Raw genomic sequence first — 57671 nt, 5'->3', positions numbered from 1 at the left:
CAGCGCCCGCACTTCTGCCGGAGCGTACACCATTCCGGTCGGGTTAGACGGCGAGTTGAGGATAAACATCCGGGTGCGCGGCGTGATTGCCTGCTGAAGCTGCTCTGGCGAGATCTTAAAGCCGCCTTCGACCGTGGTGGAGACGATCACGGGTGTGCCGCCTGCTAGCTTCACCATTTCGGGGTAGCTGACCCAGTAAGGCGCAGGAATGATCACCTCGTCGCCCGGTTCGATCAGCGTCATCAGCAGGTTAAACAGCGAGTGCTTGCCGCCATTCGTCACGACGATATTTTCCGGCTGATAGGGCAAGGCATTATCTTTCTGAAGCTTGTGAGCGATCGCTTCTCTGAGTCTCGGTTCGCCTGCCACTGCCCCATAGCGGGTTTTACCTTGCTTTAACGCGGCTTCTGCGGCGGCTCGAATATGCGCTGGAGTATCAAAATCGGGTTCGCCTACGCTGAAGCTCAGCACGTCGATGCCTTCCCGCTTCATTGCCTTTGCTTTGGTATCGATCGCTAACGTCAGCGATGGTGTGACATCCCCAATCCGTGCTGCCAGTTTCATGCTTACCCCAAGACTCACAAAACTCTGAAGATTAATCGCCGCGATGCGCGTTGCCAGTTTCCCCTACCGGGTCATCGACTTGCGATCGGGTCTTTTCCACTGTAATTCAATCCACCCTACTGTATTGCAAAAGCAGGTATCAGAATGTCATGCCATCGTTATATTTATTAAGCCTAAGATATTTATTCTGGTTCTTTTTCTTTAGCGAATGCTGTCCTTGCAGTACCACACCGTTTTTGTTGCCCTTGCCGATCGCGATGGCCGGCTTGTCCCCTTCTATCAAAATCTGCTTGGACAGCCTCCTGACTTAGAGCTTCCGGGCGTTTATGCCGAGTTTCAGCTTGCCGGACTGCGGCTTGGTATTTTTCAGCCCAAAACCAATCACCAATCCGAATTTGAATCGCTATCCAGCGGCAGTATGAGCCTTTGTTTTGAAGTGCCGCAGCTTGAAGTGGCGATCGATCGACTCACCGCAATCGGATATCCACCCCCCGGAACGATCACCACTGCTTCCCACGGGCGCGAAATTTATGCCTATGACCCCGCCGGAAATCGGCTAATTTTGCACGAATCTTTGCAATAAACTAAGCTTTTGCCCAATCAGATGCCATTGAATGATCGCAAGTAGTAAGTTAGTGAGAGCCTTTCCAATGTTCTTTTCGCTTACTTTTTCTCATGCTTACGTCGGGATTGTCTCTCTGCTTTGCCGTTTTCCTGACCCTGATGCTTTGGTTAGGAGCCGCTGCAAATGTGACTGCTCAAACCTTGTTTCCGGTTCCTCTGTCTTCGCCTGCGATCGCCTCAACGCTGTTCCCAGATGAAATTGCAATGGCAGGAAAACCGCTCTTTCACTTTTCTGGCCAGCGTCCCGACCACTTAGGCGCTGCATCTGGTAAATTCGCCCCCTGCCCTGCCACGCCAAACTGCGTTAACAGCCAGACTACTCCCACCGATCAAGAGCATTTTATTCAGCCGATCGCCGTTCGCTCTAACCCCAGCCAAGCAATGGCAACGCTGAAGAACGTGATTCAAGCCCTCGATCGCACCGAAATCATCGCTGATTCACCCGGCTATCTTTACGCTGAGTTTACCAGTGCCCTGATGGGCTTTGTGGATGACGTCGAATTTGCGATCGACCCAGCAGCAAGGGTGATTAATGTGCGCTCTGCTTCTCGTCTGGGCGAGTCTGACCTGGGCGTTAATCGCAAGCGCATTGAAACGATCCGGGCGAAGTTTGCACAGCTAGAAGCGAATTCTCCTAGCTAAATCCAGCAAGTACCAGCACCGCGGCTGCGACCAGCGCCAGAATCGTCAATACTCGCCCCGCATTCGGACTGCCTTTCCAGGAGTAATTTTTATCTTTCATCAGGTTATTCCTGCCCGTTAACGTGCTGCCTTGGATTTGCCTTATTTTCCCACGTTTGCCCTACTTGTCTTCTGCTTCAAGAAGGACTACCTGCTCTAGGCAAAGCCCTTTCTAATGGAAACCTCACTGCACTCCGAAGACAAGGTGATCGCGCGGTGACGAAGATCACACCAAAGGATGATTACGATCCTGTTACCCGCGCTTGTAGAACTGCATACTGTAGAAGACTCAACTCTAGCCGAGTCATCAACAGGGAACACACGACTTGCCGACAGCTTCTTTTTGGACTGTCGGTTTTTTGTTGGCTAACTTTGCAACCTTGTATTCCCAAATTTCCCCCTCGTTATCTGCCAATCTCCAGCCATCCCCTCCCAATTCCCCCTTTGGCAGTTGGACGATCGCCCTTAGATGCCTTAAGATACAGTCTTTGCAAAGAGAAATTCTTATCCGACTGAGCGCACCCCCACGCAAGACTCATGGCTAGTGATGATCAAATGGATCTGTTTAACCTGGCGGGAATGGCTCCTGCCGCAGATTCGGCTCCGGCTGCTAACTTTAACCCTGATCTAATTCCCACCGATGTCAAAGTTCCGATTCCATCTGGGATCTATCGCTCAATGGAGCAGATCTCAGAGCACTGCAATCGGTGTCATCGCTGCGAACTGGGCAAAAATCGAACCCATGCAGTCGTGGGGCGAGGCAATGATAAGGCTCCGATCCTGATTGTGGGAGAAGGTCCGGGGCAAACCGAGGATGAAACCGGACTGGCGTTTGTAGGAAAAGCAGGACAGCTCCTGGACAAAATTCTGGCATCGGTGCAGATCACTGAAGACGACTACTTTGTCAGCAATATCGTCAAGTGCCGTCCTCCCGACAACCGAACTCCAACCGTGCAGGAAATGGATGCCTGCCGTCCGTATTTGATGGAGCAGATTCGCATGATCGACCCCAAGATTATTCTGCTGTTGGGGGCGGCATCAGTGCGGGGGATAACGGGCGACAAGCGCGGCATTACCAAGATTCGCGGGCAGTGGATTGAGTGGGACAATCGGCTCTGTATGCCCATGCTGCATCCGGCGTACCTGCTGCGAAACCCTTCCCGGGATAAGGGCAGCCCCAAGTGGCTTACCTGGCAAGATATTCAAACCGTGCGATCGAAGCTCGACGAAATTCGACAGGAAATGAGTTAATCCGATCGCCAGGAAACCTGATAGAGTAAGGCAGCCTGCGGGAACGATAGCCAAATCAGGGAGCAAATTAGGGAGCCATTTTCGCTCCCGGGACTTCCACTAACGCTTAATAAGCACACCAAAAGAAGCACACCAAAACTCTGAGCCAGCTTTTGCAGCGCAGTAGAATCTACGATCGCTCAGCGGTTTGCTTAGGCGTACTGTTTGATACTGGCATTGGTTGATGGTGGCATCGGGAATGCTTAGCGATGCGAAGCCGTTTTTCCTTCTGGGCAATCAGAACATTTCCTGAGCGTCCAACCTTGAAATGCATCTATTCTCTAGTTTTGAGCCGGACTCGCCCCATGACTTAACTGCGACTTGACAGGGACTACAATCGTAGCCTTTAATCTATTTTGCTCTTGATGAATCGCCCTGCTAACTGAGCCGTTAGGAGCGCGACAGCACAGTATTTTCCATAATCAGGATGTGATTTTATGACACCCACCGAAATGCCCGTGGCGGCTGATTCTGCTGCGACCCTTTCTTCTGCCACGGTTCCTGCTGTAACTTCTCCTCTAGCCCCTGCTGCACCTGCGACTGTAATTGAAGCTGCAAGCGTTGAAGCCAACCCAATTCAGTCTTCTGCCTACCGCGATCGCCTTAATCCCTGGTGCGTGGTACGCCTGTCGGAGCAAGCTCCGATGACGGTGGCTCGCTTCCGTCGTCGTCCCGATGCCGAGGCACATTTGCGGCTGCTGAGCCAGGCAAAACGCGATAATTTTGCGATCGTGTTTAACAATCCTTCCGAGATTGTCCCTGAGTAAAATTGTTACTGAGTAAAACTATCACTGAGTAAAAACGCTAGGTGCGCCTCACTGTTGCCCCGATCGCTGAAGTGGTTTTAAGCCACACTAACGCGATCGGGGTTTGCTTTGTCGCTGATTCAATACTCCCTTCTAGGGATAAACGCTTCCGGCTTCACAATCCCTCAACCATAGCCGAATTGCCTGAGCAATCACCCCCTGACTGCTATCTTGAGGCGGCGTAGGAGGTTCGGGGTTTACCGGATCAGGCGCATGACCAATCGCAGACTGCATTAGAACTAATCGCCAGCCCACCCGCGTCTGCGTGAGAAATAGCCAGTGGAAGACTTGCAGGTTGACGGGGCGATCGTGAATGTACAGTCGTTCTAGCGTCGTGAAAAATACCTGTGGCAGGTCGCTCTCGGTCGCGGGCAAATATTCTCCCGGTCCCTGAGTCAACGGCTCATACTCAGCGCGACCCGCAAGCAGCACATAGGTCGCACTATCCGCTGGATCGTCTGATAGGGCAGCCCGTTGACTGACACGATTGGCATAGCCGGGCAAATCCCGCAGCATTGGGGAAATGAGTTCTGATAAGCGGGTAGGGCAGGTAGCACGAGGACGAATATAACTGGAAGCTGCAATTCTTTCGCTCACGTCACTTTGATCGATCGCCATAAGTGGACGTGATGCAGCCAGCGCGATCGGGGACTGAAGCACTCCATTGCTCAAACCCACGATCGCCCCTACCACTTTAGTAATCCAGCCCGATCGCTTCAGCATTCGGTTGTCTGCGTTCATTTCCTTGATCAATTCAGCCCAATTCCTCGCAGATCCGCGCAAAAGCAGCAACGGGATCATCGGCAGCCGTAATCGGACGACCAATCACTAGATAATTTGCTCCTGCTTTCAGTGCCTCTGAGGGGGTGAGCGAGCGTTTTTGATCCCCGGCTTCTGCCCAAGTCGGACGAACGCCCGGGGTCACCAGTAGAAAGTCTTCGCCGCAAACCGATCGAAGTTGGCTTGCCTCCTGGGGCGAACACACTGCCCCCGCCAGACCGCTTTCCTTTGCCAGTAATGCCATCTGAAGCGCGTAGTCGTTTAGCTCCAGCGGAATCTTTAGCTCGAATGCCAGTGCCCGTGGCGTAATGCTGGTCAGCAGCGTAATCGCGATCAGATTCGGCGGCGAACACCCAGCAGCTTCGGCTCCCGCGATCGCGGCTTGTTGTGCCTTCTGGAGGGCAATTTCCCCGGCAGCAGCATGAACCGTGAGCAAATCAACGCCATATTGAGCAGCCGATCGACAGGCTCCTGCCATCGTGTTTGGAATATCGTGAAACTTCAAATCCAAGAAGATGCGCTTTTGTCGAGCCTTGAGCTGCTGGAGCACTGTACCGCCCGTGCTGACAAACAGTTCCAAACCCACTTTCCAGAAGGTGACCTTTGGCAGGCGATCGACCAAAGCCAGAGCCTCTTTCTCGGTGGGCACATCCAGGGGAACAATAATGCGATCGGCAGGAGACAGATGAAGCATTGCGGCAGACCCTAAGCGACCAGACGAACAAACTTGCGCTTGCCGACCTGCAAAATCTTACCGTTCAGTTCCTCCGGCTGGTTGAAGGTCAGATCCACATTGTCGATCGGCTGTCCGTCGAGCTTGACTGCTTTGCCCTGAATCTGGCGGCGGGCTTCAGAGCTGCTGCTGCAGAGTTTAGTTGCACTGAGCAGGTAAAACAGCTTGACCGGAAACTGCATCAAGGCGATCGAAAATTCCTCTGCATTCGCCGCTTCAGCAACGTTTCCGCCCGCAACCGCACTCGCCGCCTGTTGTGCGTTCTGGGCAGCTTCCGCTCCATGGTATTGGGTCACGACTTCCAGAGCAAGGTTAATCTGGCGATCGCGAGGCTGTTCGGGAAGCTGATCCAGCGGCAAGTTCGTCAGCAGCTCGTAGTAGTTCGTGAGCTGACTATCGGCAACCTTTTGCAGCTTGTTGTACATCTCCTGCGCCGACTCGTTCAAGCCCACATAGTTGCCCAGGGATTTCGACATTTTCTGCACCCCGTCTATACCAATCAAAATCGGCATCAGCAGACCGAACTGAGGACGCTGCCCAAAATGACGCTGCAAATCGCGCCCAACCGCCAGGTTAAATTTCTGATCGGTTCCGCCCAGCTCCACGTCTGCTTCGACTGCCACCGAGTCGTATCCCTGCATCAGCGGATAGAGAAACTCGTGCAGGTAGATCGGCGTCTGTTTTTCGTAGCGTTCGGCGAAGCCTTCTTTTGCCAGCATTTGTCCTACCGTCATCGTTGCCAGCAAATCCTGAATCTTGTCCAAATGCAGTTTGGACAGCCACTCGGAGTTATAGCGAATTTCCAGCTTTTCCAGGCTAAAGTCGAGAATGGGGCGCACTTGGTCGAGGTAGGTCTGGGCGTTTTGAGCTACCTGTTCCGCCGTAAGCTGCTTACGGACTTCCGATTTTCCCGTCGGATCGCCAATCCGGGCAGTAAAATCGCCGATAATCAAAACGGCTTTGTGTCCGGCATCCTGAAACGATCGCAATTTGCGGAAGACAATACTATGCCCCAAATGGATATCGCTGCCCGTCGGGTCGATGCCAAATTTGATTCGTAAGGGGCGATCGGCTTGCAGAATGCGCTGGGTAATATTTTCGTTCGGATCGGTGGAGTCTGGCTGATTGGGGAAAACTTCGCTTGTGCCGCGCCAGAGCCAGGAAAAAGAGGATTTGGAGGAGTCGATCGAGTGTTCAGCAGGCATAGGCGGCAAGATTTAACGAAAACAGAGTCTTCCAGGAAGAAAGACGTGGTCAAGATAAAACAAGATTGGTTACACTTCCAGCATTAGCCTCTGCCAGAAGGGTCACTCGCTACGCTATAAATGGGCAACCAGACTACTATAATTGCAAAATTCTAGGGAAATAACACGACTGTGTCTTCCAACACCGCTAAACCGAACCCGGTCAATCCGCGAAAAAGCGCGAAGAAGCCCCATCGAGCAGGCAAGTCTTCTCCTGTCCTGCAATACCTTCAGGGAGTTGCTCAAGTCAGTGCAGGGACACTGCTGGCGCTCACGATGCTCTCCAGTTCGGTCGTGGCGGGAGGACTGGTCGGGCTGGCGTTGAGCTTTCGCAACCTGCCAGATGTACGCGTCCTGCGGAACTATGTGCCTTCTGAAACCAGCTATATCTACGACATGAAGGGGGGGCTACTTGCCAGTCTGCACGGCGAAGCCAACCGGGAAGTCGTTGACCTGGATAAAATTTCCCCCCAACTGAAGCGGGCTGTGCTGGCGATCGAAGACAGCTATTACTTCTCGCATCATGGCATTAATCCCCCCAGCGTTGCCCGTGCCTTTCTCGCCAACCTGGAAGAAGGGCGAACCGTGGAAGGCGGCTCCACCGTCACCATGCAGCTTGTAAAAAACCTCTTCCTCGATCCGCGCCGCACGATCAACCGCAAGGTGGCAGAAGCAGTGCTGGCTTTACGGCTAGAGCAGGTGTTTACCAAAGACCAGATTCTCGAAATGTATCTGAATCAGGTTTACTGGGGGCACAACAACTATGGGGTTGAAACGGCAGCAATGAGCTATTTCAACAAACATGCCTCAGAGCTGACCCTGGGAGAGTCTGCAATGATGGCAGGGCTGATCCAGGCTCCCGAAGACTACAGCCCGTTTGTTGATTTGCAGCTTGCCAAGCAGCGGCAGGCAACAGTACTAAACCGAATGCGCGGCTTGGGCTGGATTACCGCTGCAGAAATGAAGGCAGCGCAGGCAGAACAAATTAAGCTCGGACAAATTACGGCATTTCGCGGCAGTCAGGCTCCCTATATCACCGATGCGGTGGGGCAGGAACTCAGCGATCGCTTTGGCAAAGATGCCGTCCTTAAAGGCGGAATGCGGATTCAAACCACAGTGGACATGAACCTTCAGCGCATCGCTGAGGAAACCGTGCGCCAGGGCATGGCTTCGATTCAGGGACAAGGCGTTTATGCCGATCAGATGTCACTGGTTGCTGTCGATCCGCGAACCCACTATGTGAAAGCAATGGTGGGCGGCATAGACTACAGCAAGAGCCAGTTCAACCGCGCCACCCAGGCACTCCGTCAGCCCGGATCAGCCTTTAAGCCGTTTGTTTACTACGCTGCCTTTGCAGCCGGACAATACGACCCCAATTCCACAATTTCTGATACGCCTGTCAGCTATCCTGATGGCGATGGCTACTACTCACCACAAAACTATGACGGCAGTTTCTACGGACCAATCTCGATTCGGCAGGCACTCGCCGTTTCGCGTAACATTCCCGCCATTCGTCTGGGTCAGTCAGTAGGGATTAACCGTGTAATTGAGATTTGCCGTACGCTGGGAATCAAGAGTCCGATGGATCCGGTAACATCGCTGCCGCTCGGTTCGGTCGATCTGACTCCGCTCGAAATGGCAGGGGCTTATGCCACGTTTGCAAGCGGCGGCTGGCAATCTCCCACAACGACGATCGTTCAAGTAACCGACAGTCAGGGCGCAGTCTTGCTTGACAACACACCCAAGCCTCAGCTTGTGCTAGACCCCTGGGCAACTGCTGCGCTGAATGACGTGATGCAAAGCGTGATCAGCAGCGGAACGGCAACCTCTGCTCGGATTGGTCGCCCGGCAGCAGGCAAGACAGGAACCACCTCCTCTGAGCGCGACATCTGGTTTGCGGGCTATGTGCCTCAGCTCTCTACGGCAATCTGGGTCGGAAACGATGACTATACCCCGATCGGGATTGGCGCAACTGGTGGAACGCTGGTGGCTCCGGTCTGGCGCAATTTCATGAACCGAGCTTTAGAAGGCGTACCTGTCGAGACCTTCAAGCCGATGTCAAACTTTACTCGTCCACAGTAGGCTTACACTCGGCCCCGATCGCGCTCCAGGTCATAAATCACTTTTTCAACGTACCAGTTTGGAGATTGACCAGGATAGCGAATCTGTGCCTGAGCCACGAGCCGGGAGGCCGCAGCGCGATCGTCATGCAGCAGGCGAACCAGCCTTTGCTGAAGCCGGGGACTGGCAGTGTGAAACTGGGTGCCCGAAGAATAATTCACAGCCCCACGATTTCTCCGGCTACGCGGCTCTAGATGCTCTTCTGCCCAGTTGGGGTGCATCTGTCGGTGAATGGCACTTAGGCCCACGCCTGTGGCAATGCTTCCAGCCAAAGCCAGCGCGAGGACAGCTTCTCGATTCACCCCGACGGGTTCTCCCGCACGATTCAAGCGAACCTCGGCAGACGTGAGAAGCACAGGTTGGGTAGCATGGGCGGCGTGATCAGCCGGATTTGCAAACAAACTTCCAAAGAGGGTGGCTGCCAGCAGCGAAACAGCAAACCCAGCGTGATTCAGGGAACGGGTTGAAACCATAGTGGGATGGAGCGACCGGAGCAAAAGACGATCGCAAGCAATGTTCTTTTATTATGAACAAATTTTGTGACGGAGGTGTGTCACTTGTGCTGCTTTAGTCAATCGCTGACCGTACCGTAAAACCCGTACCCGCTCGCAGTTTTAGCCTTTAGCCTGCTTTCACAATCGCTCCAAAATCTGCCAGAACGCGGGCATGGTTTCGCAGCAGCCCCAGCAGATTCAAACGGTTTTTGCGAATGTCGAGATTTTCGTCCATCACCAGCACGCTCTGCGAACCGTCAAAGAAATTGCTGACTACAGGCGCACTCTGACCGAGAGCCTCCACCAGCTTTTGATAATCGCGGCGATCACGGGCAGCAGTCGTTTGTGGCAAGAGTTGCATCAGCGCGTCGTAGAATGCCTGCTCAGAAGGCTGCTGAAATAACCCCGGCTGAATGACCAATTGCGGATCGAGCTGCTGCGTATCCAGGTTGCCCTGCGCTGCCAGCCGAGAAGCCCGATTGACCGTTTCGTAGATTTTATCGAGCATTCCGTTTCGGCGAATCGTCTGAAGGAACTGCGCTCGATCGCGTAAATCCAGCAAATCATGCAGGGCACGGTCGGTATATTCGGGGTCGTTTTCGCCCAGCACAGCATTAATCAGGTCATAGTCGATGGCGCGATCGTCCTCTAACAGAGTGCGGATGCGCTGTAAGAAGAAATTGCGGAGCTGAATTTGCAGGCTGTCTGCCTGGTCAATGCCTTTAGGCAGAGCGGTTTTGAGGAGATGGATGACCTGCCCAATCAGGCGATCGAGATCGATCGATAGGTTTGCCGCCCAGATAATATTTACGATCGCGGTGGCAGCCCGCCGCAACGCAAATGGATCAGCAGAACCTGTTGGAATTTGCCCGATGCTAAAAATGCTTACCAGCGTATCCATTCGGTCTGCCAGCCCCACGACTTGACCCAGCAGCGATATCGGCAGGCGATCGGCTGCACTGCGCGGCAGGTAATGCTCGTAAATTGCCTTCGCAACAGCAATCGGCTCTCCGCTGACCAAGGCATATTTTTCGCCCATCACCCCCTGCAATTCAGGGAACTCACCCACCATTTGCGTCACCAGATCAGCTTTGCACAGCAGGGCAGCCCGTTGAACACTCGCCCGATCGGATTCGCTCACTCCAAGCTGATCGGCAATGGCAGCGGCAATTTGCACAATTCGATCGACCTTCTGGCGCACCGAACCAAGCTGTTCCTGAAAAGTGACGGTTTCTAACCGGGGCAGATAGGCTTCTAGAGGCTGTTTGCGATCGACATCAAAGAAATATTTGCCGTCCGAGAGCCTTGCCCGAATCACGCGCCCATTTCCGGCAGCGATAATATCTGCTTTTTGCGGGTCGCCATTGGAAATCGTAATAAAGTAGGGCAGCAAATCAGACGATTCCTCAGACTTCAGCACCGGGAAATATCGCTGATGGCTTTCCATCTCGGTTACGATAACTTCTGCCGGAAGCTCTAGAAATGCTGCGTCAAATTTGCCGACCACTGCAGTGGGATACTCCACCAGATCGCGCACTTCTTCCAGCAGACCTGGATCGATCGAGGCATACCCTCCCACGGACTGAGCCACCGCCTGTGCCTGATCCTGAATTTTGATTTCACGCTGCGTCGAGTCTACCTCGACAAAAGCATCTCGCAAGCTAGACACATACGATTCTGCCTGACTAAGGCTAATGGGCTCAGGATGCAGCACCCGATGCCCCTGAGAAATTCGATCGCTTGTGTAAGTTTCGGAGCCATTTACGAGCGTAAGCGGCAAAACGGCATCGTTCAACAAGGCAACCAGCCAGCGAATTGGACGAGGAAAGCGCAAATCGCCATCGCCCCAGCGCATAAACCGCTTGCCTTCTAACCCAGAAATCCATTGCGGCACGAGTTCGGTCAGCACCTCGGCGGTTGGACGACCCGCGATCTTTTGCTGCACAAACACAAACTCGCCTTTGTCGGTCGATCGAATTTCTAGTGCAGACAGATCCACCCCCCGCGATCGCGCAAATCCCTCAGCCGCCTTGGTGGGCTTGCCGTCTTTAAAAGCTACCTGAGCCGCCGGACCCTTAATTTCTTCTTCGCGGTCGGGTTGCTGGGCGGGCAGTCCTTTCACCAGAACCGCCAAACGGCGCGGTGTCGCGTAAACTTCAACGGCATCGAACCCCAAAAACACTTCCGTCAGGCTTGCGGGAACGATCGATCGCCACTGAGTCAGCGCGTCGTTCACAAAACTAGCGGGTAATTCCTCGGTTCCAACTTCCAACAAAAACGATGTCATAGCTCCCACTCGCCCAAACAGACACGGTCAGCCTAAAAGCCAATTTTTCTAGTTTAACCTGCTCTGTCCACTTGAACCTTGCCGTAGCGCAGTAATTCGGCAGAGCAAAGTAAAATAGCCCCGATCGCCCCAGGGCAGAAGTGGGCAAAGCAATCTTTTGATATTGACCTGAGATTGAAGCGATCGATCCAAATTTGACTTGAATCAACCCTAACCTGAACTTTTAGAAGCGGGCACCGGGAATCGAACCCGGATCAATAGCTTGGAAGGCTATGGTTTTACCACTAAACTATGCCCGCAGGAGCCTTTTCAAGGCTTACGTTCAAATCTTGATCAGAGCCTAAATGCCGAATCAAAGTCGATTAAAGACTTGATTTGAAACTCTGCATTCGTAAAGTCACGTGCGATCACCGTTTCATCAATCGCAGGAAGACCCGCAATATCAGGAAAGCAAGACTTGAAAACAGTCTGTATCGCACGATTTCCAATCTTAAACAACCTGCTGCATTTTTGCAACTCTTTTCTGCGCGGTTTTGGATAAAGCTTTTTCGAATGACTGGTTTTCCACTACAAAGATTTTGTAAAGCTTGCGGATAAGCAGGGGCAACCCTGGAAAAACTTTTATAGTCTCAGTAGGGTCTTTTGCCAGTCACTCTGGGCTGAGCATTGGCTTGTGGTTGGTCATCGATCCAGGATTTTATGAAGCAGAGGAATATGCCTTGATGATTTTTGGCTGTTTCTCCTAGTTTTTGGATGCCGATTCGATCGCGCACCCCTTCACTGCTCCAGGTAGAGCCTTAACTTCTCCAGCAGAGTAATGATGCACTTGATGATATGGTGAGAAGCATTGTTTCTAAAATTCTTCAATCTGGCAGATTTGCAGTCTGGAACGATCGCATCTGTCTGTTTTTTCCTGCGGTTCAGCCAGTGTTCCTGATTGAGTTGGTGTGCAGTCCTGTCTTTACTGCTTCTCCTTAAGAGATTACAAGAACGAGATAACAGAATTTTTTACTGAATTATATTGCTCCAAAAAGGGCACATTAACGCCTGATAAAGGATGTTGACCAGGCAATGACTGGTTTGTGTATCCTTGCTTTTTGGTTTGTTGCTATCGGCATCTGTTCGGTTCGCTCATGCTAACAGTCCTCTCCGCTCTTTCCCTCGCGCAAATTATTGCCCCTCGTCCTGGGGTTCCTGTTATTCCCCCCACTGAAATTAGAAGATCCCCTGCCGCCCCCATTCAACCGCCTCCAACCATTCCCCAGCTGCCGCTGAATCCTCGTCCGATCGAAGGTCCGATCGAGATTGTGCAGGGGCAGGAAGTCCGTCCACTTCCAGGGCAGCTTGATGACACCCCTGTATTTAACAGCAATAGTCCAGAGCTGATTCAAACTGAGGGGATTTTGCTTTCGACCTTTTCTCCCACGGGGATGAGAAGTCCAGCCGCCCACCTGAACTATCCATTTCAGGGGCGATTTGATATCTTTGCCCATCACATTGCCAGGGGCACCACGCCTGACGACGTGCGAACCCTTTATGTGGGAATTCTGATCGCCAATCCCAGCAGGCAGCCCGTCAAAATTGAGATTGGGCAGGGAGCTAGCTACCTGAGTCAGGAGGCTCCTTTCCTCGACTTGCCCGCTTATGTGGCGAACCCGATGGGAACCGTCTTTGCAGGACCAGGTAGCCGCACCACCAACGACGTGCTGCGAGGGCAGAGACAGACGCACTGGCCCACTCAAATTACCATTCCGCCTGGAGGAACCTATCTTCTGGCAAACGTGCCGATTCCGCTGCGGCGATTAACCGTGGCAACCAACGGCACACTGCCCCCTGGCTACATTATTCCCGGCTTACCCGCCCCTCCCGCTGCATCCGAAGAAGCGCAGACCGATCCAGAAGGCAATCCGGTAGCGCGTCCGCTGGCAACCGGTATCAGCACAAACAACGCGGCCGCGGTCAGTCGTCCGCCTGTGCGAGATAATCGTCCGCTCCCTAGCAATGGTCGAACGATTCTGATGCAGTTAAACAGCAATGGACCTGTTTATGTCGCCAGCCTTGCGATGTACGCACCCCAAATTACAAGAGGGGTAGAACGAGTTCCGACTCAGGTGGAATGGGAAAATTTGCTGAGGAACGGAACGTTTGCGGGTCCGCGTGATCGAATTCCGACGCCGCCCAATAGCCGATCGTTTACACGATTCTTCTACGGCCGAGTGGCAGGTGTTTCGCAGGGGACGCAGTGGACTGCAACAGCGACTGATAACTCCTCGGTAGACTATCTCAGCATTCCGCAGCCGGGACGGGCTTTTTCCTATGTCCTCAGCACGGTCGATCGCAATACGTTTGGCACAGGGCAGATTCAAAGTGCCCCGATGCTGGTACGCTACCCGGACACGGCTTATCGGGCCCATGGCAACTATGGCGTGCAGTACAACGTGACGCTGCCGCTGCAAAACAATACCGACACGACACAGCAAGTTGCCGTGATGATGCAAACTCCGATGCAGGACGAGCGACAGCGCGATGGGTTACGGTTCCGCAATCCGCCCTATGATCAGATCTTTTTCCGGGGGACGGTGCGGATTCGCTTCATTAACGACTTTGGCATTCCCCAGACTCGCTATATGCACCTTGTGCAGCGACGCGGACAGGAAGGGCAGCCACTCATCCGAATGACAGTGCCACGCGGGGCAAGGCGACAAGTTGAGCTGCAATTTATTTATCCGCCTGACGCAACGCCTCCACAAGTCGTTACGGTAAGAACGATCGAGAATCGCAGTGTTGCTGATGCCGCCCCGTCTACGACTCCTTAGAGAGTGGTTGAGCTAGAGGGTGGTTGAGCCTTGTGCGAGGGGCTTATCGGGTGGACGAATTCCTCTGGATGAATTCCTCAACAGCAGTTCGCGAACCACCCGATCGCAAACAAACCACAAACGTACTAAAGATGGCTGTCGTTTATCTAAACTAGCTCCAGCTCGTTTTCGCGCAGGTGCACCTTAAATTTATTGTCAAACCTAACCAGAAGCGGATAGTTTGCGCTGATCGGCTTGCCATGCCATTCGTTAGCGAGTGCCATTATCTCTCCTTCCATGCCCTGAATGTCAAACGCTTGGTTACGGTGAGTGGGATTGTTGTAAACCACAACTGATTCTTTGACTCGTACACGATCGCCAACTTTCATAAACAACGTCTCAAAAAATAACCTCGCAACTGCATCCTGTACCCGAAGCGGCACAGTTTGATTTGCGTTCAAATCACTTTCCTATCTTTGCATAGGTTGATCCTGGTAATTAAGGGCACTATAAAGTCGGTTGCCCCGTCTGCTATACAGCAAACTTGACCGAATGAAGTGTAACCTGCGGATACGGAGATGCTAGGATAATGGACTGGGCAGACTCCCGCAATTGTGCTACACCATTTTGCTTCACCCTAGTTTTGCTCCATACTGGGCAAATCCAACTGAGCAATCTACTCTGGGCAAATCTACCCGGGTAAAGTATGGTTTGCTAGAATCTCTGCTGATTTTTCTTTTTGAGGGTAATGCAAGCAAGTAGTCCACCCACCCCATCAGTTCCGGCAGTTTTATCACTCCTCCCTGACCCCAATGTGCCGGAAGGAGTTTGTCCGCGTCGGACTCGTCAAGATATTGATTTGCTGCTGCTAGCTATCGAAGCTCTGGATCTAGGCGGTTCCGAAGCAATTTTAGCGGCTGCCCGACAGCTAGAGCTAAGCGACGTGATTCCGAACCGCGTGGCACTGTGGAAACTGCGAGCAACAAACCCGCTCCGACGAAACAGTCAGCGTCGTCCGCTCAGCCTTACCGAGGGCAAAGCATTAGTCGTGATTACCTGCCATCTTGCCCGTCGGCTCACGGTGCTAGTGCGGCAGCTTATGTTTGCCTACGAGCAAATGGTCGAAAAACAGTTTACTCCCGACCACCATTTGCGCTTATCGAATTACCTGGAGCGGTTTCGCGCCCATTTTCGATCGCGGATGAACCCAAAACGATCGGCGGTCACTGCCTACAGCTCTGATGAAAAGCTCAACGAACTGGCACTTACCCTACTGGGTCAGCTCCTGTTTTGTACAGGCACGGCAGGAAGCCAGCGGCTCTGGAGCAGCCTGTTTGATGGAGAAGTGTCATGACGATTCAACGGCAGTATAGTTTGCCGAATTGCACCCTAGTTCTGCAAGGGGTAGGCGATCCGGCTGCTAGTGGCGGTATGGCTCATTCTTTGCTATCGATGGTTACAGGCTTTCAGTGCTATCTGGCAGGACAGGAAAAGCCGTTGTCCGGCGGGCGAGATTTGCTCAACCAGCTCATAACCACCGTGAGCGATTATGCCCAAACCTACCTCAGCGGCATTCCCCATCGATCTAAGCTTGCTAGCAATGCGGCAGGAGTTGGGCAGCGCGGCGGATCATCAGTTCAAATTGCCCAGGTCAGTCCTACGCTGCATCGCCTTTTGGTTCAGCCGCAGGAAGTTCACGTTGATAGCCCCGTCAATCCCACGGCTGCCCAGTTTGACCTGACCACCACTCAGTTTTTTGATCTGGTTGAGGCGATCGACCAAATGCTGGCAGATGGTCAAACGCTGCCCGATCTGACGCTAAATCTATCGCCGCTCCCGAAACGACAGGCTGCGGTGCAAAAACCTGCGACTCAGCAAACCGTGCCTGCCTTGCTAGGGGTTGCGGGACTGGCTGCCGCCGCCGCCGCGCTGTTCTTTGTGCCAATTCCCGAAGTGCGCCGACCGGAGCCTGTGCCGAACGCCACCAGCCAAACGCAGCCCGGAGCCTCGCCTGCCGCCAGCCCTTCTCCTGGCAGTTCCCCTGCCCCAAACGAGTCGCCTTCGCCTGAGGCAACTAACAGCTCGACCGAATCTTCGCCGATCGCTTCTCCTGTTGAGTCGCCTGCTGCAAACGCCAGTCCCGGAGCTGCTACGGAATCTGCAAATGCGGCAACCAATCCGGCGGCAGCTGCCATTCTCACGAACCGACCTGAGATTACAGAGCCAATCGAGCTTGAGCGGCTGCAAGTTGCCCTGTACGAGCGCCTCGATCGCGCCTGGAGAACTGAGCCAACTTTCAAAGAAGCGTTAATTTACCGGGTCGGGGTTGCCCCGTCAGGAGAAGTGCTGGGCTTTAGGTTTGCCAATGACCCTGCACTCAACTTTGTCAACGAAACGCCCCTGGTCGATCTGCGCTATCCCCCCAACGAGGCAAACAGCCAGGAACCGCTGGCTCAGTTTCGCGTGGTGTTTCAGCCGGATGGTGTGCTGGAGGTAAGCCCGTGGAATGGACAGGCGGAAGTCTTACCCTCACCTTCGCCCTCGCCCTGAGCGGCTATTTAAGCAGGGAAAGAATCTAGAGCAGAATCAAGGACGAACGTACGCCTGTGGTCCTGCCCAAATGCTGTTGACCGTTTGCCCGAACACGATCGGCTGATCTTGAGCCATTTGGCGGGTTTGACCGCTGGCATCGACCGCATAGAGCAACCATTCGGGATCGCCCAAATTGCCCGCTCGAAAGAGCACCTGATTAGGATCAGTCTGGCTCCAGCCCAGCAGCACGGCATTGCTGTAGTCTACCTGGGTTGGGGCGATTGTGCGGGTCAGGTTAGACGATCGATGCCAGACAACGGCAAAATCAGACGCAATATCGCTGCCAAAAATCGACTCAAACTCACGGGCAAGCACGCGATCGCCCGACTCAGACCAGGCAACCGGAATCAGAATGGCGATGCGCCCTGCCTCTTCTGGCTCAGCTTCTGCCATAAATGGGTTATCGGCAAACGGGGAAGAAGCGGTAATTGTGTGCAGATCACCCGTTTTCAAATTCTCAAGGAACAGAACGCTTGCCACTCGGCTCTGAGTGAAGTGCGTTCCCAGTTCCACCTGAATCCGGCTGTAAGCGGCGTACTCTCCGTCGGGCGAAATCAGGGAAGGACTGCGGTAGTAGCGAAATCGCGGCGTTGCGTCTGCTTTTGCTTCGGTCAGCACTGCCATAATCCAGCTCCAGGGAACCGGATAAGGACTATCGAGCGGGTCAAGCTGCACAGGGGTCATGGAATTATCGGTGTGAGGAGGATGGTCAGACTGGGGAACAGAAGTATCGGTAAAAAGCGGAGCGTGATTTCCCGATTGGTCAGTTGTGAAACCAACCGTGGAAATCGAAGCAGAAGTCGAGGTAGAAGTCGAAATCGAGTCAAAAACTGAGCGAGATAAAGCCCAGCGCGAACCTGCACCCCACACGGCACACGATAGCAAAAGTACTGACAAACACAGCCGGGACGGGCATTGCGCCGATCCCGTAGGAAGCCGTGAAACCATAGAAGTAGCCTCTGGACGACGGTAATTGAAACAGTGCGCCCAAACAGCAAAAGCTTTCTACTTCCATGTATAGCAAGGGATTACCGTTCAGGATGGTTTGCTTAGAAAATCTTTCAACTTGCCTTAATGTTGCGAAATACAGCTTTGCTACGGGCTGCTCAATCCTCAGCGATGATTCATTTCACCTCGATTACAGGTATTATTCCCGGAAAGTTTATTTTTAGCGCGAGTCCTGATCGGGAAGAAAAAACTGCCGCAAAATGCTGGACTTTGTGACCAATTGAGTTAGCATCATCAGGAATGTAAGGACGTGCATGAGGTGTGTATGACGCAATCCCCCTCGACTTCTCCCTCTAACACCGCAGAGCCAGTGCAAAGCAGTTCGACCGGGGTCAATGAGCCAATTCCCCCGCAGGCAGCACCGCTTGACCCGCCAGCAAAAACAGTCGTCGCGAAACCTCGTAAACGCGGGTCAGCCCTGGTTTGGCTATTTCGGCTGATGCTGCTGGGCACAGGCGGGAGCTTTGCGGTGATTGCAGGCGTGGCGATCGCTCATTTTTATCCGGCTCAAACGCAGGAAATGCCCTTTGTCGAGCGGTTGCTGAATAGCTCGGAGACCCTGCTGAGACAGATTGAGCGATTGCCCCAGACCTGGCAGGGCAAGACTGCTTCGCCTGATGCCTCGATCGTCGCTGGCAATTCGCCTGCCGCGAGTCCTGCTCCTGCAACAACCACCGTAACCGATGCGGCTGCATTGCCCCTGGCCAATACCGATCGTCAAAAGCTGCAAGCCGAACTCATCAAGCTTGAGCAAGAGCTAGACCGGATTAGCGATCGCGCTACTACAATTGAAAATCGCCTGGGAACGCCGAATCGCAGCAGCGATATTACCGCCCGGCTTCAGGCAATTCAGCAGCAGCTTAATCCGGGTGTCTCTCGTTCGACTGCCAGCCCCAATCCGGCAACAGCTGTGCCTCCGGCAGCAACCAGTACGGTGTCTCAGGACGATCGGCTAATGGTGACGCTGCCCAGTGATGCTTTATTTGAGTCAGACCAGACGACGCTGAAGCCGGGAACCGATGCGATTTTAAACAGCATTGTCAGCGACCTCAAGCAGTATTCAGGCGCGACGATTCGCGTGACTGCCCATCTGGATGCTCAAAGCACCGAAGCTGCCGATCGAGAGCGATCGTTTCAGCAGGCAAAGGCGATCGAGCAGTATCTGGGGGGTCAGCTCAAGGAGGGCTATCACTGGCTGGTCGAAGGCTATGGGCACAGTCGCCCGATTTCAGCAAACGATACGCCAATCAATCGCCAGCGCAATCGCCGAATTGAAATTATTATCGAGCCAAAATAAATCAAATCCGAAGTCCATCCCATTAGAAGTTCGGCAACTCAATCGTTCAGCAGCATGATTCGGCATGATTGCGATCGCCTGCTTTTTTCCTGTGGTCTCCTATGAAAATTATCTTTTTTGGAACTCCTCAGTTTGCCGTGCCCAGCCTGGAACGGTTGGTTCGTCATGAGGCGATCGAGGTGTTGGGCGTGGTGACGCAGCCCGATAAGCGACGGGGACGCGGCAATGAGGTCACGCCTTCTCCGGTGAAAGCTCTGGCGATCGAGCAGGGGCTAACGGTGTGGCAGCCGCAGCGCATCAAAAAAGATGAAACGGTGCTGCAAACTTTGCGTCAGGCAGGGGCAGATGCTTTTATGGTCGTGGCATACGGTCAGATTTTGTCACAGGAAATTCTTGATATGCCGCGTCTGGGCTGCATCAATGCCCACGGGTCGATTTTGCCGAAGTATCGCGGAGCTGCGCCGATTCAGTGGAGCCTTTATCACGGCGAAGCAGAAACCGGAATTACCACGATGCTGATGGACGCGGGAATGGACACAGGCGCGATGCTGCTCAAGTCTGTGACGCCGATCGCCCTTAGCGACCATGCCCTCGACCTGGCAAAAACCCTGTCCTTTGATGCGGCGACGCTGCTAGTAAACACACTGTTTGGTTTGGAGCAAAACCTGATTCAGCCTGTGCCGCAGAATGATGCCGAGGCAACCTACGCGCCGCTGATCAAAAAAGAAGACTATCAGCTTCACTGGACGCGATCGGCTCTGGAGCTACACAATCAGATTCGCGGCTTTTATCCGAGCTGCGTGACTCAGTTTCGAGATGCGCCCCTCAAGATTAGCGTTACTCTTCCCCTGGACTGTTCACTTTCCGTTATGCCGCCAGAACTCGGCAAGATCCAGCAGGAATGGACCCAGGCTGATGCACTGCAAGACGCGGAACCGGGAACGATCGTGGGATTGCTGAAAGGTCAGGGCGCGGTGGTGCAAACCGGGGCAGGGGTGCTGTTGCTCAAAGAGGTGCAGCCTGCCGGAAAACGATCGCAGTCCGGCTGGGATTTTGTCAACGGGATGCGGCTCCAGGTAGGCGAAAAGCTGGACAGGCTGTGAGGCGATTATCTCTCCAGGAACGTGCGAAGCAATCGGTGGGGCCGTTTGGCAAAAGCCACTTCAGGCTTCGGCGATCGTTTCATAGTGGCTGCATCCTTCACAGGGACCAGACGGATTAATCGCACACCGAATTAGCTCCGATCGCGCACTGTAGCGACAGGTCGCATCGCCAATAATCCACAGTCCATTAAACTCACTCTGCTCAGCCGGACGCTGAATGGACTGGACATAAAGGGCAATTTTTTGCAGACAGTATTTGCCTGCCTTGAACTGATAGCGATGATGACGCTCCAGCACTGCATAGGTTTTACCTTCGAGATCGAGATATGCCCCTGGCTGTGGATTCCAATTCAGGTGCAGGCTACCAAGCGATCGTTTTGGGTGGCTGAGAATCACCTCAGTGGGCAGTGATGGCTCCATAGGAAGTAAGGAAGTTAAAAAGTGTAGTGTTGCCAATCCATTATTTAAGGATGGTATCGTACCAGCCCCTCGATCGACTTCAAGCTCCATCAAATTCTCTGAAAGCTGCTGCATCGTCAAGCTAATGGACTCGCTGCATCGCGATTCACCGAACTCGAAGCTACCCAGCTACAAAAATTAAGACAGCAGGAGAACCTATCAGGAAAATCATAGGGGATGAAAAGGGATCAAGGATTATCTGCACCGAAGCATCATTAATTTGTAAATAATTTATAAATAGTTTGTAGATAGCTTATAGATGATTTGTACAGTTTTAGATTGAGTATGTAGAACTGAAAGAACGTTCGCAGTGACGATCGCGTGAACATTATTGCTTGCAAAAAAGTGTAGAAAACTGAGAGCACCGAGGCGATCGCATTCTGCTGCGGCTGGCAGTTCATTAAGGGCTGAAATACCGATACCCCGCTCAATGTTTCAGCGAATGCTTTTAGACATGCGACAGGAATCCTTTTCGCAGCCGTGTTGTTTGCTCGCAGTTATGTTGTTTTACTCGCAGTCGTGTTGTTTACGGATGCAGTAGAGCTGCAGCGCGCTTCAAAGGTAAGGATAAAGGCAAGAAAGGATAAAGGCAAGAAAGGAAGGGCGATCGTAGCCGCGTGTCCTGCCTGTTCCCCTGAAGGGGAATGTTGCTTGATTAACATCGCGATTAAGATTGGAGAGTATCAGGCAGTCGGGCTGCTTGAGTGCTTTGGAGGATGCCATAATGCAACACAACAGTCATGCAGTCGTGATTGGGGGCAGTCTGTCAGGGCTGCTCATGAGTCGGGTTCTGGCAAATCATTTCGATCGCGTTACCGTTATCGAGCGCGATATTTATCCAGATGAGCCTGCCCCCCGCAAGGGAGTGCCCCACTCTCGCTTTCCCCACACACTGATGCTGCGAGGGCAACAAATCCTGGAACAGCTCTTTCCCGGACTGAAATCAGAACTGCTCGACAAGGGTGCGATCGAGCTAGACAGCATAAAAGACGTTGCCTTCCTCACACCGAACGGCTGGGCAGCCCAGCGTGACTCGGAGCTGGCACTGCTTGCCTTTAGCCGGGACTTGCTGGACTGGAGCATTCGCCGCCGATTAGCCGCTTTTTCCCAGGTGCAGTTTCTAACAGGAGCCAGCGTGACTGAACTGTTAACCGACCCGAAACGCCAAAAAATTCTGGGGGTATCGCTGCATCAACACAAAAAATTCAATCCTGAATCTAATCCTGAATCCAACTCTGAACTCAATTCTGAATCCAACTCTGAATCCAATCAGAATTTGTACGCGGATCTGGTTGTGGATGCCAGCGGTAAGGCTTCTCATACGCCGCAGTGGTTACGGAAACTAGGGTATGAAGCACCGCCCGAAACCGAGATTAATGCCTTTGTGGGTTATGTAGCTCGGATTTATCAGCCCCCGCCCGATTGGGATGTGAATTGGAAAATGGTGTTTATGCCCACTGCCCCCCCTCAGCAGATTCGAGGCGGAGCCATCTTTCCAATTGAAGGCGATCGCGACAATCCCAACCAGTGTCGCTGGATTGTGAGTTTAGTCGGCGGCGATCGCGATTATCCTCCGACTGATGATGCAGGATTTTTAGCGTTTGCCCGCAGTTTGCCCTCGCCTGTTTTGGCAGAGGCGATCGAGCGAGCAACCCCACTAACGCCACCTTATGCCTATTACGGCAACGAAAATCGCCAGCATTACTATGAGCAGTCCCCGCTGCCTGCCCGTTTAGTTGTCGTCGGACATGCGGCTTGCTTGCTGAATCCTACCTATGGGCAAGCCATGACCGTTGCTGCCCTTGAAGCCATGACACTGGATCAGTTTCTTCGGCACCAGGCGATCGACAAGCTCGACCAGCAAACTCACGCGCTGCAAAAACAGCTTGCCAAGGCGCATCAAGAGGCATGGACGGCTGCAATCAGCATTGACTACCGCTATCACAGCACTCAGGGCAAACCAATAAACGCTGCCACCCGGTTCACAAACTGGTACTGGGATCAGCTACTAGAACTGATCGTCGATCGCGCTAGCATTCATCACACCTTCCTGGAAGTGCTGCATTTGCTCAAACCCTCGAGCGTACTGTTGCAGCCGTCGATTTTCGGTCAAATTTTAGCGCATTCCTTTAGCAAGCGTTGGCAGCGATTTACATCGCCCTCGGAATCAGCCATTTCCACCCGTTGATTGATGCGGCTGATGGTGCAGCAAGTCCTTCCCAAAAGCGCAGAACTACAATTCAAGCGTTCTGTAACACTCAATCACAGCTCTGATTGCAACCCTGGCGATCGAGATAAGATGCGGATGAAGTTACCCACGGTAGCCATCTGGGGAGGAACCCATGACACCTGCGATCGGAGAACGTCCCAGCTTTAACATCCCAGGTCCGCGTCCATTGCCCCTCCTGGGTTCTACGTTCAACAGCCTCCGGTTTGCCAGAGATTCGATCGGTTATAGCCGCCAGCTTTTTCGCGACTATGGCACGCTTGTTGCCCTGTCCCGGAATGGAGGAACCCGCATCTACTCCCCCCGTACTCACTGTCCCGGAACGGTCTTCGCTTATGGTCCTGATCTGGTGCGTCAGGTGGCAACTCAGCACGACGTTTATTACAAGTATCCGCTGACCGGACCACTATACCGCTTCCGAAACACCTCAGAGCGCACCAAGCCACTTCAGCATTTTCTTGCCGGACTCTTTGGGGTCAATGAAGACCACCACCTGCAACAGCGCAAATTGATGATGCCTGCCTTTCATCGTCAGCGGCTCGAAACCTATGCCAGCGACATGATCACCATTACAGAGAACGAGCTGAACCGCATGCAGCCAGGGCAGGTTCATGAGATTGCTGACTGGATGCGACAGCTCACCCTTCGCATTGCAACCAAATCTTTGTTTGGAGAAGATATTGGAACCGATCGTGGCGCAGGGCAAATCATCTACGATGCATTGCATTTGCAGGGGAGTCTGCTACCGCAGCTCTTTCCCCTGGATGTGCCCGGTTCACCGTGGTGGCAATACTTAAACCGGGTGGCTCAATACGAAGCGAAAATGGGCGCGTTAATCAAAGCCAAACAGCAGCGGGGTGGCGATGAACCCGATGTGCTATCGATGCTGATTCAGGTACGGGATGAGGAAAGCGGCTCTCGCCTGAGCGAAGCAGAACTGCTGGGGCACGTTGGGGTGATATTTGTAGCAGGGCATGAAACCAGTGCCAACGCCCTAACCTGGACTTTATTCCTGCTCTCACAGCATCCGCAGATTTTAGGAGATTTGGTCGATGAGCTAGACTCCGTTCTGCACGGAAGTGCGCCGTCGCTAGAGCAGTTGCAGCAGTTGCCCTTGCTGGAGCGAGTGATTAAAGAAAGTATGCGAATCTTGCCCCCCGTTCCCTGGAATGGTCGCGTCACTGCTAAGCCAACTGAACTGGGCGGTTATGCCCTGCCCGAAGGAACCGAGGTGCTGGTCAGCATTTACCAGACGCACCAAATGCCCGACCTTTATCCTGACCCTGCCTCTTTTAACCCCGATCGCTGGACAACGATTACCCCAACCGCATACGAATACAATCCCTTTAGTGCGGGTCCTCGGATTTGTATTGGCGCAGGCTTTGCCATGATGGAGATCAAGATCATTCTGGCGATGCTGCTCCAGCGATACCGTCTTCAGTTTGTGCCCCGCCGCTCGATCGAGCGCTCAGGTGTGATTGTGATGGCTCCCAAATACGGGCTGCCAATGATAGTACAAGCACAGGATCGCCAGTTTTATCAGGGTGTGGGCGGGGTACGGGGCGATATCCGCGAGATGGTGAATTTGCCTTAAGAGTTGCCTTAAGGGTTTGCTTTCAGGGTTTGTCTAAGGTTTGTCTTAAGAGAATGACGGGCTATAGTCGATCGATCGGAGCTTTTCTTCCCAAACCCACCAGGACAACTACGATAAACGCCGTCCCAATCGTGAAGAAGGTAATCGGTTCGTGCAGCAGCAGGGCAGAGGCAAAAAGCGTCAAGAAAGGCTGCAAAAGCTGAACTTGACTAACTCGCGCCACGCCGCCGATCGCCAGCCCGTGGTTCCAGGCAAAAAAGCCCAGAAACATACTGAACACGCTGACATAACCAAAGCCTAACCACGATTCAAAGGAGGCGTGCAGTCCTCGCTCAGCAACGGTCAACGCAACGGGCACAGCCAGAAACGGCGCAGACAAAACTAACGCCCAGCAAATCGTCTGCCAGCCGCCTAGCTCACGCGATAAGCGTCCTCCCTCGGCATACCCGATCGCCGCTGATGCAACTGCCCCCAGCAATGCAAAATCTCCAAGTTGAACGTGTCCCCCGCCTGCTAACACCGCAAACAGCACAACCACTGCACTTCCTAGACCGCTCCAGAGCCAGAACAGCGCAGAGGGACGATCGCCCGTTCTCAGTACACCCGCCCCAGCAGTCGCCAACGGCAAAATGCCCAGGATAATCGCCCCGTGAGACGCAGGAAGCGATCGCATTGCCCAGGCAGAAAGCAGCGGAAACCCCACCACCACGCCAGCCGCAATCACAACCAGGCTTGTAAGATGACGCTGAGCAGGTCGCGGTTGCCGAGTCACTTTCAGCAGCCCGGCTGCCAGAATCGCTGCAACGATCGCTCGTCCTAACCCAACGATGATTGGATCAAGTTCAACGACTGCCATGCGGGTTGCCGGAAGCGTCAGACTAAACGTAAGTACTCCTAAAAATCCGTAGGCTAAACCGATCGTTTCAGGCTGAAATCTTTTGGAAAAATCACCCAGCAAATACCTGAATTTCGCGCTCATTCCGCCGCCTCCAGCAGGCTCCTGCTGTACTGCTGCACTGAAGACGGCACATCCACATTGACCGAGAGCTGAGGATCGGCAACGGGAGCCAGGGGAGTCAGGCGTAAAGGCAATTCTCCTGCCCAGATCGGCAATTCATAATCGGCTTCATCGTCTTTAGGCGGTCCCGTTCTCACCTTGGCAGAGGCTTCGTTCAACGGCAGCGAGAGCACCAGCGTTCCGGCGATTTCCTGTTGTGTAGCAGGACGCAACTCCGACCAGCGACCCGGCATGACGTGTTCTGTAAAGGCTTTCAATGCTGCTATTTTCTCGGCGGCATCTTCAACAACTTCTGCTCGCCCAAAAACCACCACCGAACGGTAATTCATAGAATGGTGAAACGCCGATCGCGCCAGTACAAGTCCATCGAGCAGCGTCACCGTTACGCACACCTCAACGTCCTGCTTCAGCGTCCGCAGCATTCGGCTAGCAGGCGATCCGTGAAGATAGAGGCGATCGTCTACTCTACCGTAAGCCGTGGGAATGACAAAGGGCTGACCCTCCACGACAAATCCAACCTGGCAAATTAAGCCTTCATCCAGGATTTGGTGAATCAAAGGGCGATCGTAGTTACCACGCTGCGGGAGCCGCTTGATTTGGGTGCGCTGGGTGATCTCCAATGAGTTCGATTCTGTATCCCTATCGTTTGTCTCTGGATTCATTCCGGTATTGATTGATGTCATCGCATTTGTTCTCAACTTTTAATCTCTTTTAGTCTCTTTTGGTCCGAATTAATGCAGATTGACATTTTGCTGCTGTAAATCAAGCCGCATCAAATTACCCTCCATAAACCCCAGGCGAGCGTAAACCGGCTTGCCCGATGGAGAGGCATTGAGGACGGCATGGGTGCAGCCGATCGTCCTCAGATAAGCCATTAGCTGCTGGGTAAGTTGAGTTGCAATTCCGCGACCTCGATGGGCAGGCTCCACATAAACGCCCCAGATGTATCCATCACATCGATCGCAAGTTTTAATCACCCTGGGGTAAAGTCCGGCAAATCGCTGACCTCCGGCAGAACCAACCACTCGTCCTTCGACCTCTGCCACAAACGCCTGATATCCCAAGGTATGACGAGCCTGCTGGATAAATTCGAGGGTAATTTCTAACCAGTCAGGTGCGATCGATTCTTCAGCAATCTGGTTGTCTAACCACATCTGATAAAAGTGATGGGCAATTAAGGCATCTTCTGCGGGAACGGCTGCCCGAATCTGGAAGCACTGTTGCATCTGGTGTTGCATTGAGTGGCATCGCTTAACATCCTGGTATTCTGAGCCTAGCCCGCCTGAGTGGACTTTCACAATAGCCAATTGTATGCTTTTCTATCAGTCCACTTTGAACACAAAGGAGCGAAACCGGAGATGGACTTAGCCATTACCCTCGATAGCAACGCTGCCCTGCCGCTCCATCAGCAGCTTTATGAGGAACTGCGGCGATCGATTCTCACCGGACGATTGCTGCCCCGCCAAAAGGTTCCCTCTACTCGATCGCTGGCTCAGTCTCTGCACATTTCGCGCACCACCGTCACGCAGAGCTACGATCGATTGCTCAGCGAGGGCTATCTGGAAACGATCGGGGGTTCTGGAACCTATGTTTGCGCTCAGCTTCCTGATGATCTGATGCAGTCTGCGCCGATCGAAATAGAACCCGTTTCTCCTACCCAATCCGTTGCGCTGTCTCACTACGGCACTCGCCTGAGCCAAACTTCTTTTTTACCGCAGCCCAGTTCAAATTTGCCGATCAGCTTCCGCTATGGGCAACCCGCACTTCAGCATTTTCCGATCGCGCTCTGGCGCAAATTGTTGTCGCGCTACTGTTTGTCAAACGATCGCTGGTTAGACTACACCACTGATTTTCAGGGCGAGCAGGCATTGCGGCAGGCGATCGCCGGGTATTTGTCGCGGGCAAGAGCGGTGCAGTGTGACCCTCAACAAATCATCCTCACCAACGGCACGCAGCAGGCTCTCGATTTGATCATGCGATTGCTGATTAATGCCGGGGATGGAATTGCGATCGAAGATCCGGGGTATTTGAGTGCGCGTCGCGTTTTTCTCAGTCACGGAGCCACCCTCTTTCCGGTCCCGGTCGATGAGTCAGGCTTAAGGGTCGAAAAACTTGCCAGTTTGAATTCGGATACTTTGCGATTAGATACTTTACGATTAGTCTATGTCACGCCGTCGCATCAGTTTCCCACCGGATCAATTCTGTCGCTTTCCCGCCGCCTGGAACTATTGAGCTGGGCACAAAAGCATCGCTGTTTAATTCTCGAAGATGACTACGATAGTGAGTACCGCTATGGCGATCGACCAATTCCCGCATTACAGGGATTAGATCAAAATCATTCTGTTATTTATATCGGCACGTTCTCCAAAGTTCTATTTCCTGCGTTGCGAATCGGTTATCTTGTGGTTCCTCGATCGCTGGTGTCTTTGTTCACCCAGGCAAAATGGCTAAGCAATCGTCAGCTTCCCACACTCGAACAGCAAGTTTTAACCGAATTTATCAAAGCGGGACATCTGGAGAGCCACATTCGCAAAATGCGATCGCACTATGACCAGCTTCGCCAAACGCTTGTACAAGCTTTGAAAACCCATTTTGGCGATCGGGCGATCGTTTTTGGTGAAAAGGCGGGAATTCATATTATGGTCAAGCTCGATTCGCCCTGGAGTGATGCAGAAGTGATCGAACGGGCTGCGAAAGCCGGTGTAGGAATCATGCCTGCTCAATTTCACTATCTCGATTCCGGCGATCGAGGTGAATTTATCTTGGGCTATGGAGACCTGGATGCAGAAACAATTGCAGTCGGGATCGATCGTCTGGCTCAAGGGCTAAAGGGGTAGCGCATCACCCCAATATTCTTTAAAACTTATCTCTGTCCAACAAAAAGACGGCTGTTGGACTTTCAGCCTGATCTCGCATAATGACATGGCTTACCAGATTCAACAAAGGAAATTGACGCTCCATTGGGGGCAGGCATTGAACTTTATTGAGCGGAAGCTTCATCAAATTTGGCGGCTCATGCACCAGAATTCCATACAATTTCTTTTCAATGCCAGCAATGACAATCAAAAAGTTCTGGCTTTTCCGGGACGACTCAACCGAATCGATGTCTGGCCACCGATCTAGATTAACGACCCGAATGAGATGTTGCCCGATCCGTAGCAATCCAATTTTGCTCAGCTCATCTTGAGCAATTGCCGGGCAGTTCACAACCTGTAATACAATTTCGATCGGCAGAGCTAAGTGATATCCTACGATCGCAAATACAACAAACGTTCGTTCTTCTTGCTCGCGCTGTATCATTTCTTCTTTGCTCGTCGAATGGTTGATTAAAAATCACCTCATCATTGCTTGCTCAGGATGATTTTCTTAAGACGGTTTTCTCAAGATAGTTCTCTCAAGCAAGTTCTCAACCATTTCTAGCAGCTTATGTTCCATGTAAGGCTTTGTCATATACGCGGCTGCCCCTAGCTGTGAAGCCACCAAACGGTAGCTTTGATCATTACGTGAGGTCAGCATCAGAATAGGAATATTGGCAAGGTTTGGCTGTTGCTGAACCCGTCTCAAAAACTCAAAGCCATTCATTCCCGGCATTTCTAGATCGCACAGCACAAGCTCAATTTTCTGTTTTTCGAGCTGTGTTAACGCTTCGTATCCATTCTGCGCCTGATAGACCTGATAACCCGCTTTTTGCAGCATCAAGACGATCGCCTGACGGGTTGTGATGGAATCTTCCACCACCAAAATCTTGCGACTGGGATTAGCCGGAATCACAAAATTGGGCAAGCCTGGTAAAGCAGCTTGAGCCTGGGGCTGAAGCAGAGCCGTTGCGGCATCGTCCTGCGACATTTGGCTCACTTGACTGTTCCAATGGCGAGCGATACTGGAAGCCACTGGGCTTTCAAGTGCTTTTTGCATTAATAATGCACCATCAATGACCAGAGCTAAGCGACGATCAGGTAAAACGCTAACGCCGTGAATGTAGTCAGGAGATTTCAGCAAACTTCCAAAAGGGCGAATGACTAATTCTTGTTCGCCAATCAACTGATCCACCTCTAGACCTAATAGCGTATCTCGAAAGCGAATCAGAATTACAGGTCTAATTCCTTCTTGAACAGGCAAATTTTGAATTTGAAACTGAGTCAAGTCAGGAATTAAAGCATCATAGTTCAGAAGATCTTTTAGCTTGTAAAGTGGAACTAATTTTGTATCGTTCCCTTTGCCCCACTGCAAAATTCTGCGATCGTTTCGCATTAGAACCTGAGCAGATTGAGGAATAACAATTTGTTCGATCGCGTCATCAAGCAGCGCATATCGTTTCGCATCAGCTTCAAAAACCAGCAGGGGAGCAACAGTCAAATTGAGCGGAATTTGCAGTACAAAACAGGTGCTTTCTCCCCTTTGCGATTCAACCGTGACAGAGCCGCCCAGGGCTTGAATCTGATCTCGTACAACATCTAGCCCAACGCCGCGCCCCGACAAATCACTGACGCGATCGGCAGTGGAAAACCCCGGCTCAAACAAGAGATCAATCAACTGCGACGGTTTAACGCTCATTGCTGCGTCTGCCGAAATGATTTGACGCTCGATCGCCCGTTTCAGAATCTGGTCAAAGTCCAACCCTTTTCCATCATCCTGGACTTCAATCATCAGGTATTTGCCCTGATTCCGCGCAGAGATTCTAATCGTGCCATAGCCAACTTTACCCTGCTGCTGTCGGAGCAATTGCGGTTCGATGCCATGATCAAACGCATTCCGAACCAGATGCAACAATGGGTTGTATAGCTTCTCAGCCACCACCTTATCGACCAGCACTTCAGTGCCATTGAATTCCAGCGTTACCTGCTTATTGTGAAGGGTTTCAAGCTGCTGCACGATCGGCGGCAGGCGATTGAGAATTTCGCCCAGCGGCAGCATTCGAACTTCAATCAGAGCGCGGCGCGTGTTGGTTAATAGCGATCGCTGATTTTCTAAAGTTTGACTGGATGTCCGGGTGAATAAATCGATCGCATCTGCAACTTCAGTAAGCTGAACGATGTCATCCAGCAACGACTGGATGAGCTGGGGATTAATCGGGTTAGAGCCTGGAGAATCTTGAATCCTATCTTTTCGATTGATGCGATCGGTCGCTTGTTGATGAGCTGCGCCATTCCGCGATGAACGTTTTTTTGATTTTCGCGGCTTGCGTTCTAATCCGCTCGTTTGCCAGATCGACGGACTTCGGAGCGGGTTGAGGCGTTGTTGATGCTGCCGAATTCGACTGATTAATGCCTGGGCAGCCCCCTGAAGCTGTTCGACCTGAAGGGATTGGCGACTGTGATTGGTTAATAGCTCACCTGCCAAATAAGTTAATTCATCAAGGTGTTTAACGTTCACCCGAACATGGACAGGCGGATTGCCCGGCTCCTTTGGGAAAGGCATCGCCGAAGTATCGCTGGCGATCGGGGATACATCAATTTGATAAGTTGAATTGTTCTCGGCCGGAGGCACAACGGTGATTGCAGCGAGTTGCTCTGTCTCCTCTTCAGAATTGAGACTCTCGAGGTCGGTCAATTGACCCCAAATATTCTCAATCAGAGAACCTCCTGAGGCATCTGAAGACGGGTCTGACTCCTGTGAATTAGATGGGTCTGATAGATCTAATGCATCTGATAGATCTAATAAATCCGCTGAATCTAATGCATTTGATAAATCTGATAGATCTGATAAATTCGCTGAATCCGCTAAATCCGACTGATTCGGTAGCTCTAATTCAGGAGCCGAAATTTCCACGACACCGAAGATTGCCTCATCAACATTCTGTCCTGCCAGTTGCTGCAACGCCTCTGAAGGGAACCCGCCCTGACTTCGATCGCCTTCAAGCACTGCACTTTGCCCGGCTCGAAAATCAGCTAATGCAAGGGCTGCGATCGTTGTCGCCTGCTCAGGGTAATGGTTGAGTGCCAGCAACGTTGCCTGAGCAATTGCGCCAAATCCCCGAAGGTTGAGCGACTCTGCCAAACCCTGAAACACCTCTGCCTGAGTTTGGAGCATTGCCACTAATTCGTCGGGCTGGGCATTGGACAAGGCGGCTGTCATCTGATCTAATCGCTGAGCCACGCCGACTTCAAAAATCGATTGTGTGACATCGAAACCCAGTTCGGCCGAGGTAGGCAAGGAAACCGTTTGATCAAAACAATCGCCGAGCTGCTCCTGCAACTGAGCAAAAATCGTAGCGGCTCGATCGAGAATCTCGGAATGGTCAACCGCGCCTCCGGTAAGTTCTGCCACGAGCGGCAAACGCAGACACTCCACGCCTTCAAAAAGCAACGCTTCGGTTTCAGAATTAATCGGGGCCTGAGGATTACACAAGGCTCTAAAAATATCTTCTAGAGAGTGAGCAACAGTGGCGATCGTTTCCAGTCCTACGCTGGTTGCTGCCCCTTTTAGCGTATGCGTCACTCGCATCAAGTTATTGACTTGATTGATACCATGTTCTTCTTTGAAGCTGAGCAATCCCTGTTCTAATGCTTGAAGCAATTCTGGTGCTTCTTGAAGAAAATATTGATAAGTTCTCTCGCGAATCTCTGAATCTGTAGTCATTATTTTGCTAATAACTGATCGCTTTTACTAATAATTGCTGTGCTAATTGCTGTGCTAAGTAGGTAGGCGTAATTAACCGTAGAGTGGGTTGGGCAAAACCGTAACGCATCAATTTCTAGAAGCCCTGACGATAACGCGTTACACTGCGCTAACACATCTGACAAAGACAACAAAGACTCCTGAGAAAAGGCGATCCTTGTGTTCTCAAAGTCCTCTAGAGTTGAGGAATATAGGGGGCACTGTAGGATCTCTAAGACTCCTCAAATTCCCCCAAAACTTTACTCAACTCCTGAGGAGCGATCGCATCAATCCACCTTGAACTGTTCACTCTTCGACTGCAGATCTTGCGCCATCGTCAGCAGATGCTTAAAGGAGGTTGCAATTTCCACCGCATCACCTGAGGTTTTATTGGCGATCGCTGCGACTTCTGTCATTGTTTGTGTCACCGACTGGCACTGGTGCGTTTGCTCTTGCGTTGCCTGAGTAATTCCTGCAACCAGATAGCTAATTTGGCTTGTCGCATCCACGATCGCATTCAGATTTTCACGCGCATCATTCACCACTTCCGTTCCTGAGACCACCCGTTTAATGCCCGTTTCCATCGCGGTAGACACTTCTGCGGTTCCCGCCTGAATTTCCTGGACAAGCTGTTCGATCTCAGTTGCAGCATTGGCAGACTGGCGAGCTAGCGATCGGACTTCATCCGCAACGACTGCAAAACCTCGTCCATATTCTCCAGCACGAGTTGCCTCGATCGCAGCATTCAGTGCCAGGAGTTGAGTCTGCGTTGTGAAGTTACTAATTAAGCTCACCACTCTGGAAATCTTGCGGGACGATTCGCTCAATCGCTGAAGCCGATCGTTTGTTTCGGCAACGGTTTCACGGATGCCTTCCATTTCATCGACGGTACGATCCATTGCGGCATCCCCGGTGATCACAATCTGGTTTGCCTGTTGAACGGCAGCTTCGACCTGTTGCGCGTTGGTTTCTACGGCTTGCGTCGAGCTGACCATCTGCTGAACTCGTTGGAGCGCCTGCGTTAACGCCTGAAACTGCTCCTGTGCCTGAGCCGTGAGGCTGGCGATCGAAGATTCGCTATCTTGAGAAGTCTGAGCGACCTGATTCGCTGCGGTCTGCATCTGCATGACAATCTGCCGTAGACTGCCCAGAGTATTGTTATAGGCGGCAGCGATGGTGCCAACCTCGTCGTCGGTCACTGGGGCGCGAACGGTGAGATCGCCATCCAGCGCAGGACGAACGGCAGAGAGAAGCTGAATGACCTCTTGCTGGAGCTGCTCTTTGGCAACTTTCTCTCGATCGGCAACTTCTGCAAGCTGTGCGGACTGAGCCTGCAATCGCTCCACATATTCGCCCTGCTGAATCGCCACGTTGAGTTGAGCCGCAATCTGCTTGGCAAATTCAATCTCAGTTTCCTGCCATTCTCTGGCTCCGCTGCACTGGTGAATACAGAACAAGCCCCAGAGTTCCTCACCTTTTAACAGCGGAATCACCAGATTTGCTCTGACCTGAAATTGGCCCAAGACTTCGATGTAGCACGCTTGCAGGTTTGCCTGATAAATATCGGCAGTTGCCCAGACTCGTCCCTTTCGGTATTCCTCGGCATAGCGTTCATTAAAGCAGTGATCAACCACCTGAACTGCTAAAGCAGAGGTGTAGCCGGGGCGCACGTCTTCAGCGATCGTTTCTCCGGTGGTGTAATGGGAATCCGCATGGAACTTGAAAATCGCAACGCGATCGACCTCCAGAAAATTGCGAATTTCTCGTGCGGTGGTTTTGAAAACCTGCTGCAAATCGAGCGATCGACGAATCCGATCCACAACTGAAAGAATAAAGCGACCCTGCTCCGCCGATTGAGCCATTCGCATCGATTGTCCTCGAAGCTGCTCGAAGGATTCTGCAAGCTGCAAGGCCAGCCCGACCTGCACTCCGACCTGAGCCAGCAAGTTGATATCAATCTGTTCCCAGTGACGCGGACCGTCGTTCTGAAATGCAACAATCAATCCCCAAAGCTGTTCTTCTTTGACGATCGGCGCAGCCAGATAGGCACTCGCGCCCCATTCCTGTAAAAGCGTCACCGGAAAATCTGACGACTCATTCACCGAAATATCATCAACGCAAAGCGTTTCCCTGCGACGATAGCGTCCTCCCTGGCTCGTTTGCAGACTATCTTCGCCAAATACTTTGAGATGTGCTCCCACGATCGAATAACAGTTACGATCGGCATCTTCGATAATAAATTCACCGCTCCAGTCTTCATTGAAGCGATAGAGCGCAACACGATGGTTGCCCAACTGTTGTCGCACTTCTTTAACAACGAATTGCAGGATGTGATCGATCGAGAAATTCTCCTGAAGCAGAGCAGAACCAAGCTTGTACGTCAACTTGCTGTAGGAAACGCCCCGTTCGACTATCTGGGCTAACCGCTGAGATTGGCTTTCAAGCTGTGCTGACTTTTCCTGAACTCGACCAATAGATTCGAGCTGCCGCAAAACGGTACTGAGCCGATCGCTCAACAACGAAAGTAGCATCACTTCAGAATCCGTCCAAACTCGCGGAGCCGTACACTGATAGACCGCAATTAAACCCCACAGGCTATCTCGCTCAAACACAGGCGCGATAATGTAAGCTTTCGCTTGATACTTTTCCAGGGTGTTAATATAGCAGCTCGAAAAGCCAGCACTGTAGATGTCATTCACCCGCTTCACCTGCTGCCGTCTAGTGTAACTGCCGCCCTGCGTATCTTCCAGGATTTTGTCTCGATCATCATTAAACGCGGGCGCACCGTTTCGCTTGCTCACACAGCGATCGTGGCTGACGATTTCAGACGAGGTCAGGCTAGGATCATCTGCCTGAGCATCCACCAGCGAGAGCCAGCCCGCCCCAACTGATTCGGCAACGAATTCCCCCTGCCATTCCGGGTAGAAGCGATACACCACAACCCGATCCGCTTTATAAAACCGTCGCAACTGTTCACAGAGATTCGCCAGGGCAGTATAGGTATCTGAAGAAGAGTTCGTTGATTCTATTATCTGAGCCAGAACGGGTTCCATTCTTGCCTTTTGCTGCCGTCGATCGCGATATTCGATCGGCTGCATTTGCAGTTGCAGTTCCGTCGCGATTTGACGCAGCACTAGAATTTCCATATCCTGCCACTGTCGCACCCGATTGCACTGCTGCACCACGAGCAGTCCCCACAGTTCATCTTCGAGCCAGATCGGTAAGCTTAAGCTCGCCTGCACCTGAAATCGATCGAGCAATTGCACTTGGTGGGGGGTGAGCGATGCCCTTGAAGTCAGATCCACGGTCATAAAGGGCTGGGGATCTTGCGACATTGCCGCCCCAAAAGCGATCGCGGGCAGCGTTTCCTCCAGGGTGGGGGTATAACCTCCGGTAAGCGATTCTGCCAGCACAATGCCCTGATTCTCGCTTTGAAACTGATAGACGATCGCCCGATCGACTTGCAGATATTGATGAATTTCTTTGACAGTTGTTGCCAGCAGCGTATTCAGGTTGTCTGCCTGCTGCATCTGTTTGACGATGGTAAAGGCTTGGTTCAGATCAACCGTTTTTATTTCATTCCGTAGACTGTTACCACCGGGGATCGCAAATTCATCCACCTTTGTTTCGACGCTCGTCGTGGGCTGCATTCTGGAACTATAGTCCTGCTGGTATTTCTCATGAGATCTTTCAAAGGCTCGCATCGTCGTATCCTCCGCAGTCGTGGTATCGCTATTCTGAATTGCTGAAAAGTCCTGATCGGAACTCGCCACGATTTGCCGGGCGAATCGCATCAGGGGCGAGGCATTGGGATTCAAAAATTTCAAACGCCTTTTTTCGGGTATCTGTTCCATAAAGGGTATTGAACGATCGCTTGAAGATTTAAGACCGCATCACAGCTTTCGGGCAGAACTCCCAAAACAAGCGGCAGCAAATTGGGAGAAAATAAGCCAGCAACTACGGGCTGAAGCTGCTGCAAATTATGTAATTCAATATCCTTAACCTGTAATACTCGAATTCCAACAAAGGCATGGTTGATTTGAACCACAAGAACCGTGAAATAAGAGCAAGCCTGCGCGTGGAACGGGGAACCAGGAAACCCAATGAAATGATTCAGATCGATCAGCCATAGCATTTCCCCTCTCCAGTTGCCAATTCCCAACACATAACCCGGCATTTCGGGAATGGGTAAAATATCGACCGGATCGATGTGAAGCACTTCGGTCACTTGCTCTAAAGGAAGGAGAACTTCGTCCCGATCGCTCAGGACAAAGCGCAGTAATCGTTGGCGAACTTCGGGCGGGAGCGGGTCCAGCAGCAATGTATCAAGGCTGCTTGCGGTTAGCTCCAGGTGCAATGATTTTTCCATCTAGTTATTCAGCCCTTTTAACCGGATGAGTTCTGCGATCGTGTCTAGCAATTTGTGTTTATTAATTGGTTTGGGTAGATAGGCATCCGCACCTAATAAGCATCCCCAAAGTTTATCCACATCGGTTTGCTTCGTTGAGCATAGAACGACTGGAATATGTCCTGTCGCGACGTTGGTTTTAAATTCATGGCAAAGTTCAAATCCGCTTTGTCCTGGCAGCATCACATCTAAAACCACCAGATCAAGTTTGTGTAACTTGAGCGTTGTACGAGCTTCTTCGCCGTTCGTGACTTTGACAACAGCAATGCCGATTTGTTGAAGGTAGGAAATTAATATCTCAGCATCGGTCAAACTATCTTCAACCAGGAGAACTTTTGGCATTCGATCTAATCCTAAATTCATTGGAATTGGCTTGGAGCATTCCTTTTAATTCTTGGAGAATGTTTGAGGACTATCAAAGGTGCGACCTTGTCCCCTAAATTCTCTAATACTGACTACTGTATAGACACAAATTCATTTTGCTAGCCTTTCAGTTTTTGCAGCTCCCTAAATCGGTCAACGCTGTAAAATTTTGAAAGTAGCACTGAAAAGCAACCCTGAAAAGTAATCGTAATTGGCTTTTTCCCAACATTGACCTGGGAGCAGCATCGTTCAAGGCATCATCGCAATTGTTCAAATATCCTCTTCGATCACCTCTTCAATCATCGCTTTGGTAAAGCGCGTTACTTCCTGAGTAAAACATAAAAGTCCGTATAGATTTCACACCAAGGCTGTATCTTTAATACACTCCTACTTTGTTCACCGTTTGTTTGCAAATGTCATGCCAGCAGACACTATTCAATCTACTGTCGATTGAGAGACGTTCAGCAACTTTTTAGATAATTTTCTAAAACACTCAATACTTTGTCTCGCTCGATCGGTTTAGTAATGAACTCTGAAGACCCTGCCAGCTTTGCCCGAACGCGATCGACGATTCCATCTTTGCTCGTCACGATAATGATCGGCGTGTCTTTAAAGGCTGAGATTCGTCGAATTTGGGTGCAGACTTCATAGCCATTGGTCACGGGCATCAGCAAATCTAGAAAGATGAGACTTGGCTTCTGCTCCAGCAAAATGGGCAATGCCTCGATCGGGTTTCGCACATTAATAAATCGGTAGCCTGCTTGAGCCACAATTTGACTCATGGCAACACTGTCAAAGCGGCTATCTTCGATATAGACAATTAGCGGCGTTGATCGCGCCTGAGCAGCAACAGCCGTTGGCGGAGTTATGCTGGGCGGAGTTGTGCTTGGTGGAGTTGTGCGACGATTCGACAAAGACATTCGATCGCGATCCCAATCCCCAACCTGGTCTAGACCAACAATTCTGCTCTGAAGGTAGGGCAACAGGGAGCGGGTTAGCGGCACGAGGGGCTGTTTTAGCTGAATTGCAATGTCTCTCAGAGTGCGATCGCCGTCTGCCAATAATGTGAGATTGTGATACGCCAGGAATGACATTTGCTGCCGGAGTTCCTCAGCGTCCCAAATTACCGGGGCTAAATTGGGAGACCACGGGCTCAGGTTAGACTCTTGCCAAACTTGCCAAATTTGCTGCGCTTGCTGATGAATGCGACTGATTGAAGGAAAAACCAAGTAGGGAGGCAGTAGATTTTCTGTGAGCGGTTTGCAGGTGAGCTGCATTTCTGCATTCGTTTGGGCAGCGGTTTGAGTAATATCAAACAAAATCTCAATCAGGTTGCCTTCAACCACTGCAGCCAGCTGCTCATGGGTTATCCTGCCTTGTTTTGTGAATTCAATTAAGCCATTCTGACTCCAATACTGAAATTGAGGAGATTGCTGTGAAGAAGATGCCGTGAGGTGGGGACAGTATTGAGCCACTTGGCGACACCACCGACGAACTGGATGGAGGCTACTGCTTCCTGCGAATAGACGACCTGATCTGAAGAACAGGTTTGCCTGGAAGCTTTGTTGACCCTTGACCGTTATCTCTAAGCAGCCTGTAAACTGTGTTTGGATAAACACCTGAACTGCTTGTTTCAGCTCATTGATGCTGTTTGTGTTGTTGACGTTCAAAGACTTATCGATCGGACTAATGGACAAGGAAGTATTCATTCGTTAAGCGGGCGAGACTCACAGTTCACCGAGGCGGAGGGAGAAATTATTGAGTGGACAAGCACCTCAACTGCATCCCTGATCACTGCACCGCAGACTGAGCGAAACGCGGAGTCTTGATTGGAGCTGTGCAGCCGTTAGACGACCCATGCCCCAATCCTAGATAGAATCTTTTACTCTGTGGTTCTGAATTGTGTGGGTAGATGAGGTCACTCCAGAACGAATCACGTTCGGCACCGTAAGCCTCAGATATCTTGCATCTTTGCACTTCTTAATAATTACAACAAAACTTTTGTGGCGCAAGGATTTCAAGTAATCTTCATAGTGTTTATCAGCAATTCGCCCTATAAACACTAGATTGATTGATTTGTCAATCCTCCCCTGGATAGGTCTATAAAGAAATAACAGCCTTATTTTTGACGATCGCAGGTACTTGGGATACTTTACCTTTACAACTGTAAAGCCATGCTTAAGGTTGTTTGAAACGCTACAAAAAGACGGCTGACATTGCTGAATTGGACCCGATCGCATCTTGCCGGGGTAAGACCTGCTGCGCGAGTGCTCAATCCGCAGCGATAACAGCACGGTCAACCGCAAACGACCGCTAGCAATCAGATCGCCAGCAGTTCAATGAATTCAGCACTGGATTCAGCAAGCAATGGACTCAGCCGTTGATTCAGCAATTCACTCAGCAGAATCGATCAAGCAAAACCGCTCAAGCAAAACCGAAGCCCAACCTTTAGAATGATAGACGTTGGATCATGACCACTCAAAAGTAGTAGACAGAAAACTCTTGCTAGCCCTCTCAAGTGGCTCCTCCAGCGATGGCTGCTTAAATAAAACACTCCAATACAACAACTTGGGAAAACGGACATGGGAAAAACGGACACGCAACCCCTTCTCATAATTTATTGAGAATTTTCGTTTCTGATAGTTTGTAACTTTATTTGTAATTTGCTATGGCAGAAGCCGTGCCCCCGCCCATTCCTAAGTCTGCTGCTCGACCTGTCGATGAAACGGAACGATTAGAGGCACTGCGGTACTACAACATTCTCGATACGCCTTCCGAAGCAGCATTCGATCGCATCACGGCTCTGGCTGCGCGGCTATTTGATGTACCGATGGTGTTTGTATCTCTGATGGATGAGTCAAGGGCATGGTTCAAGTCTTGTTACGGGTTTGATCAGCAGGAAATTCCGCGAGATGTTTCTCTGTGCAGCTTCGCGCTATTGGGTGACGATGTTTTGATCATCCCTGATGCGCTGCAAGACGATCGCTTTAGTCGCAATCCTTTTGTGCAGGGTGAACCAGGCGTGCGCTTTTATGCAAGTGCACCGCTGCTAACTGAAAACAGAGTGAATCTGGGCACGCTTTCTCTGGTAGATACGAAACCGCGTCCGGGTCTGACCGATGAGCAGCAAGCAACCCTGATTGACTTAGCCGCAATAGTAATGGATGAGCTGGAGCTACGGTTGGCGGCTCGTAGAATGGCTCAGGTTGATGCAGCTCTGCTAAAGGTCACGCAGGGCGTTTCGGCAGTAACAGGCAAGGCTTTTTTTACTGCGCTGGTACAGCATCTCGCCACCGCCCTGGGGGTGAATTACGCCTGCATTACTTTGCTGATGGACGACAGCCCGGAAACGATCAAAACGATCGCCTTTTATGCTGAAGGCAAAATTGCTGACAACCTGGAATATCCGCTCAAGAATACGCCCTGTCTCGAAGTGATTCGTCAACGGAAAATTGTCTGCTATGGCAGTCAGGCTCAGGCGTTGTTTCCTGACGATCGCTTTCTGGTTTCATTGGGAATTGAAAGCTATGCCGCGATTCCATTCTTTAATTCACAGGGCACGCTGTTAGGCTTACTGGGCGTAATGGACAACAAGCCGATAGAAAATGTCCAGCTTGTTGAATCCTTACTGACCCTGTTTGCCGTGCAAATTGCAGCAGAGCTAGAGCGACAGCAGGCAGAAGACATTCAGCAGGAAGCCGCACAGCGTTTGCAGCTTTATGCGGATATCGTTCGCAATACTCAAGTGGGGATTGTCGTCTGGCAACTGGAAGACCCCAATAACCCCGAATCGTTTCGGCTGCTCATTGCCAATCCTGCCGCTTCGGAAACAGTTGGGCTGAATTTTGAACCGCTGATCGGCAAAACGATGGCAGAAAGCTTTCCGAAGCTGCTGCAAACCCCATTGGTACAGCAATACCTGGAGGTGATTCAGACTGGACGACCAATCGATTTGGGCGAAGTTTCCTACGGTGAAGACGGTATCTCGACTGGATTTTATGCGCTCAAAGCGTTTGCCCTTCCCGACCGCTGCCTTGGACTTGCCTTTGAAAACATTACGGTTCGCAAACAGATTGAAACCCAACTTAAGGAAAGCCAGCGTTACAGCCAGCAGATCGCCGAAGCGATGCCCGGTATCCTGTTTGTCCATGACATTCTGGAACAGAGAAATATTTATACAAACCGCCAAATTGCTGATTTGTTGGGATACTCTTCTGAACAGATTCAGGCAATGGGAACAGACGTTATCGCAATCCTGATTCATCCTGACGATCGACAGCGCGTATTATCCTATTCTGAATCGTTCCAGACCGCAGCCGATAATGAGGTGCTGGGCATTGAGTATCGCGCACATCATGCCAATGACGAGTGGCGTTGGTTTTATACGCAAAGCGTTGTGTTTAACCGCACTACAGATGGTTTGCCTTGCCAAATTTTGGGAGTCTCGATCGACATTAGCGATCGCAAGCAGTCTGAACAAGCCCTGCAAGAAAGTGAAGCATGGACTCGGATAGCAACCCAGGTGGCGCAGGTAGGAGGATGGCGGCTGCATCTGGAGACAAACCTGGTCGAAATCGATCAACGAATGCGTCAAATTTGGGGTGAGCCAGATGACCTGGTTATGATTCCGCTCTCGACCGTGCTGGAGCGCATTCATCCCGACGATCGTAAATCGGTTGCGGAGGCTGTGGCGGCTGCACTCGATCCCGCTTCAGCGGGAACGTATGAAATTGAGTATCGGGTGGTGTGGAATGACGGCACCGAGCGATGGATATCTGCCAAGGGGCAAGCTCGATTTGAAGGGGAAGGATCAGCCCGCCGAACCGTTGACTTTTTTGGCACAGCACTGGATATTACCTCAGCAAGGCACGGCGAAGCAGAACGCAAACGGGCACAATCAGAATTAGTAGAACAGGAACAGCGTTATCGCTACATCTTTGAATCAGTCGGCGTGGCAATTTGGGAAGAGGATTTTTCGGAAGCAAAGGTTGCGATCGACCAGCTCAAGGCAGCAGGAGTTCAGGATTTTCGTCAGTATTTTGCGGATCATCCCGAATTTGTTCAGCAAATGGCACGGCTCACCAAACCTCAGGATGTGAACCAGGCTGCCCTAACCATGTTTGGCGCTCAAGAAAAGAGAGAACTGCTTGCGTCCTTAGAGCAAATCTTTGTCCCGGAAACGCAAGCCGCTTTTGCCGAAGAGCTACTCGCGATCGCCAACGAAGAAACCTTTTTTGCCACAGAAACCGTTCTGCAAACTTTGCAGGGTGAGCGGCTCCATGTCTGGTTTAGCATCACGTTTCCACCTGCCTCAGAGTCGTATGATCATGTGCTGGTTTCGCTACTCGACATCACCCAGCGGAAGCAGGTAGAGCAAGCCCTCCAGCAGCAAACCGAGGATTTAGTGCAAGCCAATCGCATCAAGGATGAATTTCTGGCAGTGCTATCCCATGAATTACGATCGCCCCTGAATCCGATTCTGGGATGGTCAAAGCTGTTACAAACAGGCAGGTTTGATGCTCAAAAAACACAGCAAGCATTAGCAATTATTGAGCGCAATGCAAAACAGCAAACGCAGCTCATTGATGATTTGCTAGACATCTCTAAAATTCTGCGCGGCAAGCTCGCTTCAAACAAAGCCCCTGTTAATTTAGTCCTGACGATCGAAGCCGCGTTAGAAACCGTGCGATTGGCAGCCGAAGCCAAAAATATTCAGATTAAAACTGGCTTTGATTCATCCTTCCTCCCTGTCCTGGGAGATAGCGGACGTTTACAGCAAGTTGTGTCAAATCTGCTTTCCAATGCCATCAAATTTACTCCCAGTGACGGGCAGGTCGAGGTGCAATTAAAGCGGGTTGGGTCAGAGGCGCAGCTTCAAGTCAGAGATACGGGCAAAGGCATCGCGCTAGACTTTTTACCTTATGTCTTTGAGTCGTTCCGGCAAGAGGATGGGAAGACCACCCGTAGGTTTGGTGGCTTGGGGCTGGGGCTGGCGATCGTGCGTCAACTGGTCGAACTGCATGGAGGAACCGTTCGGGCTGAGAGTAAAGGAGAAGGCACAGGAGCTACATTTACCGTCAGGCTACCGCTGCTGAAGCGAATCAGAGCCGGGGAGATGGGGCAATGGGATGCAAACAGATCGCTGACTTCCTTACCCCTCCAACCCCTCACCGGACTCCGAATCCTGGTAGTCGATGATGAAGCAGATATGCGAGAGTTAGCCGTCACCATTCTGGAACAGGCAGGAGCGATCGTCCAGATTACAGCGTCAGCAGCCGAAGCTCTGGAAGTTTTAACCGGAGTCGATCGCTTTCAGCCCGCCCTGCTCATCAGTGACATTGGAATGCCAGACATCGATGGCTATTCGCTGATACAGCAGGTGAGAGCCTTACCTCCAGACCAGGGAGGACAAATTCCGGCGATCGCGCTGACTGCCTATGCCAGCAAACTCGATCAGCAGCAGGCACTCCAAGCCGGGTTCCAGAAGCACATTTCCAAGCCGATCGAACCCGAAGTCTTTATCCAGGCAATTGTCAATTTAGTTGGATCTGCCACAGTGCAGCGAGAGCCTGTTCTCTTTCAACAAGATGTCTATGAATGAATTTGAGAATGATCTGAATTCAGTTAACTTTTGGCAGTTTATCGCGGCGATTGAATGGGGCAATTTCATACACCAACTTTTAAGGAATGATCTTCAAGGGTGTATAAATCGCATTGAGCACGATTTTCGAAATCAATAACCGCATGATTGTCAAAATCGATAACTGCCCATTCTCTACAGTGTTCTCAGGATTTCAAGATCACGGTGAATAAAGCACTGGGAATCGGCATTGAAAACTGGCTTGGCAAACTCCAGGCCTTCCACAAGGAAACCACGCCATTATCGATAACGTTCTTCTAACCATTGACGAACTTCCAGTTCAGAACCTAAGAAAGCAGTTCTCCCAGTTTCCGGGTCAAAGACCTGCCAGCCCATCCTCAATCCCTGGCGATCGAACTTTTCCGTGATCCGGGGTTCAGGACGAGCCGCAGCCCAGTTCAAAAAAGCCTGCCAGAGCGAACTCAGCGATCGCCGCAGCGAAATAGAAGACTGGCGCGAAATTCTGGCTTGAAGCAGGGCAAGATCTTCATCGGTCAAGTAGCGATACTCTGGCGTATTCATCGCAGCCTCCTTAAAGGGGAATTGGGGTGAATAAGGTTAATCAGTCATGAGTAAAGTGAATCGGGGTGAATGAGTCGTGAATCAGTATTGTTCTAATTTGCGCTGACTTTTCTTTGAGGAGAAGGTACAGATTCGATCGCTTTTGCTAGTACAGTTCAAGATTTCTAAAACTGTTCTGTTCAAAATTTAAGAAACTGTACCAGGACATTTCCAGGCGAATGAGCGATAAAAGCGATAAGGTTCAATTCTTTGCATTGTTGAATGCACTTGCGCTATGCAAATTCCCCTCGATCGCCAGGCAGAGCAGCCAATTTATTTGCAGATTCGCGATCGCATTCGTCGTCTGATCAGTTCCGGGGCACTGCAACCGGGCGATCGTTTGCCCTCGGTACGCGAATTGGCGAAAGAAGCCGCAGTCAACAAGCTCACCGTGATCGAGGCGTACAGCGTTTTAGAAGCAGACGGGCTAATTCACGCTCGTCAGGGGTCGGGCTACTTTGTTAACTGCTGCCCTGAAATCCCGCTCAATCTAGTTTCTAGCTTTGCCCCGGCTCAAAGGGTAGTCATTCCTCCACCCCAATATGGAACATTCTGTAAGTCTTACATGACTTCTTTTGAGGCACAGCGACAGCCAGGCATTCTGGACTTTAGCAGTGGTTTTCCTCAGGCATTTGGCTTAGAAGACTTGCAGCGGATTGCCCGTCGTGCCATGAGTCAGATTGCCGATACGCTTTATCAGTACGACACGCCACGCGGATTGCAAACCCTCCGGCAGCAAATTGCTCAACTGCTGGTGCAGCGCGGTCTGATCGTTTCTGCGGATAATCTGATGATCACCACTGGCTCAATGCAGGGAATTTCACTGGCACTGCGCTACTTTGTGCAGCCGGGAGATTGGGTAATTGTGGAAACGCCCTGCTATCACGGCGCACTATCGATTTTGGAAAACCTGCGAGCCAGGACGATCGGCATTCCCCTGACCCCCGCTGGAATGAATCTGGAACTGCTTGAACAATACTTAAAAAGCCATCGTCCCAAATTAATCTACACCGTCAGCACGCTGCACAATCCTACGGGAATCACTACGTCGCTTGCCCACCGCAAACAGCTTCTCGCCCTGGCACAGCAGTATGACTGCTTCATTCTAGAAGACAACGCCTATGAAGGACTCCAGTTTGAACCCGTGCCGCCGCCCATCAAAGCCCTCGATCAGCAAAATCGGGTGATTTATGTCAGCACCTTTTCTAAAACGCTGATGGGCAGTTTGCGGGTGGGCTATATGGTGGTGACGGGCGAGCATCTGCAACCCCTGATCGAGCAAAAGCTGATCAACGATCTGCACACGCCCACTCCTTCACAGGCGATCGTCAGCGAATATTTGGCATCGGGGCACTATCGCCATCGGCTTCGCGACTTGCAGACCTATCACCTTCAGAGCCGCAATCAAATGCTGCAAGCCCTGGAAGATCATTTTCCCGCAGAGGTAACCTGGACTGTGCCCATCGGAGGACTGCTGCTGTGGGTACAGCTACCCGATCGGCTACCGTTAGAGCAAATCTGCCACACCCTGCGCGAACAGGGCATCCTCACCACGCCCGCAACCGCCTTCTTTCCCGATCGCAAAGGTTATAACGCGATGCGCCTCAACTTCTCTCACCCGCCAGAGTCGATCGCCTGGGGAATTGCAGCGATCGGAAAGGAGCTAAAGTCTCATTGATCATCTTGAGCCGTTCTTACTTGAGCCGTTCTTGAAGGAGGGTTTGAAAATAAGGGTTCGAAAATATAGCACTCCGCAGGCGGCTCAAAGCATTTCTCCCAGCAGTTATTTGCAAATAAATCTATCCTTCGTAGATAGATCTATCAAAAGTCAGTTGTGCCAACTGCTCTCACACCTTTCGATAGAGAGTACGTTCCCTAACGCGTTTTCCCTGAGGATTTTGAGAGTTTTTTTCCGTTAAAGTAAAACGACAAAGTTAAACGGCCAATCGGCATGATTCAGTACATGATTCAGTATGAATACAGCCAACACGGACTTTGCCAGTATTGATATTCTGATTCCCTCTGGGCACGACTTGTGTAGATTAACGTAGGAGCAGTTTACTGCTAAATTAGGTGTGTTCTTAGTTACAATCAATCGGTGGGAGAATGATCGTGCCAAGCCAATTCCGATCGTCCTGCGGCAAGTCAAATCATTGCGGGTTGAGCTGACCCAGCCTGAACGGGCATTGGGCAGAACTCCGAAGAAATCGAGGCAAACCAAGCTACGGCGAGTCGCTTATTAAAGCAATATTTCTCAGAAGAGTTTTAGCTTGTCCTGATTTGTTTCCAATCTCGGATGCTAACTATTTCAAGCCACAGCGGGGAGATCACTAATGATGGAATTGTCTACAGGCACAAGTCAGTTTCAATCGCAGCAGTCTGATCCCGATGCGGCAGGATTTAACCAGCAGCAGGCACTTCAGGCAGGGTTTCAATGCTATCTGGCAAAGCCGATCGAACCAGCGGTGCTCATCATAGAGATTACCAGGCTCTTGAAAACTCGCCCGCCAGTTTGATGGGTCATAAATCGATCATTTGTTAGGGTGATTGAATGAACCACACTAGGCAGCACTTTGCTCAAACACAGCTTCAGCAACGGCTAACAAGGGCGTTCGTCCTTCCGATTGTGCTGCTGTTACTGGTATCGGGCATCTTCATCGGGCAAACGCTGCACTTGATGGCAGCCCTGCAATGGGTCGATCACACCGATCGCGTCATTTCCCAGGCCAATGTGGTGCAAAAGCTGCTGCTCGACATGGAGACCGGCAATCGCGGCTATTTGCTCACCAGAGAGCCAATCTTTTTAGAACCCTACGAGCAAGCCCGCAGCCAGATTGGGACTGCCACAAATCAGTTGAAACGTCTGGTGAGCGACAATCCGGGGCAGGTGCAGCAAGCCGAAGAGATACAGCAGCAGCAAACTCAATGGACGCGGGGTGTGCCGCAAGTCCTTGCCCTGGTGGATAGCGATCGAGCCACCCTGCGAGCCACCCTGCTGCGCCGCAAAGGGGCAATGGACAGAATACGAAGCCTGATCACAAACTTCATTGCCATAGAAGAACAGCTCCGAGCCAAGCGCGTTCAAACGGTAAGCCAAAGAACGGGCTTTGTGATCACCAGCAGCATCGGGCTAGCAATCGCAAGCGGGGCAATCTTGGCATACCTTAGCGGGCAGCAGCTCCGAAAAGTTGCGCGAACCTATACTCAGCTTGTGAATTCGCTTCAGCAAAGTCTGGACGATCGCGATCTGGCGGAAGAGGCACTGCGGGACAGCGAAGAACGATTTCGCCGCGCCATTTTAGAAGCTCCGCTGCCGATTATGCTGCATTCCGAAACCGGAGAAGTGCTTCAGATCAATCACCAGTGGGAACAGATCACAGGCTATCAGCTTTCGGACATTCCCACGATCGCCGACTGGACAGAACGCGCCTACGGCGATCGTCGCCAAACGGTTCAGGCTGAGATCGATCGACTGTATGACTTCCAGAAAAGCCTTGCCGAAGGAGAATTTGTGGTGATGACTCGCGCCGGAGAAGAGCGCATCTGGGAATTTTTCTCTTCTCCAGTCGGGAGGTTGGCAGACGGACGGCGATTAGTGATTAGCACCGCGATCGATGTCACAGAGCGCAAACGTATTGAACGGCAAGTTCAGGAAAATTACATCCTGTTACAATCTGTGATTAACGGAACCACTGACGCGATTTTCATGAAAGATTGCCAGGGGCGATACCAGCTTGTGAATCAAAGAGTGGCTCAAATTATGGGTCAATCGGTTGAAGGGATGCTGGGCAAAGATGATGCTGAATTTTTACCGCCTGATTTACTCAGTCAGATCCAAGCCATCGATCGCACGGTGATGACCACAGGACGATCGCAAATTTTTGAAGAACAAATTCCAGAGAATGGCGAGATACGCACCTATCTCAGCACCAAAGATCCCTACATCGATGCTCAGGGAAATATTACAGGGATTATTGGCATCTCGCGTGACATTACCGATCGCAAACTTGCTGAGGCACAGCAGCAAAAATCGGCTCAGCGACTCGCCGCCCTGCAAGCGATCGATCGGGCAATTTTGCGCCTTGATGCTCCCGCAAGGATTGCTGAAGCAGCGCTGTCGCGGCTCGTGCAAGTTGTCCCGGCAGATCAGGCGGCGGTGCTGGTGTTTGACTTGGCGCAAAGTCAGATTCAAGTGTTAGCCGGAGAGATTGATATTAACCCTGCTGGAACCGTTCGCCCCATCCTCGATTTCACCACGCCAGAGGTTCTGGTCAATCGAGAAGCGATCGGCTACATCAAAAATTTAGCCACCCTGATTCAAACGCAACAATCCCCGCTGCTTCAGCGATTGCTGGCAAAGGGCTACCACAGCTTTCTTGCCGTCGCCCTGCGTGCAGATGGACACTTTTTGGGAGATGTGGTGTTGACTCACCGTGAAGTAGACGCGTTTTCAGCAGGAGATTTAGAAATTGTGGGCGAAGTCGCAAATCAATTGGCGATCGCGATACAGCAATCCCAACTCCGCGACCAGCTTCAACACTACGCCGCCGAACTCGAACAGCGGGTTGCAGAACGCACCGCTAAGCTCAAAGCCACCAATCAAGAACTCGAAGCCTTTACTTACTCGGTGTCACACGATCTGCGGGCACCGCTCCGCACCATGCAGGGCTTTGCTCAGGCACTTATCGAAGACTATGGCGACCTGCTCGACGACACTGCCAAAAGCTATATCGAATCGATCGTCGAAGATGCGGTGCGAATGAGCGGCTTAATCGCAGACCTGCTTGCCTACAGCCGTCTTAGCCGAAGTCAAATTAACCTTCAGGAAGTGAACTTAAAAGAAGCGATCAGCGATGGGATAAAGCAGTTGTCGGGTGAAATCCAGGAAAAACAAGCAGAAATCATCCTGCCGGAGGACCTACCCTCAGTGGTGGCACATCGAGCGACGCTGGTTCAAGTTCTGGCAAATCTGTTTAGTAATGCAATGAAGTTTGTCGAACCGGGAACACGGCCGCAAATTCACACCTATTTTCACGAGGAGCAGCACGAGCATCAACGCTGGGTTAAATTATTCATTGAAGACAACGGCATTGGTATTGCTCCTGAGCATCAAGAAAGGATCTTCCGCGTATTTGAGCGGCTGCACGGCGCAGAAACCTACCCCGGCACGGGCATTGGACTTGCCATTGTGCAGAAAGGGCTGGAGCGCATGGGCGGTACGGTGGGCGTAGAGTCTGCGCTTGAACAAGGAAGCCGATTTTGGATTGCACTGCCAAAAGCCGTTCTCCCGGATCGAGGAACTCATGACCCAACCCATTCAACTGCTACTCATTGATGACAACCGCAGCGATCGACTCCTGGTTCTGCGCGAACTCCAGCGCGAATTCGAGCAGTTAAATGTACAGGAAATTATTAGCTCTGGTGAGTTCAATCGTGCCGTCAGACAAGGCGATTTCGATGCTGTGATTACCGATTTTCAGCTTCGATGGACAACGGGTTTAGAAATTCTTGAAGCCATTAAGGAGCGATATCCCGATTGTCCGGTGATTATGTTTACCAATACGGGAACCGAAGAAATCGCCGTTGAAGCGATGAAGCTGGGACTTGATGACTACATTCTCAAAGAGCCAAATCGATATGTGCGAGTTCCGTCAGCGGTGCGGGCTGCGATCGAGCGGGCGATTACTAAAAAACAGGCTGCACTGCTTGAAATTCGCTTTCGTGCCTTACTAGAGAAACTGAAAATTGGCGTGTTCCGCGTGAGCGAAGCCTATGAATTGCTAGAGTGTAATCCGGCTTTTCTAACGCTGCTGGGCGTTGAGTCGATCGATCAGGCACGATCGCTGCTGAGGTTCAGCTTTTTCTCCAGCTTGATTCAGTCAGCATCAACCGCGGAGATCGAAAAGCAGGAGCTTGACCTGCAACGGGGGGATGGACAGCACATTAAAGTGCTACTCACCATGATCGTAACGCGGGCTGGAAACACAACCGTCATTGATGGGATACTTGAAGAATCAATATAATCTTTCCAAATCAATACAGGATGCACTAAACAGGATGCACTAATTAACTAAAGTTTGAGTGAAGTCATTTCGATAAAGTAAGCCATCATGGGTTTAGCAAATGCTGAAGGGATATTTGAAAAGTACCGAAAGTTTTAAATTGAACGATTACTTGAAAAATATCGGATACACATCTACCATGCAGCGAATACACATCAAATACGCAGCGAATACACACCGAGCCCAAAGTTCTACCGGGGCAATGGTGGAGAAATCATATCGTAGAGAAATCGTATCGTGGAGAAACAAGAGTGAGTGCAGATCAAACAATCTTGTTAGTTGAAGACAATCCCAAAGATGTATTTCTCGTTCAGCGCGCATTTCGCAAAGCCGAGATTACAGTGTCTATTCAGGTGGTCAATGATGGCGATAGCGCAGTGATGTATCTGTCAGGACACGCCCCCTATACCAATCGTAGTCTTCACCCGTTTCCCGCACTGATTTTGCTCGATCTAAAACTGCCACGTCGATCGGGCGCAGAAGTGCTCATGTGGCTTCGCCAACAGCCCACGATTAAGCGTATTCCCGTTGTAATTCTCACGTCTTCCCGGGAGTTTACTGATGTCAACCACGTCTACGATTTAGGAGCAAACGCTTATATGGTCAAACCGCCCACGTTCGATGATCTGGTCACAATGCTAAAAACGCTCGATTTGCACTGGCTTAAGTACAACGAAAAACCCCAGCTCGGCACAAATTAAGGCCAGAACTTCTGCTCAGAAAGCGCGAGGCAAGATCAAATTTCTGATGCCGCTTTTCACATTGTCCGGCAAGCGGGTGGCGATCGCGTTAAAAGGATATTTGAGCAGGCTCATCGCTTTGTCTACAGAGTAGGAAATACTGCCATCTCTGTAGAATTCGATGTTTTCTGCGATCGAAAATCTTCCTTTCAGTTTCGTTAACGGCTGTCGAATTCCCCGAACGCGATTAGAAACATTTTTGTCGTGAATCACTTGAAGCCAGCTCGGCTCGGTCTTGATTTGCTTTAGGGTTCCGATTTTTGCAACCTGAGTATGACTTCCACACAAAACGGTTTTAAATCCACTCACGGTTCGATCGCGAATGCACTCAACTAAGCTCATAAAAGGATTGCTCAAGTATTCAAAAGAGTACAGTTTTCCATCCTGCCACACATAGCCATTAGGCAAGTTAATAAACTGCATCTCCTGTTGGGCAAAATGACTCTGAACAATTGCAATAAATTTGTCGCAGATTGCATCGTCATTATCCAAACGAGTTGTGATTAAAAAATCAGTTTGCCCATCAAGATAGCTGAGAATGACCGATCGATTCACTTCATCAGTAAACGGTTCGCTCAGAAAAATAGGGATAAAATTTTGCCATTTTGAATATTCAGAAATCTTTGCTTTGAAACAATCAGGGGTATCCGCATCAAAGTACACCAACCACTGAAAGTTTTGATTAGACTGCGCTCGAACTGAGGGATAACAAAAGCGATCGAATAAATCGAACCGATGCGCCAGCCATTCTGGATCAAGCCCGGCAGAAGAGCTGAAATTGACCTTTACATTGAATCGGGTAATAAGAAAGTGCTGAAACTTTTTCATGGTTAGAAGTCAATCGATTAAAAGAAGATGAACTGAACGTTTTAGAGATTGTTAGAAAAATCGCAGGGGTACTACATTGCTCCCTGGATTTGCCCTGAACGGAAAACTTTCAAATTCTTGTGAGTCATCGCAAAACTCTTCAAACATCTTTTTAGAGCGTGAACCGCAGAAAACTTTCAACGGACGATCGCGCCTAAACCAATGCGATCGAGCAAAATTGACAGCCTCAAAGAAAGCAAAAATAAAACAATCCATCCGATAAGTTTAATCAGCAAAATTTCTGCCAGGTCAAAAGTAAAGCCGCCTGCCACACGGCTACCCACAGACAGAAAAATCTCACTTGCAATTCCATTAATACAAAAGATTCCCAAACTATAGCGAGACACCAGCATAATGCAGTTGCTCATAGGTCCAGGCAGATGCTCCTGCTTAATCGATGCAGCACACAAAAAGATAATGGGAGCCATCAAAATACAAATTAGCAAATTGTAGTCAAAAGGCGGAATATCACCGTTTGATATCGTAAAGAATATCGATCGCTCAACGATCACCAGCAAAACTCCAGCTCCTAGAAATGCAAGCTTTACAGAAATCGGGATGCGGCGCGATCGCTCTACTAATTTTGACCAGTGCTGCCAGAGATAAATCCCCAATACGCCATAAACAAGCCAGTAAATCAAAAAAGGACGACCAACCCCTTCCAGAGATGATAAAAGGGCCGAGAATTGATTTGCCTTAGCAAGAATGAAATAGATTAACAAAAAAATAATAGTCTGGAGAGCTATGACAAATCCGACTGCTTTCCGATATTTAAACCGGCGTCCGCATAGGATTAACAGCGGCATCATCTGAAACAGAACCAGGAAATAGTAAGCCCCCTGAAAAATCGTTCCATTTGCAACAGCCAGCAAAAGATCAGGAAATGAATTGCGACCCGTGCTGAGTTTAAGAATGACAGCCAGACTGAACCAAAATAGAGTAGGAATGGCGAGACGGGAAATTCTCTTCTTCAAGATTTGCCAGTCGGACTGATCAGCAGACTGCTCAATTCCTCTTTCAAACAATAGAAATGAAATTGTAAATAAAATAGGAACGCAGAATCGGAGTGGAGCAGATGCAATATCGAGAAAAAATAGGCTGTCTTGATAGGCTGAGCGAGGAACAAAAATCGCGTGAAACGAGACAACCGATAGAATACTTGCTGCTTTTAATAAATCGAGGCAAAAAAGCCGATCAACAGAGTGAGAAATGACTTTTTTAGGTAGTACGCCCTGGCTCAAAGATTTCTGATTCATATTCACTTTAAGAACTGGGATAAAGCTCGTGATAAACCTTCAGCGTTTGCTCCACAACGCGATCGACCCTGAACCATTCAAGATTTTTTTTCGATCGCTGTTTGTACAGGTTCAATCGCTCAGGATCCTGAAGCAACTGCTTTAATGCTTCTGCCAGCGCACCGCTATTTTTGGGAGGCACTAAAACTCCGGCTTGTCCACGATCGAGTGCTTCAGGAATTCCATCAACATCAGTTGCCACAATTGCACAGCCTGCCTTACGCGCTTCTGTTAACACCAGCCCAAAAGGTTCTTGGTGGGATGCCAGCACAAAAATATCTGCGGAGGCGTAGTATTGCTCAGGTTGGGGCTGAAATCCCTCAAAGTGAATCCGATCGCTCACTGCTGTTTGCTGAACTTGGCGTTCAAATTGAAGGCGATCGGGACCATCTCCAACCAAATAGAGGTGAGCTTGAGGAAACTCAGGAGCAAGGATTTCAAAGGCATCAATCAAATCCGCAATTCCTTTGCGCTGCTGCATTCCTGCCACTGTTAAAATTGCAGGTTTATGTAGCTTCTTAGGGGGATAATCCTCAATCGATCGCTTACGAGGGCTGTCTAACGTTCCATTCAAAATGATTCTGACTTTCTCCGCAGGAATTCCACGACGAATCATTGATTGACCCACCGCCTGGCTAACCGCGATAACGCGATCGGCTAAACCCGTAAAAATTGCTCTCCACTGAAACTCGTTGTGGACTGTAGAAACAACCGCGTATTGAAACCTGAACTGAAGGATACGGGAGAGTATGACTTCCCTTGGAATGTGGGCGTGAACAATATCGGGCTGAAATTGATTAAAAATGTGCCAGTAAAGCTTGAGCGCGTTGAAATGACGAAGCAATTTGCCGCCTTTTTCTTTGCGGAGAAAATGCTTAACACCATAAGTTTCCAGCAGTTCTTCATATTCGCCTCCGCTAGAGATAACACTCACCTCATGCCCATATTTAGCCTGAAGACAAGCCAAATCAACTGCTGCATTGACAAAGCCATTACCCGCTTCTCGAATATGACCAACGATGTGTAATATTTTCATCTGCGGTGCCTGAAAAAACTGCCTCAAAAAGTGCCTCAACAATTGAGTAATTCTGAAAGTCTTATGCGTTTTTAGCTCTCGCCACCTCTCGTTTTCAACAGCTCCTTAATAGGTGAAATAATCTGAGCAATCTCTTTAGGAAAAAGGATAACAGAGCCACCTGCGTATAGAACAATCAGAGCAAAGGGCTGTAGATAGATTTGCCAGGAATTGATGATGGGTATCGAGAGAACAATCGCCATCGCGATCAAAATCATAAAGGTTGGCAATAGGATAGGCTTTGCCAAAAAGCGAATTTCATACTTCGCCGACCTGCAAATTACTAGCAGAAACCAGAGGGTTGCCAAAATTCCCATGACTAGGGCAACGGCAATAGCAACTCCCGCAATTCCGCCGACCAAAGCACCTGCAAGATAAGAAGGAACAGAAACTAAAACCAGTGCCCAGTTAATCATGGCATTGGTTCTTGTCTTGCTTAAGGAATCTAAAACGGCTCCCAAAATTGACATAAATCCGCGCGCATAAGCAAAGATCAAAATGAGCTGAAAAATCTTCGCTGCTTCTGTCCACTGCGCACCAAAAGTCATGGGTAGCAGCCAAGGGGCAACTAGAAAAGCAACCCCATAAATCGGAGCAGAAATTACGCCGTAAAACCGCAGCGCATGACCCGCATATATCTTTTTCTCAGCATGATTTTTCTGGGTTAAAACGGAGAAATTAACGCGATTAATTTGGGTCAGCGCAAAGACGGGTAGCATCGCGAGTTGATAAGCGAGGTTGTAATAGCCCAGTTTTTCCGCTCCTAGCAATCTGCCGATCACTAAATTATCGCTGTTGGTATTGGTATAAACCGCCAGGTTAGATCCAATAATGCCGCTGATGTAATTTTTGACCTCTGAAAGCGCGGCTGTATCAGGGAAAAGATGGTACTGGAATGTATAACGGCTTGACCAACGTTTCATCACAGAATCAACGGCTGACATCGACAGTTCACCGATCGCAAACGCCCAGACTCCGCCTCCTAATCCTGCACAAACTAACGCGCCAGCACATCGGGCAAACGCGGCAGCCGCATCACACATGGCTAAATCTTTGAATCGCATCTGTCTCTGCATCACGGCAGCGTGAGAGCCTGCTCCTGCGCCGATCAGAAAGACCAGCGACACACACACCGTCAGCGGTAAAAGAACAGGCACATTAAAAAAACGTGCTAGCGCAATCCCGCTAACCGCCTGCAAAATGCCCATGCCGATCGAAACGTTTACCCCCAGACTATAAACGGCATTCACTAGCTTGCGATCGTCCAGCCCCTTATAAACCAGAACGCCTGCGATCGCCCAATCTTTAAACAAACTAGAGAGGGTTGTCACCAGCAACACCATCGCCCAGATACCAAATTCTGCTGGGGATAGCAAGCGGGCAAGCACGATCTGGGTTAAAAGTTGGGAAGCACGAATGAATACAAAACCACCCGTGACCCAGAAGCTTCCACCAACGACTTTAGCCGCACTTACTTTTGACATATTCATCGAGCGATCGCTTTATCATAAAGGGCTTCCAGCTTTATCGACTGCTTGCGAATGTCAAAGTGTTCACAAACGAAGCTGCGTCCCTGCCGTCCTAAATCAAGAGCTTGCCCTGGCTGTTCTAGCAATGCATTGAGCTTCTCGGCAAATAGCTCATCGTTCTTCTCAGGAACTAAAAAACCTGTTTGTTCGTTCAAAACCGCTTCTGGAATGCCGCTATGCCAGGTAGAAACCACCGGAATTCCTGACGCAGAAGCCTCCAAAATCACAAAGGGTAATCCTTCGCTGTTTCCGTCTTCTGCCATTTGGCTGGGTAGGGCAAAAATTGTGGCATTTCGCATTAAATTTTGCACAACATCATAGGACTGTGCTCCCAAAAACCGAACTCGATGCTCGATGCCGAGCTGCTGTGCCAGAGTGTGCAAATCATGGCTCATTTCTCCTGTCCCAACCTGGACAAGAGACACATCAGGATGATGATGGGCAATGCGAGCAAAAGCCCGTAAAAGTGTATCAATTCCTTTCTTTGGCGTATGTCTACCCACGCACAAAATATAGCGTTCTTCACCTATGTTTGTAGAGGGAGAAAACTTTTGGGTATCGATGCCAATGTAATGCAATATCACCTTGTCGGGGGGATAGCCAAACTCGATCAGTTTCTTGCGGATGTAGTCTGAAACCGCAATGAAGAGTGATGCTTTTTGCTTCAGTTCATTTTCATGCCGAAGAAACTGATAATACGCAATTTTTCCAGAGCGGAGCATTGCTTTTCGAGAAACAGTAATGTCATGACCGTGGAATGTCACAATCAGCGGGATCTTAAACTGCTCTGCGATCCGCATTGCATAGATTCCATCAGGTCCGAAATGAGCATGAATCAGAGCCAGCTTTCGCAGATGTTCGATCGCTTTAAAGGAACGGGCTGAAGTCGTGAGGATATGAAACGCTTGCTTGACCTTCCAAAAATCAATTTCGCTCAGAGCAACGCAGGGTTGAGGAATGGGTTTGACTAACTGGCAGGTAATAAAAGTAGGGTGATAGCGAGTGAGGCTGAGCGACTGCTCCTGAATAAAAGTTTCAGAAACTCTTGGAAATGCTTTTCTATAGATTCCAACGTCTTTCATTGAATTCATTGCAGGAATAGGAAAAGAATAAGAACTTAGAGATTATTTGAGGGATATTAAAGGTTCTACATTACCCTCTAAACCTCCTAACAGGGAAACTTTGAAGCTTGGAGAAGAGCCAGTTTTTTAGAATTCAATCTTCAATCTCGTTGCAGGCTCTTGCAAACATTTCTAAGTCCTGATTCCGACAATTTCCAATAATTGATTTTGATATTCCGAAATACTACAACGTTTTTGCACCCAGGCTTGCGCTTGCACTTTTACGGCATCTTGAGAACCGGAGGTCACTTCTAAAATTTGGTCTACGATCGCCCCAATATCTCCCGGATCAACCGCCCACAGAGCAGCGCACTGCTGAAGAATTTCGCCAATTCCGCCTGTACAACTTCCAACGACAGGCACACCGCAGCTAATCGCTTCGACAATCACCCGACCAAACGGCTCTCTGGGGGCAAGGGTCACGACCACATCGGCGTGGCGATAGTAATTTTCAATCTCGATCGCCGCAGGCAGAATCGTCAGACGATCAGCAACTCCCGCATCAGTAGCACGATTGAACAGGGATTGGGTATTGATTTTCCCAGGCGATCGATCTTCTCCAATAATGACGCTGTGATAATGAAATCCTCTAGTCTTTAGCTCGGCAAGTACAGGAATCAGAGTTCGCAAATTTTTATCATTCATGATGCCTGCCTGACTAATTCGAGAAGGCGTGAGCATAATTTTTGCGCCCGA

The 57671-nt window shown here is 50.7% G+C and carries 45 protein-coding genes and 1 tRNA gene (1 of these 46 running past the window's edge); 20 read left to right on the top strand and 26 right to left on the bottom strand.

Going from position 1 to position 57671, the window contains the following annotated elements; genetic code table 11:
* A protein-coding gene (locus H6F80_RS17685) for a pyridoxal phosphate-dependent aminotransferase (protein ID WP_190792832.1) crosses the window boundary here: on the bottom strand, positions 1-564 show its 5' end (the start). Its footprint begins 603 nt before the window's first position; 564 of the gene's 1167 nt are visible here — the first part of the coding sequence; it begins with the start codon at positions 562-564; its stop codon lies off the left edge, out of view.
* A 208-nt stretch (positions 565-772) separates the two neighbouring features.
* Between H6F80_RS17685 and H6F80_RS17680 the strand changes: the two genes are divergently transcribed.
* From H6F80_RS17680 to H6F80_RS29205, 4 genes are all read left to right on the top strand, one after another.
* Positions 773-1147, top strand: coding sequence for a VOC family protein (locus H6F80_RS17680; RefSeq protein ID WP_190792831.1), 375 nt, complete (start codon positions 773-775; stop codon positions 1145-1147).
* 92 nt (positions 1148-1239) lie between these two features.
* The gene (locus tag H6F80_RS17675; protein ID WP_242067424.1) at positions 1240-1830 is read left to right on the top strand and encodes a DUF1499 domain-containing protein; all 591 of its coding nucleotides are present in this window, start codon (positions 1240-1242) and stop codon (positions 1828-1830) included.
* A 576-nt stretch (positions 1831-2406) separates the two neighbouring features.
* A complete protein-coding gene (locus H6F80_RS17670; protein WP_190792830.1) occupies positions 2407-3120 on the top strand; it encodes a uracil-DNA glycosylase in 714 nt (237 codons plus the stop codon).
* A gap of 476 nt (positions 3121-3596) precedes the next feature.
* Positions 3597-3926, top strand: coding sequence for a hypothetical protein (locus tag H6F80_RS29205; protein WP_199296652.1), 330 nt, complete (start codon positions 3597-3599; stop codon positions 3924-3926).
* Positions 3927-4058: 132 nt separating this feature from the next.
* Here H6F80_RS29205 and H6F80_RS17660 read toward each other — a convergent pair whose 3' ends face one another.
* Genes H6F80_RS17660 through tyrS form a run of 3 tightly spaced genes read right to left on the bottom strand, consistent with a single transcriptional unit; the run spans position 4059 to position 6683 of the window.
* Positions 4059-4706, bottom strand: coding sequence for a hypothetical protein (locus H6F80_RS17660; protein ID WP_199296651.1), 648 nt, complete (start codon positions 4704-4706; stop codon positions 4059-4061).
* A gap of 13 nt (positions 4707-4719) precedes the next feature.
* Positions 4720-5439 (bottom strand): orotidine-5'-phosphate decarboxylase, encoded by a 720-nt coding sequence (pyrF, locus tag H6F80_RS17655; RefSeq protein WP_190792829.1) that lies wholly within the window; start codon positions 5437-5439, stop codon positions 4720-4722.
* Between the two features lie 11 nt (positions 5440-5450).
* Positions 5451-6683: a tyrosine--tRNA ligase gene (tyrS, locus tag H6F80_RS17650; protein WP_190792828.1), complete on the bottom strand. Its 1233-nt coding sequence runs from the start codon at positions 6681-6683 to the stop codon at positions 5451-5453.
* 171 nt (positions 6684-6854) lie between these two features.
* Between tyrS and H6F80_RS17645 the strand changes: the two genes are divergently transcribed.
* Positions 6855-8804, top strand: coding sequence for a transglycosylase domain-containing protein (locus H6F80_RS17645; RefSeq protein WP_518523604.1), 1950 nt, complete (start codon positions 6855-6857; stop codon positions 8802-8804).
* Between the two features lie 2 nt (positions 8805-8806).
* Here the strand turns inward: H6F80_RS17645 and H6F80_RS17640 are convergent, their stop codons facing one another.
* The 3 genes from H6F80_RS17640 to H6F80_RS17630 all read right to left on the bottom strand — a co-directional run bounded on the left by H6F80_RS17640 (position 8807) and on the right by H6F80_RS17630 (position 11923).
* A complete protein-coding gene (locus tag H6F80_RS17640; RefSeq protein WP_190792827.1) occupies positions 8807-9316 on the bottom strand; it encodes a hypothetical protein in 510 nt (169 codons plus the stop codon).
* 148 nt (positions 9317-9464) lie between these two features.
* Complete coding sequence (gene glyS / locus H6F80_RS17635) at positions 9465-11624, bottom strand: glycine--tRNA ligase subunit beta (RefSeq protein ID WP_190792826.1); 2160 nt, start codon at positions 11622-11624, stop codon at positions 9465-9467.
* A gap of 228 nt (positions 11625-11852) precedes the next feature.
* A tRNA-Gly gene (locus tag H6F80_RS17630) sits at positions 11853-11923 on the bottom strand.
* Positions 11924-12757: 834 nt separating this feature from the next.
* Between H6F80_RS17630 and H6F80_RS17625 the strand changes: the two genes are divergently transcribed.
* A complete protein-coding gene (locus H6F80_RS17625; protein ID WP_190792825.1) occupies positions 12758-14440 on the top strand; it encodes a DUF3370 domain-containing protein in 1683 nt (560 codons plus the stop codon).
* A 146-nt stretch (positions 14441-14586) separates the two neighbouring features.
* On the opposite strand, the gene H6F80_RS17620 is transcribed toward H6F80_RS17625, so the two are convergent.
* Complete coding sequence (locus H6F80_RS17620) at positions 14587-14880, bottom strand: ferredoxin-thioredoxin reductase variable chain (protein WP_518523603.1); 294 nt, start codon at positions 14878-14880, stop codon at positions 14587-14589.
* Between the two features lie 287 nt (positions 14881-15167).
* Between H6F80_RS17620 and H6F80_RS17615 the strand changes: the two genes are divergently transcribed.
* Positions 15168-15773, top strand: coding sequence for a DUF3038 domain-containing protein (locus tag H6F80_RS17615; protein WP_190792824.1), 606 nt, complete (start codon positions 15168-15170; stop codon positions 15771-15773).
* Positions 15770-16969: a DUF4335 domain-containing protein gene (locus H6F80_RS17610; RefSeq protein ID WP_190792823.1), complete on the top strand. Its 1200-nt coding sequence runs from the start codon at positions 15770-15772 to the stop codon at positions 16967-16969. Before H6F80_RS17615 ends, H6F80_RS17610 begins: the two co-directional genes overlap by 4 nt.
* Positions 16970-17005: 36 nt before the next feature.
* Here the strand turns inward: H6F80_RS17610 and H6F80_RS17605 are convergent, their stop codons facing one another.
* Positions 17006-17959 (bottom strand): hypothetical protein, encoded by a 954-nt coding sequence (locus H6F80_RS17605; RefSeq protein WP_199296650.1) that lies wholly within the window; start codon positions 17957-17959, stop codon positions 17006-17008.
* Between the two features lie 325 nt (positions 17960-18284).
* Here H6F80_RS17605 and H6F80_RS17600 point away from each other — a divergent pair, with 325 nt between their 5' ends.
* The gene (locus H6F80_RS17600) at positions 18285-19316 is read left to right on the top strand and encodes an OmpA family protein (RefSeq protein WP_190792822.1); all 1032 of its coding nucleotides are present in this window, start codon (positions 18285-18287) and stop codon (positions 19314-19316) included.
* A gap of 101 nt (positions 19317-19417) precedes the next feature.
* The gene (fmt, locus tag H6F80_RS17595; protein WP_190792821.1) at positions 19418-20419 is read left to right on the top strand and encodes a methionyl-tRNA formyltransferase; all 1002 of its coding nucleotides are present in this window, start codon (positions 19418-19420) and stop codon (positions 20417-20419) included.
* Positions 20420-20479: 60 nt separating this feature from the next.
* On the opposite strand, the gene H6F80_RS17590 is transcribed toward fmt, so the two are convergent.
* A complete protein-coding gene (locus tag H6F80_RS17590; RefSeq protein ID WP_190792820.1) occupies positions 20480-20839 on the bottom strand; it encodes a DUF6464 family protein in 360 nt (119 codons plus the stop codon).
* Between the two features lie 763 nt (positions 20840-21602).
* Here H6F80_RS17590 and H6F80_RS17585 point away from each other — a divergent pair.
* The gene (locus H6F80_RS17585; protein WP_190792819.1) at positions 21603-23066 is read left to right on the top strand and encodes an NAD(P)/FAD-dependent oxidoreductase; all 1464 of its coding nucleotides are present in this window, start codon (positions 21603-21605) and stop codon (positions 23064-23066) included.
* Between the two features lie 154 nt (positions 23067-23220).
* Complete coding sequence (locus H6F80_RS17580) at positions 23221-24699, top strand: cytochrome P450 (RefSeq protein ID WP_190792818.1); 1479 nt, start codon at positions 23221-23223, stop codon at positions 24697-24699.
* 61 nt (positions 24700-24760) lie between these two features.
* On the opposite strand, the gene H6F80_RS17575 is transcribed toward H6F80_RS17580, so the two are convergent.
* The 3 genes from H6F80_RS17575 to H6F80_RS17565 are packed head-to-tail and all read right to left on the bottom strand — an operon-like array spanning position 24761 to position 26955.
* Complete coding sequence (locus H6F80_RS17575; protein ID WP_190792817.1) at positions 24761-25678, bottom strand: DMT family transporter; 918 nt, start codon at positions 25676-25678, stop codon at positions 24761-24763.
* Positions 25675-26400: a pyridoxamine 5'-phosphate oxidase family protein gene (locus H6F80_RS17570; RefSeq protein WP_242067423.1), complete on the bottom strand. Its 726-nt coding sequence runs from the start codon at positions 26398-26400 to the stop codon at positions 25675-25677. Before H6F80_RS17570 ends, H6F80_RS17575 begins: the two co-directional genes overlap by 4 nt.
* A 48-nt stretch (positions 26401-26448) precedes the next feature.
* Positions 26449-26955: a GNAT family N-acetyltransferase gene (locus H6F80_RS17565; protein ID WP_242067422.1), complete on the bottom strand. Its 507-nt coding sequence runs from the start codon at positions 26953-26955 to the stop codon at positions 26449-26451.
* Positions 26956-27075: 120 nt separating this feature from the next.
* Here H6F80_RS17565 and pdxR point away from each other — a divergent pair, with 120 nt between their 5' ends.
* Positions 27076-28554 carry a MocR-like pyridoxine biosynthesis transcription factor PdxR gene (gene pdxR, locus H6F80_RS17560; protein ID WP_190792815.1) on the top strand — a complete coding sequence of 493 codons (1479 nt, stop codon included), beginning with the start codon at positions 27076-27078 and terminating at the stop codon, positions 28552-28554.
* A gap of 19 nt (positions 28555-28573) precedes the next feature.
* Here pdxR and H6F80_RS17555 read toward each other — a convergent pair whose 3' ends face one another.
* The 6 genes from H6F80_RS17555 to H6F80_RS17530 all read right to left on the bottom strand — a co-directional run bounded on the left by H6F80_RS17555 (position 28574) and on the right by H6F80_RS17530 (position 38794).
* On the bottom strand, positions 28574-29017 hold the full coding sequence (locus H6F80_RS17555; protein WP_190792814.1) for a chemotaxis protein CheW: 444 nt from the start codon (positions 29015-29017) through the stop codon (positions 28574-28576).
* Positions 29018-29083: 66 nt separating this feature from the next.
* Positions 29084-32296: a hybrid sensor histidine kinase/response regulator gene (locus H6F80_RS17550; RefSeq protein WP_190792813.1), complete on the bottom strand. Its 3213-nt coding sequence runs from the start codon at positions 32294-32296 to the stop codon at positions 29084-29086.
* A 305-nt stretch (positions 32297-32601) separates the two neighbouring features.
* Complete coding sequence (locus tag H6F80_RS17545; RefSeq protein ID WP_206755088.1) at positions 32602-36132, bottom strand: GAF domain-containing protein; 3531 nt, start codon at positions 36130-36132, stop codon at positions 32602-32604.
* Positions 36133-36137: 5 nt separating this feature from the next.
* Complete coding sequence (locus H6F80_RS17540; RefSeq protein WP_190792811.1) at positions 36138-36683, bottom strand: chemotaxis protein CheW; 546 nt, start codon at positions 36681-36683, stop codon at positions 36138-36140.
* Positions 36684-37064 (bottom strand): response regulator transcription factor, encoded by a 381-nt coding sequence (locus H6F80_RS17535; RefSeq protein WP_190792810.1) that lies wholly within the window; start codon positions 37062-37064, stop codon positions 36684-36686.
* Positions 37065-37546: 482 nt separating this feature from the next.
* Complete coding sequence (locus H6F80_RS17530; protein ID WP_190792809.1) at positions 37547-38794, bottom strand: response regulator; 1248 nt, start codon at positions 38792-38794, stop codon at positions 37547-37549.
* A gap of 959 nt (positions 38795-39753) precedes the next feature.
* Here H6F80_RS17530 and H6F80_RS29965 point away from each other — a divergent pair.
* Positions 39754-43686, top strand: a complete 3933-nt coding sequence (locus H6F80_RS29965; protein WP_242067421.1) for a PAS domain-containing protein — start codon at positions 39754-39756, stop codon at positions 43684-43686.
* Positions 43687-43965: 279 nt separating this feature from the next.
* Here H6F80_RS29965 and H6F80_RS17505 read toward each other — a convergent pair whose 3' ends face one another.
* On the bottom strand, positions 43966-44247 hold the full coding sequence (locus H6F80_RS17505) for a hypothetical protein (protein WP_190792808.1): 282 nt from the start codon (positions 44245-44247) through the stop codon (positions 43966-43968).
* A 274-nt stretch (positions 44248-44521) separates the two neighbouring features.
* Here H6F80_RS17505 and H6F80_RS17500 point away from each other — a divergent pair, with 274 nt between their 5' ends.
* The 6 genes from H6F80_RS17500 to H6F80_RS17475 all read left to right on the top strand — a co-directional run bounded on the left by H6F80_RS17500 (position 44522) and on the right by H6F80_RS17475 (position 51049).
* Positions 44522-45964, top strand: coding sequence for an aminotransferase-like domain-containing protein (locus H6F80_RS17500; RefSeq protein WP_190792807.1), 1443 nt, complete (start codon positions 44522-44524; stop codon positions 45962-45964).
* A 397-nt stretch (positions 45965-46361) separates the two neighbouring features.
* Positions 46362-46529, top strand: a complete 168-nt coding sequence (locus tag H6F80_RS17495; RefSeq protein WP_190792806.1) for a hypothetical protein — start codon at positions 46362-46364, stop codon at positions 46527-46529.
* Positions 46530-46619: 90 nt separating this feature from the next.
* Positions 46620-46802 carry a response regulator gene (locus H6F80_RS17490; protein ID WP_190792805.1) on the top strand — a complete coding sequence of 61 codons (183 nt, stop codon included), beginning with the start codon at positions 46620-46622 and terminating at the stop codon, positions 46800-46802.
* 35 nt (positions 46803-46837) lie between these two features.
* Positions 46838-49621, top strand: coding sequence for a CHASE3 domain-containing protein (locus tag H6F80_RS17485; protein ID WP_190792804.1), 2784 nt, complete (start codon positions 46838-46840; stop codon positions 49619-49621).
* The gene (locus H6F80_RS17480; protein WP_190792803.1) at positions 49590-50309 is read left to right on the top strand and encodes a response regulator; all 720 of its coding nucleotides are present in this window, start codon (positions 49590-49592) and stop codon (positions 50307-50309) included. The genes H6F80_RS17485 and H6F80_RS17480 overlap by 32 nt, the downstream gene beginning before the upstream one ends.
* 290 nt (positions 50310-50599) lie before the next feature.
* Positions 50600-51049 carry a response regulator gene (locus H6F80_RS17475; protein ID WP_190792802.1) on the top strand — a complete coding sequence of 150 codons (450 nt, stop codon included), beginning with the start codon at positions 50600-50602 and terminating at the stop codon, positions 51047-51049.
* A 15-nt stretch (positions 51050-51064) separates the two neighbouring features.
* Here the strand turns inward: H6F80_RS17475 and H6F80_RS17470 are convergent, their stop codons facing one another.
* From H6F80_RS17470 to H6F80_RS17445, 6 genes are all read right to left on the bottom strand, one after another.
* On the bottom strand, positions 51065-51916 hold the full coding sequence (locus H6F80_RS17470) for a glycosyltransferase (protein ID WP_190792801.1): 852 nt from the start codon (positions 51914-51916) through the stop codon (positions 51065-51067).
* Between the two features lie 176 nt (positions 51917-52092).
* On the bottom strand, positions 52093-53211 hold the full coding sequence (locus H6F80_RS17465; RefSeq protein ID WP_190792800.1) for an acyltransferase family protein: 1119 nt from the start codon (positions 53209-53211) through the stop codon (positions 52093-52095).
* A gap of 7 nt (positions 53212-53218) precedes the next feature.
* The gene (locus tag H6F80_RS17460; RefSeq protein WP_190792799.1) at positions 53219-54286 is read right to left on the bottom strand and encodes a glycosyltransferase family 4 protein; all 1068 of its coding nucleotides are present in this window, start codon (positions 54284-54286) and stop codon (positions 53219-53221) included.
* A gap of 71 nt (positions 54287-54357) precedes the next feature.
* On the bottom strand, positions 54358-55815 hold the full coding sequence (locus H6F80_RS17455; protein WP_190792798.1) for an oligosaccharide flippase family protein: 1458 nt from the start codon (positions 55813-55815) through the stop codon (positions 54358-54360).
* Positions 55812-56936: a glycosyltransferase gene (locus H6F80_RS17450; protein WP_190792797.1), complete on the bottom strand. Its 1125-nt coding sequence runs from the start codon at positions 56934-56936 to the stop codon at positions 55812-55814. Before H6F80_RS17450 ends, H6F80_RS17455 begins: the two co-directional genes overlap by 4 nt.
* A gap of 171 nt (positions 56937-57107) precedes the next feature.
* On the bottom strand, positions 57108-57671 hold a 564-nt coding region (locus tag H6F80_RS17445; RefSeq protein WP_190792796.1), incomplete at its 5' end, for a glycosyltransferase family 4 protein.

It is taken from the genome of Leptolyngbya sp. FACHB-711 (assembly GCF_014695615.1).
Lineage (GTDB): Bacteria > Cyanobacteriota > Cyanobacteriia > Elainellales > Elainellaceae > Leptolyngbya_A.
This window is presented reverse-complemented; position numbering and strand designations above follow the sequence as displayed.

Bases quoted from the DNA above. Each gene is read 5' to 3' on its own strand.
- H6F80_RS17450 (WP_190792797.1), bottom strand. From the start codon at position 56,936: ATGAAAGACGTTGGAATCTATAGAAAAGCATTTCCAAGAGTTTCTGAA.
- H6F80_RS17500 (WP_190792807.1), top strand. From the start codon at position 44,522: ATGCAAATTCCCCTCGATCGCCAGGCAGAGCAGCCAATTTATTTGCAG.
- H6F80_RS17575 (WP_190792817.1), bottom strand. From the start codon at position 25,678: ATGAGCGCGAAATTCAGGTATTTGCTGGGTGATTTTTCCAAAAGATTT.
- H6F80_RS17590 (WP_190792820.1), bottom strand. From the start codon at position 20,839: ATGGAGCCATCACTGCCCACTGAGGTGATTCTCAGCCACCCAAAACGA.
- H6F80_RS29965 (WP_242067421.1), top strand. From the start codon at position 39,754: ATGGCAGAAGCCGTGCCCCCGCCCATTCCTAAGTCTGCTGCTCGACCT.
- H6F80_RS17580 (WP_190792818.1), top strand. From the start codon at position 23,221: ATGACACCTGCGATCGGAGAACGTCCCAGCTTTAACATCCCAGGTCCG.
- H6F80_RS17675 (WP_242067424.1), top strand. From the start codon at position 1,240: ATGCTTACGTCGGGATTGTCTCTCTGCTTTGCCGTTTTCCTGACCCTG.
- H6F80_RS17485 (WP_190792804.1), top strand. From the start codon at position 46,838: ATGAACCACACTAGGCAGCACTTTGCTCAAACACAGCTTCAGCAACGG.
- H6F80_RS17535 (WP_190792810.1), bottom strand. From the start codon at position 37,064: ATGCCAAAAGTTCTCCTGGTTGAAGATAGTTTGACCGATGCTGAGATA.
- H6F80_RS17660 (WP_199296651.1), bottom strand. From the start codon at position 4,706: ATGAACGCAGACAACCGAATGCTGAAGCGATCGGGCTGGATTACTAAA.
- H6F80_RS17640 (WP_190792827.1), bottom strand. From the start codon at position 9,316: ATGGTTTCAACCCGTTCCCTGAATCACGCTGGGTTTGCTGTTTCGCTG.
- pdxR (WP_190792815.1), top strand. From the start codon at position 27,076: ATGGACTTAGCCATTACCCTCGATAGCAACGCTGCCCTGCCGCTCCAT.
- H6F80_RS17530 (WP_190792809.1), bottom strand. From the start codon at position 38,794: ATGAATACTTCCTTGTCCATTAGTCCGATCGATAAGTCTTTGAACGTC.
- H6F80_RS17625 (WP_190792825.1), top strand. From the start codon at position 12,758: ATGCTAACAGTCCTCTCCGCTCTTTCCCTCGCGCAAATTATTGCCCCT.
- H6F80_RS17670 (WP_190792830.1), top strand. From the start codon at position 2,407: ATGGCTAGTGATGATCAAATGGATCTGTTTAACCTGGCGGGAATGGCT.
- H6F80_RS17550 (WP_190792813.1), bottom strand. From the start codon at position 32,296: ATGACTACAGATTCAGAGATTCGCGAGAGAACTTATCAATATTTTCTT.
- H6F80_RS17490 (WP_190792805.1), top strand. From the start codon at position 46,620: ATGATGGAATTGTCTACAGGCACAAGTCAGTTTCAATCGCAGCAGTCT.
- H6F80_RS17585 (WP_190792819.1), top strand. From the start codon at position 21,603: ATGCAACACAACAGTCATGCAGTCGTGATTGGGGGCAGTCTGTCAGGG.
- H6F80_RS17600 (WP_190792822.1), top strand. From the start codon at position 18,285: ATGACGCAATCCCCCTCGACTTCTCCCTCTAACACCGCAGAGCCAGTG.
- H6F80_RS17570 (WP_242067423.1), bottom strand. From the start codon at position 26,400: ATGACATCAATCAATACCGGAATGAATCCAGAGACAAACGATAGGGAT.
- H6F80_RS17615 (WP_190792824.1), top strand. From the start codon at position 15,168: ATGCAAGCAAGTAGTCCACCCACCCCATCAGTTCCGGCAGTTTTATCA.
- H6F80_RS17605 (WP_199296650.1), bottom strand. From the start codon at position 17,959: ATGGTTTCACGGCTTCCTACGGGATCGGCGCAATGCCCGTCCCGGCTG.
- H6F80_RS17480 (WP_190792803.1), top strand. From the start codon at position 49,590: ATGACCCAACCCATTCAACTGCTACTCATTGATGACAACCGCAGCGAT.
- pyrF (WP_190792829.1), bottom strand. From the start codon at position 5,439: ATGCTTCATCTGTCTCCTGCCGATCGCATTATTGTTCCCCTGGATGTG.
- H6F80_RS17680 (WP_190792831.1), top strand. From the start codon at position 773: ATGCTGTCCTTGCAGTACCACACCGTTTTTGTTGCCCTTGCCGATCGC.
- H6F80_RS17470 (WP_190792801.1), bottom strand. From the start codon at position 51,916: ATGAAAAAGTTTCAGCACTTTCTTATTACCCGATTCAATGTAAAGGTC.
- H6F80_RS29205 (WP_199296652.1), top strand. From the start codon at position 3,597: ATGACACCCACCGAAATGCCCGTGGCGGCTGATTCTGCTGCGACCCTT.
- tyrS (WP_190792828.1), bottom strand. From the start codon at position 6,683: ATGCCTGCTGAACACTCGATCGACTCCTCCAAATCCTCTTTTTCCTGG.
- H6F80_RS17455 (WP_190792798.1), bottom strand. From the start codon at position 55,815: ATGAATATGTCAAAAGTAAGTGCGGCTAAAGTCGTTGGTGGAAGCTTC.
- H6F80_RS17465 (WP_190792800.1), bottom strand. From the start codon at position 53,211: ATGAATCAGAAATCTTTGAGCCAGGGCGTACTACCTAAAAAAGTCATT.
- H6F80_RS17505 (WP_190792808.1), bottom strand. From the start codon at position 44,247: ATGAATACGCCAGAGTATCGCTACTTGACCGATGAAGATCTTGCCCTG.
- fmt (WP_190792821.1), top strand. From the start codon at position 19,418: ATGAAAATTATCTTTTTTGGAACTCCTCAGTTTGCCGTGCCCAGCCTG.
- H6F80_RS17610 (WP_190792823.1), top strand. From the start codon at position 15,770: ATGACGATTCAACGGCAGTATAGTTTGCCGAATTGCACCCTAGTTCTG.
- H6F80_RS17460 (WP_190792799.1), bottom strand. From the start codon at position 54,286: ATGAAAATATTACACATCGTTGGTCATATTCGAGAAGCGGGTAATGGC.
- glyS (WP_190792826.1), bottom strand. From the start codon at position 11,624: ATGACATCGTTTTTGTTGGAAGTTGGAACCGAGGAATTACCCGCTAGT.
- H6F80_RS17555 (WP_190792814.1), bottom strand. From the start codon at position 29,017: ATGATACAGCGCGAGCAAGAAGAACGAACGTTTGTTGTATTTGCGATC.
- H6F80_RS17565 (WP_242067422.1), bottom strand. From the start codon at position 26,955: ATGCAACACCAGATGCAACAGTGCTTCCAGATTCGGGCAGCCGTTCCC.
- H6F80_RS17540 (WP_190792811.1), bottom strand. From the start codon at position 36,683: ATGGAAAAATCATTGCACCTGGAGCTAACCGCAAGCAGCCTTGATACA.